Consider the following 49,531-nt stretch of genomic DNA (forward strand, 5'->3'; position numbering starts at 1 on the left):
GGGTATGCCGCCAACTTATGCAGCGATACTCTCAGGGAACTCTTGTTTTCCACATGAAAGTGACTCCCCATGAGCCTCTCTCACCGCGTCAAGATCAGCCTCACCGCAGCCGTCATCACCCCCGCACTCGTCTTCGCCCCCAACGCCGTCGCCGCCGATCTCCCCGGTTCCGGCGACACCACCGGAAGCCTCGGGTCACTCAGCTCGCTGGGTTCCCTGGGCAGCAGCGGATCCGGCACCACCCCGGAGGACCCCGACCAGACCACGTATCCCGACTGGATCGAGGACCTTCTCTCAGAACTCGACGGCTCACCGCTTCCGCCCCTGTACCTCATTGAGATCGTCAAACAGTTCAACGAACAGTTCGCCGCCTTGACCCCCGAAGAACAAGAAGAAGTCCTGGATCTCCTCCGCGAGTTGGGATACCTGGACTAACCCTCCCCACACGCAAAGCAGCGGCGCCGGTGGTCAGTTGACCACCGGCGCCGCCGGTGACGGTCAGGCTTTCAGACTGTCAGCAGGAGCCGACTAGAAGTGGCGTCCCACGTGCGCCTCCTCGCGGGCCGTCTTCACCATGTGCGGGTAGTGCAGCTCGAAGGCCGGACGCTCCGAACGGATCTTCGGCATCGAGGTGAAGTTGTGGCGCGGCGGCGGGCAGGAGGTCGCCCACTCCAGGGAGTTGCCGTAGCCCCACGGATCGTCGACGGTGACGATCTCACCGTAGCGCCAGGACTTGAACACGTTCCACACGAACGGCAGGACCGAGATACCGAGCAGCAGCGCACCGATGGTGGAGATCTGGTTCAGCAGGGTGAAACCGTCCTGGTCCAGGTAGTCGGCGTACCGACGCGGCATGCCCATGCTGCCCAGCCAGTGCTGCACCAGGAACGTCATGTGGAAGCCCACGAAGGTCAACCAGAAGTGGATCTTGCCCAGACGCTCGTCGAGCATGCGGCCGGTGATCTTCGGGAACCAGAAGTAGATGCCGGCGTACGAGGCGAACACCAGGGTGCCGAACAGGGTGTAGTGGAAGTGCGCGACCACGAAGTAGGAGTCGGAGAGCTGGAAGTCCAGCGCCGGCGACGCCAGCATCACACCGGTCAGACCACCGAACAGGAAGGTGGCGAAGAAACCGATGGCGAAGATCATCGGGGTCTCGAAGGAGATCCGGCCCTTCCACATCGTGCCCAGCCAGTTGAAGAACTTCATGCCGGTCGGCACGGCGATCAGGAAGGTCATGAAGCTGAAGAACGGCAACAGCACAGCACCGGTGACGAACATGTGGTGCGCCCACACGGCCAGCGACAGTGCGGCGATCGACAGGGTGGCGAATACCAGTCCGACGTAGCCGAACATCGGCTTACGGGAGAACACCGGGAAGATCTCCGAGACGATGCCGAAGAACGGCAGGGCCAGGACGTAGACCTCGGGGTGGCCGAAGAACCAGAACAGGTGCTGCCACAGGATCGCGCCGCCGTTGGCGGAGTCGTAGATGTGGCCACCCAGGATGCGGTCGTACAGCACGCCCAGCGCGGCGGCGGTCAGCAGCGGGAAGATCAGCAGCACGAGCAGGGACATGACCAGGATGTTCCAGGTGAACACCGGCATACGGAACATCGTCATGCCCGGTGCGCGCAGGCACAGGATGGTGGTGATCATGTTGATCGCCGAGGCGATCGTGCCCACACCACCGACACCGACACCGACGACCCACAGGTGCGAGCCGACGCCGGGCGAGTTCACCGCGTCGGCCAGCGGCATGTACATCGTCCAGCCGAAGTCCGCGGCACCGCCGGGGGTCAGGAAGCCGGACAGCATGATGATGCCGCCGAAGGTGGTCAGCCAGAAGCCGAGTGCGTTGAGTCGCGGGAAGGAGACGTCGGGGGCGCCGATCTGCAGCGGCATGATGTAGTTGCCGAAGCCGAAGACCAGCGGACTGCCGAACAGCAGCAGCATGATGGTGCTGTGCATCGTGAACAGCTGGTTGAACTGCTCGTTCGACAGGAACTGCAGGCCCGGGTGGAACAGCTCCACGCGGATCAGCAGCGCCATGAGGCCGCCGATCCCGAAGAAGATGAACGCCATCACGAGGTACATGATGCCGAGCTGTTTGTGGTCGGTCGTGGTCAGCATGCTCCATGCGTGACCACCCTTCTTCGACCGGCCGCCGTGTGGTTCTCCACGGTCAGGCCGGGCGTGCGGGGCGTGCGTCTCCTCGGACGGGACAACGGCAGTCAATGGTCCAAACCTCCTGAAGCGTCGGTGGCGGACTCATCTCCGGTCGTCAACCGGGGCCGTCACACGGTGTCGGTATTCCGACTATAGGTTTGGCGCATTTCCCCTGGTGAAGCCGTTGCGCTTATGGGGTGATCACTTGCCGTTATGCGACCACGACGACACCGTCGTGAGGTACTTCGCCAACGACTCCAGGGACACCGCGCTGGCGGAACCCGGGTCCCAGACCAGCTCGTAGAACATCTCGACCTGGGTGCCGTCCTCGCGCACGATGCGGCGTGAGGACATGCCCTCGCGCACGTGGCGCTCCGGCAGCACGACGGAGCCCATGCCCTTGTTCGCCCACCCCGGCAGGGCGGTGCAGTGGGTGACCTCCATCTCGGCACGCTTCAGCTCACGGCCGGCCTCGGCGAACATGTCCGAGACCATGCGGGTGATGCCGCAACCGTGACGGCACAGGATCAGCTCGCGCTCGGCGAGTTCGTCCACGGTGATCTCGTCGCCGTCTCCCTCATTGGGCTCCTCGACCAGGACGAGGTAGTCCGAATCGATCAACCGGTGGCTGTAGCCCGGCAGCGAACCCAGCGCGGGCACGATGATCATGTCCAGGCTGCCGGCCTGCAGGAACTCCTCCAGCGGGTCGAGCTCGGCCTCGAGCAGCATCGCGTCGTGACCCACGGCCAGGGCGTGCGGCCCGTGGATGGCGTCCTTGAGCTGTGCGACGATCTCCTTGTCGATCTTCGGGGAGATCCCGACCCGCACGGTGCCCGACCTGCTGGAGGTGAAGGACTCCGCCTCAACCTCCATGCGGGTGATGTCCGCGATGATCTGCTTGATCCGCGGCAGCAGCGCCGCGCCGAAGGCCGTCGGCGACGTGCCCCGCGGGTTACGCAGGAAGATTACGTCCGCCGAGGTGTTCCTCGAGCTTGGCGATGCTGATGGACAAGGCCGGCTGAGTGACTCCGAAACGACGCGCGGCAGAGCTGAACGACCCTGCGTCCGCTACCGCGTCGGCGTAGCGAAGGGATTCGAGTGTAAGTCTGGCATTCATGGTGTTCTCATCCTATTGCCGCTGGCCAGCATCATAAAACATTGTCCATAAGGAATACCCCTCCGAGTATAACGACGAGGGGTGATGTGCGCCTCAGGTGCGTATAATCCGGATGAATACCGCACCGGCGTGGGAGGCCGCCGCGGATGCGGCACCGCGGGCGTCACCGATCTCCAGGGCGTCGACGATCGCGCGGTGCTCCCGCACCGCCATCGAGACGTTCCACGGGTCGCTCCACGCGGTGGTCGGATACAGGAAACTCTGGACGTCCAACCTCTCGAGGACGTCGCACAGGGGACGGTTCCCCGAGGCCTCCCGGAGGCGGGTGTGGAACTCCAGGTTCACCCGTAGATCACGTACCGGGTCCGGCGGCGCCCCGAGGTTGGATTCCTGGACCTCCACGAGTGCCCGCAAAGCCGCGATCTGCGCGCTCGTTGCATTGCGTGTCGCCTGTTCAGAGGCCTGCGCGTCGAGAATCTGGTGCAACTCGAAGACCTGTCCGAGCGTGGCCGCGTCCATCTCCGCCACACGCGCGCCGGCACGTGGCCGGTACTCCGCCACGCCCTCCACCGTGAGTTGCTGGACGGCCTCGCGCACGGGACTGCGCGAGACCCCGTAGCGCGCCGCGATGCCGGGCACGCTCAGGGCGGTTCCCGGCGGCAGTGCGCCGGTGATGATCTCCTCGCGCAGGCGCTGTAGCACGGACTCCCCGAGCAGTGCACCGGCACCGCTCGCGTCCACTTGTTCCGTCATGCACTTCTCCTCTATATAGGGGCCCGCTGGCGATACTGCATGTAGGGCCCGACCCTCCCGGCCGGCCTCCGGTCGACAACTTCCCGCCCGCACTACCAAGGATGCCGGACGGCGCCGCCCCTGCCCACCCCCGAACTACATGCAATCTCCACGCGCGGCGGAAAATCAACCCCACCAGCACCATCAGCACCATGCGTACCGCGGTAACCGGCCCCGGGGGCACCGGCGAGAGCACCCGGAGGAGCCCCGAAGTGAGGGTAGCGGGGGGAGAAGATCGGGGGTAGTGGGAATTTCATCGACAGTGAATAAAACTCCCCGTCAGACTCAGGCCTGGTCGGTCGGACGGATCATGACGGTGTCCACGTCCATGTGCGCCGGACGCCCCGCCACCCACCGCACGGTCTCGGCGACGTCCTGCGCGGTGAGGTTCAGCACGTCCTCGTAGACCTGCTGCGCGCGGTCGGCGTCGCCCTTGAACCGGTTGAGGCTGAAGTCCGTCGCCACGCGTCCCGGGTCGACCTGGCAGACGCGCACCCCCTTCTCGGCGAACTCCATGCGCATCACGTCGCTCAGCGCGGTCTCGCCGAACTTCGCGGCGTTGTAGCCGGCCCCGCCGCGGTAGGCGTTGCGTCCGGCGATGGAGACGATGTTGATCACCTGCGGCGCGGCGGTGCGCTGCAGCTCGGGGAACAACGCCTGGGTGACCTGCAGTGTGCCGATCACGTTCGCCTCGTACATCCACCGCCAGTCATCGACGTCCCCGTCGAGCACCGTGTCGAGACCACGGGCGCCGCCGGCGTTGTTGACCAGCAGGTCCGCCCCGCCAAGGTCGTGCACGGCGGACGCCAGGGCGTCCACGCTCACCCGGTCGGTGACGTCCACGGTCGCCACGTGGGTGGACACCTCCGGGGCGTCCGCGGCGATGCGAGCGGCGACCTGCTCCAGCCTCTCCGGACGCCGCGCGGCGAGGACGACGTCCCACCCGTCCGTGGCCAGGGCCACCGCGGTGGCCTCCCCGATGCCGGCGGACGCTCCGGTTACCACGGCGAGACGGCGTTCTGATGTCTGTTCTTTATCGCTCATACGCCAGAGCGTAGTACCTCCGACCGCATAGACTCATCCGTTATGAAGCTCCCGAGCATGCTCAACGGCCCCGTGACCCGCGCCCAGATCAACCATCCCGTGGTCGCGGCGAAGGTGATCCGCCAGCTGACCGGCTCGAGCGGGAAGAAGGGTTCGGACGCGATGGACGCGACAGAGGAGGCTGTGTCCTCTATATCCTCCGCTGCTGCGTCACCGGTCCGTACCAACGGCATCGAGGCTGCGAAGCTTGCCGCCGGAATCCCCGCCGAGCACTGAGCCAAACACTGAGCCAGGCACTGAGCCAGGCACTGAGCGGGGCACACACCCGAACCTACGGCCGGGGCACCAGGTAGCGCCCGGCCCCGGGGACGACCTCGACCTCCATCGGCAGCGGGGCGAAGCGGTCACCGTCGGCGTAGCCGTTGATGTGCTGTCCGCCACGGTCGGTCATCTCGATGCGCACCCGGCGCGCCCGGTAGGTGTTCACCCCACGTTCCTCCACGAAGCTGCCGTCGAAGATCTTCATGAACTTCGTCGCCGCCTTCGCCCGTCCCATGCGCTCGAGCACAGTGACGTCGAGGATGCCGTCGTGGTGGTCGGCGTCCGGGCAGATGACCATGCCGCCGCCGTAGCTGCGTGTGTTGCCCATCGCCACCAGCGTCATGTTCTCCTCGACGACCCTCTCCTCGTCGGTACCGGGGTCCAGAACCAGCCGGGTCGGGATGGAGTGGAAGTTGAGGAACTCCGCGACGATGGCCACGTTGTAGCGCATCTGCCCGCGCGGCCACCGGATCCGGTTGGTGCGGTCGGAGACCAGGGAGTCGAAGCCGGCGCAGGCGATGGTGCCGAACCAGTGCTCGTCGCCGGCGTCGTCACGCATGCGTCCCAGGTCGGTGGTGGTGCAGAAACCACGGGCGATGACGTCTGCCGCCCGGCGCGGGTGGGTGGGGATGCCGTACTCGCGGGCGTGGTCGTTGCCCGTACCTGCGGGGATGATGCCCAACGGGGTGGACGTTCCGGCCTGTTCCTGCAGGGCAAGGTTGATCAGCCCGTCGCCGCCGCAGACGACGAGTGCGTCGATCCCCTCCTCGGCGACCATGCGTCCGGCGAGTTCGCGGGCGCCCTCGGGAGAAGCCCCCTGGATGCTGACCACGTCGATGCCGTGGTCGGCGAAGCGGTCGCGGGCGATGTCGGCGGCCGCCCCCGCCCCACCCTTGCCGGCGTGGGGGTTGGTCAGCAGGGCGATGCGCCGCAGGTCGACGTGGCCGACCTCGTAGGCGTGCCGGCGCTCACTCATCGTCGCCCCCGATCAGCGTGCCGGGGTTCATCACGCCGTCGGGGTCGAGACGGTCCTTCACCGCGCGCAGCACGGCGACCCCCAGCTCGCCGATCTCGGCGGCCATGAAGGGGCGGTGGTCGGCACCCACGGCATGGTGGTGGGTGACGGTGCCGCCGTTCTCGGTCAGCGCTCGGGTCACCGCGGTCTTGGCGGTGCGCCACTGTGCCACCGGGTCACCCTTCTGCGCGGCGACCACGGTGAAGTACAACGAACAGCCCTCGGCGTAGACGTGGGAGACGTGGCACATGATCAGCGCCATGGTGCCGGAGCCGTTCAAAGTGCCCGCCAGCGCCTCGCCCACGGCCTTCTTCAGCCGGGAGACGTTGGACCAGTCGGTGCAGGTCTCCAGGGTCTCGCAGAGTGCGCCGGCGTCCAGCAGGGAGTCGCGCAGCACCGGGGCGTTGAACCGGCCCTGCTCCCAGTGCCGTGCGGGCTCCTCCCCCACGCTCGTGGCCCCCTTGGAGAGCAGCAGGTCGCGGGTCTCGGCGTGCCGGGAGGCGGTGTGCTCCTCGGTACCCTCGTACATGGTGATGCACATGCACCCGGGCGGGGAGCTGGACTCGCCGGCCTTGTCGCCGGAGGACAGGTTGACCGAGGACTCGATCTCGTCGGACAGCCGGATCACCGTGGGCCCGGTGCCGGTCTGCTTCACGGCCCGCAACGCGGCCACACCGGTGGCGAAGTCGGGGAAGGTGAAGGCCTCGTAGCGTTTGACCTGCGGCACCGGGTGCACGCGCAGCCGCACGCGGGTGACCACGCCGAAGACCCCCTCCGAGCCCATCACCAGTTCGCGCAGGTCGGGCCCGGCGGCCGAGGCCGGGGACGCGTGGCCCACGGTCATCACACCGACCGGGGTGACCAGAGTGAGTTCGCGGACCATGTCGTCGAAGCGTCCGTACCCGGCGGAGTTCTGCCCGGACGAGCGGGTCACCGCGTAGCCGCCGATCGTGGCGTAGGGGAAGGACTGCGGGTAGTGGCCGATCTGCAGTCCGTGCTCGGCGAGCAGCAGTTCGGCGGCCGGGCCGGTCAGCCCCGCCCCCAGGGTGGCCAGGCCGGACTCGGCGTCCACCTCGGACAGGCGATCGAAGCGCACCAGGTCGAGGCTGACCACGGCGCGGAAGCTGCGCGAGCCGTCGGTGTCGCCCGGGGTCAGCCCGCCGACGACGGACGTGCCGCCGCCGAAGGGCACCACGGCGATCCCCTCGCGCGAGCAGAACCGCATGACGGCCAGCACCTCGTCCTCCGTGCCGGGTGCGAGCACCGCGTCCGGCGCGGAGACCACGTGGGACGCCCCGGCGCGCCATTCCAGCAGGTCCAGGGAGGACTTGCCGCGGGCGCGCGGCGCGCGCTGGGCGTCGTCGGTGGAGACGTGGGCGGCGCCCACGACGTCGGCGAAGGCCTGCAGGTCGGCGTCCTGCAGCCGTACCGGGCTGAGCGTGACGGCGTCGAGGTCGACCTCGCGCGCGGCGGTCGCCCCGGCGTCCTCCCGCACGCCCATGAGGGTGCCGAGCATGGAGCGCGTCGAGGAGCCCAGGGGCTTCGCCTCGTCGACGGTGCCCCAGAGGTTGAACTTCATCGGCGGGATCGGCAACGTGTCCATGACCACACAAGATACCCGGTCCGCCGACTCCCCGACGCGGAATCCCGCACACCGATAGACTGCAGGTCATGACAACCTTCCGGCCGGACGCCACCCGACTCGACGCCGCCCGCCGCACCGGTGAGGTCACCGGCCTGCGCGACAGACACACCCATGTGGACCTCGTCGTCATCGGTGCCGGCGTCACCGGCGCCGGGGTGGCGTTGGACGCGGCGACCCGCGGACTGGACGTCCTGCTCGTCGACGCCCACGACATCGCCTTCGGCACCTCGCGCTGGTCCTCGAAACTCGCCCACGGCGGTCTGCGCTACCTCGCCACCGGCAACGTGGGCATCGCCCGGCGCTCCGCCGTGGAACGCGGCATCCTCATGGGCACCACCGCCCCGCACCTCACCCACGCCGTGACCCAGGTCGTGCCCGTGCAGGACCGCTACACCCGCGGGCAGAAGACCACCCCGCGCGTCGGGTTCCTCGCCGGCGACGCACTGCGTGTCGCCGCAGGTACCCCGGCGTCCACCCTGCCGGCCTCACGCACCGTCAGCGCCCGTACCGTCGCCGAACTGTGCCCCGCCGTCGACACGTCCGACCTGCGCTTCGGCTACGTCAACCACGACGGTCAACTCGTCGACGACGCCCGCCTGGTCACCGCCCTGGTCCGCACCGCCGCCGGCTACGGGGCACGTGTGGTGACCCACTGCCGCGCCGTGGAGGCCCACGGCGACCGGGTCGTCCTGCGCGACGAACTCTCGCCGGACGCCCCGACGTTCGGCGTGACCGCCGGGGCCGTCGTCAACGCCACCGGCGTGTGGGCCGGGCACCTGGACCCGCAGGTCACCGTGCGTCCCTCCCGCGGGACGCACCTGGTCATCGACGCCGCCGCCGTCGGCAACCCCACCGGCGCGCTGACCGTGCCCGTGCCCGGCCACAGCAGCCGGTTCTGCTTCATCCTGCCCGAGCAGCTCGGCCGCTGCTACGTGGGCATCACCGACGAGGACCTGGGCACGAAGACCATCCCGGACGTGCCCGAGGTGCCGGACTCCGACGTGCGCTGGATCCTCGACGTGGTCAACCAGGCCCTCGCCGTGGACCTCACCACCGACGACGTGCTCGGTGCGTTCGCCGGGCTGCGGCCGCTGGTGCAGTTCAACAGTGATTCTGGGGACTCTGCCGACTCGTCCACCGCGGACCTCTCGCGCGACCACGTGATTCTCACCGGCGAGGGGGGCGACGCCAACCTGGTCACCGTGACCGGCGGCAAGCTCACCGAGTACCGGCTGATGGCGGAGCAGACCATGGACCTCGTCGCCGGTATGCTGCGCGAGTCCGGGTCCACTCCGGGGCCGTGCGTGACCGCCACCACCCCCCTGGTCGGCGCGCCCGGCTCCCCCGGCGTGCAGTATGTGCGTTCCAGCGACCTCGCCGGGCTGCCCGCCTCGATGGTGGAACGCTTCGGCCACGAGGCCCCGGCCGTGCTGCGCACCTGCCCGGTGGAGCGACCGCTGGAGCCGGTGGCCCCGGGCATCGACACCGTGCGCGCCGAGTTCGCCTGGCACGTGACCCACGAGGGTGCGATGACGGTGGAGGACCTCATCGACCGCCGGTCCCGCATCGGCCTGGTCACCGCCGACCGGGACGTCTGCCTGCCCGCCGCCGAGGAGATCCTCGCCGCGGTGCGCTAGAAACAACCCGCGAAAGTACCCCCGAAGAACTGTCTGAACTGCACCGTTAGTCCGTTTGCGGCCTGCTGGATGCCGAGAAGCTCTTGCAGAGTTCTTTTGGAGTTGTGTGAAGAACCCTCAAAGAACCACCCGGCCACCGCGTGCGGCCCCACCACACCGGTCGACTGGCATACTGGTGGGCATGAGTCCGATCCAGCCCATGTCAGTACCGCCAGTACCGTCAGAACCCTCGCCTGAGCCCCAGTCCGGGACCGGCCCCGCGGGTAACGCGACCACCACCTGGGCGTCCGTCACCGGGGCGGACCCCGCCCACTCGCAGCGCTACATCGCCCGGTGGGAGGGCTTCGAGCACGAGGGCAAGGACATCGACGGTGAGGCCCGGCTGGTCGACGCGATGGCACCGCGCCACGCCCGCGTCCTCGACGCCGGCTCCGGCACCGGACGCGTCGCCGCCGTCCTGGCCGCCCGCGGCCACCTCGTCGCCGCCGTCGACATCGACCCGCAGCTCGTCGAGTACGCGCGCGGGCGCTACGCCGGCTCCGGCGTGGAGTGGGCGGTCGGCGACCTGGCGTCCGACGCGGAGGTGCCGTCCGGCCCGTTCGACATCATCGTCTCCGCCGGCAACGTCCTGGCGTTCATCCCCGACGCCGCGCACCGCCAGGCGCTCGGCGTCCTGGCGTCCCGCCTGGCCCCGGCAGGACGCCTCGTCGTCGGCTTCGGCCTGTCGCGCGGGCGCTCCGTCGAGGAGTTCGCGCAGGACGTCACGGCCGCCGGCCTGCGTCTCGTCCAGCGGTTCTCCTCGTGGGAGCTGCAGCCGTTCACCGACGGCACAGAGGGAACCGACGCGAGCGACTTCATGGTCGCCGTGCTGCAGCTCGCCGAGCCCGCCGGAGGTGACCACGATGAGTGAGCCCACCCCCGTGTCGAACTCCGTGGCGCAGGTCGTGTTCCGCCACGACCCCACCGCCGCGCCGCAGTGGACCTACTACGGCATCAACGCGCCGATGACCGGCAGCGCGCAGAAACTCTCCGAGGCGAAGTACGCCGCCAACCGTGACCTGCAGTTCCTCTCCGGCGAGGAGAAGCCGGCGATGCGCAGCTACGCCGAGTGGGCCGTGGACCAGGAGACCAGCCCCGAGGCCATGCCGCACGGCGGGTCCCACGGCGGGCCTCCCAGCGGGCCGGGCATGTTCGTGCGCTCCCTGCAGGACGAGGACACCAACCAGCGCCTGCACCGGCAGAACCTCGCGCAGGCCTACCTCGAGGGGATCCGTTCCACCCCGGAGATCCGCAGCACCCTGCCCGCGCTCGTCGCCGGCGACACCGGTGAGGACGACTCAGGCGAGGACGCCGCAGGTGCCGACGGGAACGACGGCGCCGAGGGCCCGTCCGACGTCATCCTCGTGACCCTGTTCCCCCACGACCTGCTCGGTGACGCGCTGCTGAACCTCACCGCGATGGACACCGTGATCTTCTGCCTGCCCGACGGAGACTCCCTCGGATTCCTGCCCGTCGCCGGCACCGAGGTGTGGCCGACCGACGGCTCCACCGGCATGCTGGAGCGCTTCGGCCTGGACGAGTTCGCCACCGTGCAGGACCTCATGGACGCCAGCGACGGCGACGGGGTCGTGGAGGGCTGAGCCCGCCGCGCCGCCGCGCCCCGCGCCGTCCTACTTCGGCTCCCGGCTCCCCAGCCGGACCTTCTCGACCTCGCGTCCCTTGTCCACGTCGGAGTCCTTGAACCCGAAGAACCAGGTCAGGGTGAACGCCACGGCGAGCGCCACGGCGGAGGCGACGAGGTAGCCCCAGAAGCTGGCGTCCACCCCGTCGTCGGGGTTGACGAAGGAGGTGAAGCCGATCAGCGACCCGGTGAAGCCCCACATGTTCACGTTGAACAGGCCGGTCAGCAGCCCGCCGACCGCACCACCGACGGACGCCATGATGAACACGCGCCCGTACTTCAGGTTCACCCCGTACATCGCCGGCTCGGTGATGCCGCAGAACGCGGAGATCGCCGCCGGGCCGGACAGGGTCTTGATCTTCTCGATCCGGGTGCGCAGGAACACCGCGAGCACCGCGCCACCCTGTGCGACCATCGTCACGGAGATGATGGCGTTGAGGTAGGAGTTCCCGTTCGCCGCGATGTCCTGCGCCACCAGCGGGATCACCGCCCAGTGCAGCCCGAAGATCACCAGCGACTGGTACAGCGCACCGATGACCGTGCCGGACACCGTGGGCGAGAGGTCGTAGAGCCCCTGGATCAGGTTCGCGATGCCCGTGGACACGAACATGACCACCGGCCCCAGGATCAGCAGGATCGCCAGGGACACGATGACGACCTCGAACAACGGCACGAAGATCATGCGCACCATGTTCGGGATCACCCGCTTCAGCCACGGCTCGAGCACGGAGGCCAGCCAGGCGGCGACGATCATCGGGAAGATCGAGTACGAGTAGCTCGCCACGTGGAAGGGGATGCCGAAGAAGTCGGAGTTCAGCGACATACCCAGCAGCGCGCTGTCGCCCTCGGTCTCGGACATGTCCACCAGGCTCGGGTAGCAGAGCACGCCGCCGATGATCGAGACGATGATCGGGTCCGCCCCCAGCCTGCGTGCGGCGGTGAACCCGACGAAGATCGGCAGGAAGAAGAACACCGCGTCGCTCATCGCGTTGATGATCTGGTAGGTGTTCGAGTCCTCGGCGATCAGGTCGAAGTTCAGCAGCAGCGACAGGACGCCCTTGATGATGCCGGACGCCGCGAGCAGCCCGATCACCGGGATCATCGACCCGGTGATCACGCCGATCAGCTCGGAGAACCCGTACTTCACCCACCCCACCGCGGTGGTGGGGCGTTCGCGCGGCTCCGCGTCGGACGCACCGGCGCCTGTGTCTCCGCCGCCCGCGCCTCCCGCGCCGGACGCCTCGAGCCGCCGCTCGACGGCGTCGTAGACGTCCTCCACGTCGGCACCGATGACGACCTGGTACTGCCCGCCGGCGCGCACCACGTCGATGACCCCGTCGAGGTCCGCGACGGCGGTGTCGTCGGCGAGGTCGGCGTCCTTCAGGTAGAAGCGCACCCGCGTGATGCAGTGCGTGACGCTGCGGACGTTCTCCGCGCCGCCGATGTTGTCCAGGATCTCCCACGCGGTGAGGTCGAAACCGTCCAGACCCGCAGGACGCCCCGAGGCTTCCGGCGCTTCCGGCGCTTCCGCCGCCGGCGCGGCGGCCGGTGCGTCCTGCGTGGCGGCCGCGCCGGCGAGGAACACCTGCGCCACCACGTCGCCGCGCTCCGCCTCGCCGACGGTCACGTCGAGGTGGTCGACCATCTTCTTCGAGTTCGTCACCACCACCACGGTCGTGGTGGACTTGCCGGCCTCGGTGATCGCCGCGACGTCCATGGTGGCGATCTTCTGACCCGCGGTCACCGTGTCACCCTTGGCGACGTCGACGGTGAAGGGGCGGCCCTCCAGCTCCACGGTGTCCAGACCCAGGTGGACCAGGTACTGCAGGCCGGAGTCGGTCGCGATCCCCACCGCGTGGCCGGTCTTGGCCACCATCACCACCTCCCCGGTGACCGGGGAGCAGACCTCGCCGCCCGGGGTGTCGGTGATGCCGAAGCCGACCCCCATCGCCTCGCGGGCGAACACCGGGTCGGGGACCTCCGACATCTCGATGACGGTGCCCGCCAACGGGCACACCATCTCTTCCTGGCTCATCTCACACTCCTCATTGCACGCTCCTGGGGTAGCTACGGGATTGCACCAGGCTACGGCAACCGCGGCGTCCTACCGTCTGTGCCAGTCGTGCACGCTGCGGTCCGTGGGGATCTCCTCGACCCGTAACTTGCGGGTGCGCCGGTTGGCCAGGTTGAACAGCACGGTGTCGAGCACCTCCGCGCCGATCTCGCGGGCGGCGTGATCGACGCTGGCATCCGGGTAGCGCAGCAGCGTCCAGCCCCACCGCACCGCCGCATTGCCCTTCCACCGGTCGGCCACGAAGTCCTCGCGTCGCGCGGAGCCGGCCGCATGGTACTGACGACTGTCGATCTCGATGCACACCCGCGCCTCCGGGATGACGATGTCGAAGTAGTAGCCACGGATCTGCGCGTTGACCTGCACGGTCACGTCCACCCCGTCGAGGGCGCTCACGATGATGCACACGGCCTTGTACTCCAGTTCGCTGGCGGTGCCGGTGATCACGCCGCCGGCGAGCTCCACCGCCCGTGCCCTGCGCGACGGCTCCAGGGCGGCAAGATCCTCCGCCAGTCGCCGGTTGCCACGGAACCCGCCGTAGTTGCGCATCAGCAGGGAGCCGCGCATGCTCTCGGTGATGTCGGCACCCTGCGCGGTGACGGCGGTGGCCAGCCCGTTGAGGGTGGGCAGGCCGCGGCGGTACTCGGTGGCGCCGCGGCGCGCGGTGCTGAGCTGCAGCAACGTCCCGCCGTCCCGGCTTCTCCCGCGCGGCACGCTCGCCTGCGCCGGCCAGGCCATGGGCACCATGGAGTGCAGGAACGCCGCGGTGCGTCCGGTGTAGACCAGGCCCTCGCGCGCCCAGGCCAGGGCGGCGAGCACGACCAGGTCAGTGGGTTCCTCGGTGCTGTACAGGCCGCGGACGATGCGGTGGATCGCGCCGCGCGCGCATTCCCCGCGCAGCGAGTCGGGCGTCCTGCCCGACGCGATCAGCTCGGTGGTCGTCCAGAACTTCTTGTCGTTTCCCGCCATGTGCGGTCCCCTCCCCCGGGTAGGACAGCCCCCTGCCGTCCCGCGTTCCCCTCACGCTACCGGGCGACCCCGCGTGCCGTGCCGGATCCGGTGGTTCCGTGCCGCGGGAAGGACGGATCGGGCACGCGGCGCGGGGTCAGGCGGTCACCACTGGGGCGCGTAGCCGTACCCCGGGTCCACGTAGCCCGGATCCTGGTAGCCGTAGCCGGGATCCACGTAGCCGGGGTCCTGGTACCCGTACCCCGGATCGACGTAGCCGGGGTCGACCCAGCCCTGGTCGGGAGCGGGGTCCGGCACGGGGTCGGACGCGCCGCCGTCGCCGCCGTCGGCGCCGTCGGCACCGTCCTCCTCGCCGGGCTTCGGCAGGCGGAAGACGTCCTTCTGCACCTCACCGTCCGGCGAGTCGGGTCCGGGGGACGCTTCCTGCTCACGCTCGGTCTCCTCCAGCGCCTCCGGGTCGTACATCTGCCGGGAGATCTCCGGGGCGAGCATCGCGGCGAAGAGGTTCGTGAAGTGCTGCGCGTCGCGGTAGACCAGTACGTTGCCGACCACGCCGGGGCAGCGTCCGTCGCGGCACACCGCGTCGGTGACGTCGATGTTGGTCAGGTCGAGCCCACGGTAGGCGGCCAGCGCCGGGTTCACCGGTGCCAGCGACTCCTCCTCGTCGACACCGCAGTCCTCGTCGCCGCGATCCTCGGCCACGCACAGCCGCGCGTTGCCCTGCACCCCGGGGGAGTCCAGCACCCAGGGGGTGTCGCGCACGCCCCAGGTGTGGATGCCGGCGTCGGAGAGCTTGCGCACCATCTCCACGTACTCGTTCGGCACCTGGTCGGGCCCGTCGCCCTCGATGGTGGTCGGACGTGTCACCGTCATGAAGATGCCCTCGGACGGCGGGTTCTCGAAGATGAAGTCCTCGGCCTTCTTCTGCCACTCGCGGCACTCGGGGTAGTCCGAGCCGTCCCACTTGGGGATGTCCATGCCGATCACGCAGCCGAGCTTCAGGATCGGGACGATCTTGAAGTTGCGCTGCTTGGCGATGCGCTCCAGCGCCGGCAGGTAGTGCTCGGAGTGGGAACCGCCGACGAGGTACATCGTGCGGTCGGACTCCAGGTCACCGTAGGCGCAGGGCTCGTCCTCCTCGTTGAACCACTTGGTCATCACCAGGTCGGTGTGGCCGAAGTGGGCGAGGCAGCCGTCCTTCAGGGTGTTGGCGAGCATCGGTGCGTCGTCGGACGGGTCGGGCAGGACGGGCAGTCCGTCCGGCACGTCGGCGTCCTGCAGGAAGGCGTTGGGACCGGGGTACTCGGCGGGGTCGACGTCCTGCACGCCGAGCTCGCGGGCCCGGTTGTCGATGCGTGCCTGGGCGACGGGCCCGAAGGCGAACACCGCGCCGGTGACCAGGACGATGACCAGGGTGGCGACGACCTTGCCGCGCGAGCGCAGCGACGCCCGCCAGTAGCCGCGGTCGAAGAGCACCCACGAGTGGTGCGGCTTCTTCTTCTGACGCAGCGGGGTCTCCACGAAGCGGTGGGTGAGCCACGCCAGCAGCAGGGACAGGGCGATCACGCCGGTGCCGACGAGGGCACCGTTGAGCGGGCCGAGCGTGGCGGTGATGCCGCGCAGCCCGCCGGCCTGCGAGGCCGTCGAGGTGGAGAACCAGAACGTCGCCAGGGTCAGCAGCGGCCAGTGCCACAGGTACAGGCTGTAAGAGGTGCGCCCCAGGAACTGGAAGATCCGTCCGTCGAGCAGACGGCTCACGCCGGTGGACGGCGCGGGCAGCTTCTCCCCCGCTGCGGCGGACGGGTCAGACGCGTCGGACGTATCGGATTCCGGGTTGCCGGCGAAGATGACCAGCATCGCGCCGGCGAGCGGCAGCAGAGTCCAGGGGCCGGGGAACTGGGCTGCACCGTCGAGGAACAGGCCCGTGGCGATGATCAGAGCCAGGCCCGCCAGGCCGGCCGGCCAGCGCAGCCACCGCAGTGAGCGCGGGATGGCGATACCCAGCAGCCAGATACCGAACAGGCCACCCAGCCCGATCTCCCAGAAGCGGGAGAACGGCGAGTAGTAGTTCACGGCCTGGTCGTGCTGGCCCAGCCAGGTGGCGTAGCCGAAGCTGGCGGCGGTGCCGATGACCAGCAGCAGGTGCAGCAGGTTCGTGCCGAGTTTCGCCTTCTTGCGGAACAGGGTCGCCAGCAGGGCGATGACCAGCAACGACCCGAGGTAGATCTGCATCTGCACCGACATCGACCAGATGTGCTGGTAGAGGCTCACGTCCCGGTTGATGGCGGTGTACTCCTGGCCTTCACTGGCCAGGTGGAAGTTCTGGATGTAGAGCAGCGAGGCGGAGGCGTCGTTGCCGGCGTTGACCCACCGGACCTCGGCGTAGACCACCACGGCGAGCACCAGGGTGGCGGCGACGACGGTGATCAGGGCCGGGTACAGGCGGCGCAGGATGCGCAGGAACGACTGGACGACGGTGAGGCCTGCGGGGTTCAGCGCGTTGCGGATCTGCGGGGCGAAGAAGAAGATGCCGCCGACGAGGAGGAACACATCCACGCCCGACGAGACCCGTCCGACGAAGACGTGGAAGACGACGACCAGTGCGATCGCCAGTCCACGGAGCCCGTCGATGTCCCGGCGGTGTGAGGCCCGGGGACGCCCTGTGGACGCGCTGGACGTCCCTGGCTGCGAGGAGGAAGAGTTCATGGCGCGCTACAGCATACCGCCCACCGACCCGGAATACTGAACACGCCAGGGCCCCGGAGCGTTACACGGGGGTGTCGGGCAAGGTAATGCTTCAGTAAGGCGGAGCGTAGCCCGGATCCACGTAGCCCGGGTCGACGTAGCCGGGATCGACCCAACCGGGGTCCACGTATCCCGGATCCACGTAGCCGGGGTCGACCCATTCCTGCGCGGGCTCCGGCACCGGCTCCGGCACGGGCTCCGGCACAGGCTCCGTCTCCGGGCGCGGCAGTACGAAGACGTCCTTCGGCGCCAGCGCCGGCGCGGTGGCACCGCCCGAACTGCCGGAACCGCCGGACGCCGCGTCGCCGCTGGCGCGCACGGCGTCCGCCACCACGCGGCGTTGCTCGTCGGCCGGGGCGGGGTCGTACATCTGCCGTTCGATCTCGGGGGCCATCATCGCCGACCAGGTGGGCGTGAAGTGGTTGCCGTCTCGGTAGACCAGCACGTTGCCGACGACCGCGGGGCACACCCCGTCGTGGCAGTAGGCGGCGGTGAGGTCGAGGTGGGTGACGTCGAGCCCGCGGTAGGCGTCCTGCGCGGGGTTGGTCTCCAGCAGTTCGGCGGCAGAGGGGCCGCAGTCCTCCGGTGAGCCGCCGTCGGCGACGCAGAGCATGGAGTTGCCCAGCGACCCGTCGACCTGACGCCACGGGTTGTCGCGCACCGCCCAGGTGTGGATGCCGGCGTCGCTGAACCGGCGCACGGTGTCCACGTACCCGTCGGGCACCTGGTCGGGCCCGGCGCCGGTCCGCGCGGTGGGGCGGGTGGAGGTCATGAACACCCCGTCGGTGGGCGGGTTGTCGAGGATGTGGTCCTCGACCTTGTCCTGCCAGGCGTAGCACTCATCGTAGTCGTCGCCGTTCATCCGCTCGATCCGCGCGCCGAGCACGCAGCCGACCTTGACCAGCGGCAGGATCCGGATGCCCCGCTCGCGCCCGATGGCGTCGAGGGCGGGCAGGTAGTGCTCGGAGTGCGAGCCGCCGGCGAGGTACATGGTGCGTGTCGAGTCCACGTCGCCGTAGGCGCAGGGCTCGTCGGAGGTGTTGTTCTCCTTGGTCAGCACCAGGTCCTCGCCCTCGATGCCCACGAGGCAGCCGTCGAGGGAGGTCTCCGGCAGCATCACGGACTTGTCCCATACGGGTGCGGGACGCACCGGCACGTCGTCGGGGACGCCGGTGCCGTCGTCGAGAAAGGCGCGCGGCCCCGGGTAGTCGTCGGACGTGCCGTCGGTGGCGCCGGAGCCCACGTCCTCCGCGGCGAGGCTGGGCCCGATGACCCGGTCCTGCACGATGCGCTCCGACGAGAGCACGACCGCACTGGCCAGCACGATGGCGGTCACCGTGACCAGCTTCCCGCGGGAGCGCAGCAGCGACGCCCAGTAGCGCCGGTCGGTCAGCATCCAGGAGCGTTCCGGTTTGCCGTGCTGGCGCAGCGGGGTCTCCACGAACCGGTGGGTGGCCCACGCCAGCAGCAGCGAGACGACCACCACGCCGGTACCGACGGCGACGCCGCGCCCGGTGCCCAACGTGGCGGTGATGCCGGCCAGGCCGTCCGACGCCGACTCACCGGTCCCGCCGGTCTCCCCTGTGCCGGAGGTGCCGGCCGAGCCAGCCTCGGCGAAGAGGTAGGTCGCCAGCACCAGCAGCGGCCAGTGCCACAGGTACAGACCGTAGGAGGTGCGCCCCAGGAACTGGAAGATCCGTCCGTCGAGCAGACGGGTGACCCCCACCGACGCGACGGTGCGTCCCTCCGCCGCCGCACGCGCCCGGTTGCCGTCCGGCTCGGCGACGGGCGTGCCCGCCACGATGACGAGCATCGCCCCGGTCAGCGGCACGAGCGTCCAGGGGCCGGGGAACTGGGCGGCGCCGTCGAGCAGCAGGCCGGTGGCCACGATGAGCACCAGGCCCACCACCCCGGCCGGCCAGCGCAGCCAGCGCCACACCCACGGGATGCTGCGGCCGACCATCCAGATGCCGAACAGGCCGCCCAGCCCGATCTCCCAGAAGCGCGACAACGGCGAGTAGTAGTTCAGCGCCTGGTCGTGCACGCCCAGCCACACCGCGTAGGCGAAGCTGGCCACCGTGGCCACCGACAGCGCGCGGTGCAGCAGCCGGTTGCCGGTGCGCGGGTGACGCCGGAACAGCGCCGCGAGCACCACGATGACCAGCAGGGACCCGAGGTAGATCTGCATCTGCACGGACATCGACCAGATGTGCTGGAACAGGCTCACGTCCCGGTTGATCGCCGAGTACTCCTTGCCTTCGGCGGCCAGGTGCAGGTTCTGAACGTAGAGCAGGGAGGACGCCGCGTCGCCCGCGGCCTGCGTCCACCGCGACACCGGGTAGACCGCCAACGCGAGCAGCATCACCAGGCAGACCACGGTGAGCAGTGCGGGGTAGAGGCGGCGCACGATGCGCACCACCGACTGCACCAGGGTCAACCCGGCGGTGTTCAGCGCGTTGCGGATCTGCGGGGCGAAGAAGAAGATGCCGCCGATGAGCAGGAACACGTCCACCCCGGCGGACACCCGGCCCACGAACACGTGGAAGACGACCACCAGGGCGATGGCCAGGCCACGCAGCCCGTCGATGTCACGGCGGTGGGTACGCCGCGACGACCGCCGCCCGCCGAGCACGGGGGCGGGGCCTTGTGCTGGGGCGGGTGGGGGTCCTGGGGCTGGGGCGGGCGTCATCTCGTCGTCGATATTAAGTCGACTCTCAGCCCATTACCCCCACGACACACCGGTGGAGGTGTTCAGGCCCCGAACATCTGCCGGGTGATCTCCGGGGCGAGCATCCCGGCGAAGCGGTTGCTGAGGTGCTGGGAGTCACGGTAGACCAGCACGTTGCCGACCACCGCCGGGCACTGCCCGTCGCGGCACACCGCGGCGGTGAGGTCGAGGTGCGTCACGTCCAGCCCGGCGAGGGCGGACGTCGCCGGGTTGGACGCGGCGAGCGCCTCGTCCTGCGCGACGGCGCAGTCGGACGTCCCTGTGTCACCCTTGTCGCCGTCCTCGGCGACGCAGAGCCGCCCGTTGAGCTGCGTGCCCTGCTCCGCCATCAGCCACGGGGTGTCGCGCACGCCCCAGGTGTGGATGCCGGCGGCGGTGAAGCGGGAGACCACGTCCACGTAGCCCTGCGGCACCTGGTCGGGCCCGTCGCCGGCGATGGTGGTGGGCCGGGTGGAGGTCATGAACACCCCGTCGGTCGGCGGGTTGTCCAGGATGTACTGCTCGGCGGCGACCTGCCACTGCGCGCACTCCGGGTAGGCCTCACCGGTGTCGCGGGTCAGCGGTTCGCCGAGCACGCAGCCCATCTTCACCAGCGGCACGACCCTGATGCCCCGCTCGGCGGCGATGCGGTCCAGGGCGGGCAGGTAGTGCTCGGAGTGCGAACCGCCGGCCAGGTACATGGTGCGCGTCGAGTCCACGTCGCCGTAGGCGCAGGGCTCGTCGGACTCGTTGAACTCCCTGGTCAGCACCAGGCCGGTCTCGTCGAAGCCGGAGTAGCAGCCGTCGTCCTGGGTCTGCGGCATCATCGGATCGACCTCGGTGGTGCCCGGGACCACGTCGAGGCCGTCGGGCACCGGGGCGTCCTCCAGGTAGGCGGCGGGGCCGGGGTAGTCGCGCGGGTCGACCGGTTCGGTGGCCAGGGTGGTCGCCCGGTCCTCGTTGTGGCGCTCGACGAGCGGGCCGAAGGCCATCACCGCGACGCTGGCGGCGACGATCACCATCGCCGCGGTCGTCTTGCCGCGGCTGCGCAGCGCGGCCCGCAGGTAGGCGTGGTCGCCGAGCACGAACGAGCGCGGCGGGCGCGCCGACTGCTGCAGCGGCACCTCGATGAACCGCAGCGTGAGCCAGGCCAGCACCACGGACGCGGCGATCACGCCGGCGCCGACCGCCGCGCCGGTGCCCATGCCGAGGGTGGCGGTGATGCCCTGCAGACCCGCGTCGGACGCCTCGGCGCCGGTCTCCTCCGCCGCGGCCTGCGTGGTGTCGGTGGCCAGGAACGTCGCCAGGGTCAGCAGCGGCCAGTGCCACAGGTACAGGCCGTAGGCGGTACGGCCGAGGAACTGCAGCGGCGCGGTGCGCAGCAGCGCCGTCACGCCGGACGTCGTGTACCGCGTGGTCGCGGCGTCCTGCGAGGTCGCGGCGTCCCGCTCGGCGACGGGGTTGCCGGCCAGCACCACGAGCATCGCGCCGGCCAGCGGCACGAGGGTCCAGGGTCCGGGGAACTGGGCGGCGCCGTCGAGCAGCAGGCCGGTGGCCACGATCAGCACCAGGCCGAGCACCCCGGCCGGCCAGCGCAGGCGTGCCCACGCGGCGGGCAGCGTACGGCCCAGCACGGCCATGCCGAACAGTCCGCCCAGGCCGATCTCCCAGAAACGCGACAGCGGCGAGTAGTAGTTCGCGCCCTGGTCCACCCCGCCGAGCCACACGCCGTAGCAGAAGCTGGCCACCGTGCCGATGAGCAGCAGCACCCGCAGCAGGGCCGTCCCGACCCTCGGCCACCTGCGGTACATCGACCCGAGCAGGGCGATGACCAGCAGCGAGCCGAGGTAGACCTGCATCTGCACCGACATCGACCAGATGTGCTGGAACAGGCTCACGTCCGCACTGATCGCGGCGTAGTCGTCGCCCTGGCGGGTGAGGTTCAGGTTCTGCACGTAGAGCAACGACGCCGCGGCGTCCTCCCCCGCATCCGACCAGCGCACCGGCGCATACACCACCAGCGCGGCCACGAGCGACACCGTCACCACGGTGACCAGCGCCGGGTAGAGGCGACGCAGGATGCGCAGGAAGGACTGCACCACCGTGAGCCCGGCCGGGTTCAGGACGTTGCGGATCTGCGGGGCGAAGAAGAAGATGCCGCCGAGCAGCAGGAACACGTCCACCCCGGCGGACACCCGGCCCACGAAGACGTGGAAGACCACCACCAGCGCGATCGCCAGGCCACGCAGCCCGTCGATGTCGATGCGTCGGACGGTGCGTTTCTTCTCTGGTTTCAGTGCAGGTTTCGTTTCTGCCACGGCGATCAGGCGGCGTCGTACATCTGCCGGCTGATCTCGGGTGCCAGCAGTGAGGAGAACAGGGACGTGAAGTGCTGGCCGTCGCGGTAGACCAGCACGTTGCCGACCACCGCCGGGCAGCGCCCGTCACGGCACAGCGCCGCGGTGAGGTCGATGTTGGTGATGTCGAGGCCCTCGTAGGCCTCCGGCGCAGGGTTCACCGGCGACAGGCTGGCCTCCTCGGCGATGCCGCAGTCACCGCCGGCATCGTCCTCGGCGCCCTCGGCGACGCACAGGCGCGCATTGCCCTGCACGCCCGGGCCCGCCATGTGCCACGGGGTGTCGCGGACGCCCCAGGTGTGGATGCCGGCGTCGGTGAGACGCTGCACCATCTCCACGTACTCCGGCGGCACCACGTCCGGGCCGTCGCCCTCGATCATGGTGGGCCTGGTGGACGGCATGAACACCCCGTCGGTCGGCGGGTTGTCGAAGATGAACTGCTGCACGTTGTCGTTCCACTCCGCGCACTCCGGGTACGGGTCGCCGCTGAGGTGCGGCAGGTTCATGCCCAGCACGCAGCCCATCTTCAGCAGCGGCACGATCTTGAAGCCCTGCTGTTCGGCGACCTCCTCCAGGCCGGTGAGGTAGTGCTCGGAGTGCGAGCCGCCGGCGAGGTACATGGTGCGGTCGGAGTCCACGTCGCCGTACACGCAGGGCTCGTCGGAGGAGTTGAACTGCTTGGTGAAGATCACGTTGGATTCGGCGAAGCCGGAGAAGCAGCCGTCCTTCTGCGTCTGCGGCAGCATCTCCTCCTCCCCGACGGCGGGGTCGGGTTCGACGGGGACGTCGTCCGGGGCGTTGGCGTCGGCGAGGAAGGCGGCGGGGCCGGGGTACTCGGCGGGGTCGATGTCGTCGGCGTCCACGGCGGCGGCGAGCTGGTTACGGTGCTCGATCACCGGCCCGAAGGACACCACGGCGGCCGTGGCGACGACCATCACCAGCGCGCACACCGCGCCGACGGTGCCGCGGCGTCCCGCCACGGACGAGCGCACGTAGGACGCCGACAGCGCCGTCGCCCGTTCCGGCTTGGCCTGCTGGCGCAGCGGGGTCTCGATGAAGCGGTAGGTCGCCCACGCCAGGAGCACCGACACGACCACCACCACGGAGCCGACGAGGAAACCCTCCCCGTTGCCGAGGGTGGCGGTGATGCCGTTGAGGAAACCGGTGCCGCCGCCCGGGGCGGCGACCTCGGCACCCTGCGACATCAGGTAGGTGACCAGCACCAACGCCGGCCAGTGCCACAGGTACAGGCTGTAGGCGATGCGGCCGAGGAACTGGAACGGCGCGGCACACAGCATCGCCGTCACGCCGGACGCTGCGTCCTGCGAGGTCGCGGCGTCCTGCGTGCTCGCGGCGTCCTCCCCGGCGACGGGGTTGCCGGCGAGCACCACGAGCATGGCGCCGGCCAACGGCACGAGCGTCCAGGGGCCGGGGAACTGCGCGGCTCCGTCGAGGAACAGGCCGGTGCCGATGATCAGCACCAGGCCCACGATGCCGGCGCCCAGGCGCAGGCGTGCCCACACCGCCGGCAGCGCGCGGCCCAGCAGCCAGATGCCGAACAGCCCACCCAGGCCGATCTCCCAGAAGCGGGAGAACGGGGAGTAGTAGTTCGCGCCCTGGTCGTGGCCGCCGAGCCAGGTGGCGTAGCCGAAGCTGGCCACGGTGGCCACCACCAGACCCCAGTGCAGCACCTGCGAGCTGGAACGCACGTGACGCTGGAACATCGCCGCCACCGCCGCGATGACCAGCAGGGAGCCGAGGTAGATCTGCATCTGCACCGACATCGACCAGATGTGCTGGAACACACTGACCTCGCGGTTCACCGCCGTGTACTCCTGGCCGAGGTTCGCCAGGTGCAGGTTCTGCATGTAGAGCAGCGAGGCTCCGGCGTCCTCCCCGACCTCCGGCCAGCGCACCCGGTTGAAGATCAGCACCGAGGCGATGACAGCCACGGTGACGACCGTGATCAGCGCCGGGTAGAGGCGACGGAAGATGCGCAGGAAGGACTGCACCACGGTGAGCCCGGCGGGGTTCAGCGCGTTGCGGATCTGCGGGGAGAAGAAGAAGATGCCGCCGAGCAGCAGGAACACGTCCACGCCGGAGGAGACCCGGCCGACGAAGACGTGGAAGATGACGACGAGCGCGATCGCCAGACCGCGCAGGCCGTCGATGTCCCTGCGGTGGCCCCGGTACCTGCTGCCGGACCGGGGGCCGGCCTGTGAACTGGCACCGGGCTGGCGTCGCGTGTGTGTCGAATCCATAGCGCTCACATGGTATCGCCGCCGGGGCCCTACGGCACGAAGGCCCGCCGGGGCGGGGTGGGACGGTGGGGGTCTGCCATCACCCGCTTAGGAGGTGAGCCACCCGGTGAGTTGCTCATCCGTGGACAGGTCGACCATCCGGACAAGATCCCGGTTGCCTTGGTGATTGTCCGCGAGGCGGAGGTGGTCGACCCAGTCGATCGCTTAGACCCGCAAGGGATCAACCATGTCTGCGACGGCGCCGTCGAACGAGTCACCGTCGGCCACGAGCGGTAGCCCCGGAAGCATGGTGCTCCAGCCGTCATTCTCGGCAACGGCCTGGGCATGTGCCGGACGGGCCTCCCCGAGGGTGCGACGCAACCGGTCACGGTCGATAGTGCCCGGTACCGCTGGTTCTTCAGTCATGTCGTCGGTCCTGTCTTGGGCCTCTCGTTGACCTTCCGGCTACGCCCCGAACGCGGGGTGGTAGCTCACGACCGCACGCGGGTAGGACGTTTCTCCGTCGAGCCGTAGCGCCTGGAAGTAGGGCGCGCTCTCCTGCGGCAGTCCCTCCATCACCAGGCCCTCGCGGGCGGCGAAACCGAAACGGTCGTAGTAGGTGGGGTCGCCGAGCAGGACCGCACCGGTGGCGTCCTTCGTGGTGTCGAGGAACTCCAAGGCGCTGCGCATCAGCGCCGCACCGATCCCCTCCCCCTGGTGCGCCGGGGACACCGACAGCGGGCCGATGCCGAACCAGCGCCCGGCGTCCTCCCCTGCCACGCCACCTGACGTGTCGCCCTCGAGCGTCACCGGCGACACCGCCACATGTCCGATCACCCAGCCGGAACGCACCGCGACCAGCGACAACGTGAGCGCATCGGCGGCGCGCAGAGCATCGACGATGGCAGGCTCGCGCCCGTCGGAGTGCTCGATACCCTCGAAGGCTGCCGCGGTGAGCGAGCGGATCTCGCCGGCGTCGCCGCCGTCGGCGGCCTCCGGGCGGATCACCGGGAGGCCGTGCGTGTCATCCGTTCCGTTGCCTGCGCCGTGGTTCATGCCACGGATTCTACTCAGAAACTACTCGACGCGGCGTCCAGCGTGGCGACCTCGTCCTCGGTGAGTTCCAGGGTCGTCGCCGCGATCAGCGGGGCGACCTGCTCCGGGGTGCGCGCCGAGGCGATCGGGGCGGTGACGCCCTTGGCCAGCAGCCACGCCAGTGCCACCGACGCCGGCTCCACGGAATGCGCCTCAGCGACCGTGAGCACGGCCTCGACCACGCTGAACGGGTCGGCGTCCTTCTCGAAGTAACCGCCGGTCTGTCCCTCGCGGGCAGCACCCTCCAGATCCTCACGGCTGCGGTACTTACCGGTCAGCAGGCCGGACGCCAGGGAGAAGTAGCTGAACACACCCACCCCGTACTCCTCGGCGACCTGCATGTAGCCGTCTTCGTAGCCGGCGCGCGAGAGGAGACTGTACTGCGGCTGGATCGCCAGCGGGATGGCGTGGTCGAGCTCCAGCTCGCGGGCGGTCTCGAAGAACTCGCGCATGCGCTCGGTGGAGTAGTTGGACAGGCCGATGTAACGGACCTTGCCGGAGTCCACCAGGGCCGCGGCGGTGCGGACCTGGTCGGCGATCGCCACGGACTCGTCGTCGTAGTGGAAGTAGTAGAGGTCGATGACCTCGGTCTGGAGCCGCTTCAGCGAGTCGTCGAGGTTGGACACGACCGTGTCGTGCGCCAGGCCTTCGGCACCCTGGAGTGCGCCGACCTTCGTGGCCAGGACGACCTGGTCGCGGTTGCCGCGCTCGGCGAACCACTGGCCGAGCACGGTCTCCGACTCGCCGCCGGAGTGGCCCTCGCCCCACTGCGAGTACATGTCGGCGGTGTCGATGAAGTTGCCGCCGGCGGCGAGAAACGCGTCGAGCACCGCGAAGGACTCCTCGGTGTCCGAGGTCCATCCGAAGGTGTTGCCGCCGAGGTTGAGCGGGGTGATCTCAAGATCGGTGCCGGGGACGGTAATACGCTTTGTCTCTGTCATGGCGACCACGGTACGCCCTACCGGAAGCGCGCCGGAAGTTCCGGTTCCCCGAGCGACAGCATCAACCGGTTGGCCCAGTTGAAGAACGCCGCACCGTTGATCACGTCGACAATGGAGGCGTCGTCCAGCCCGGCGGCGCGCAGCCGTTCCACGTGATCCCGACAGAAGTCCACGGGAGTGCTGGTCAGCGCCACGGAGGCCTCGGCGATGGCGTTCCACGCCTCGGATCCCAGGTCCGGCAGGGAGTCGGGGCCGACGGCCTCGTCGCAGAGCCGCTGGACGTCGTCCTCCCGGCCGGTGGACTCCTGCAGGGCGCGCCCGGTGTGCACCGAGGCGCAGTAGACGCAGCCGTTGTAGCGGCTGGTCACCGCCGCGGAGATCTCGCGCTCGGCACGTCCGGCACCGTCGGTGACGTTGTAGAAGATGTCCTTGTCGGTCAGGGTGCGCGCCTCCAGCGCGTCCGGGTCGCGGGCGAGCAGGCGGAAGTAGGACGACTTCGCACGCATCGGGTCGACCAGGGCGGTGCGCTGCCGCTCGGTGAGCTCGTCCTCCTCCACCGGCGGCACCCACGGCTGCCAGCCCAGGCTGTGGCTGACGAACCGGGTGGGACGGTGCAGGTCCGGGTAGGTCAGGACGTCGAATGCGCCGCCGGTGAGCGGTGCGGGGCCGCCCGGTTCCTGTGCTCGCTCCTGTGCCTTCCCGCGGCGGCGGACGGGACCGGCGGCGAGCGGCATGTACATCGCGTCCGCCGCCTTCAGGGCGAACAGCCCCGCCGCGGCGCGTATCTGGAAGCAGAGGAAGGAGATCAGCTGCGCCAGGCTCACCACCTGCGTGGGCGTCCACCCCGACCAGGCCAGGGGAGCAAGGCGCTCCGGTCGACTGTCGCGAGGGTGGAAGACCAGCAGGTGGGCGAACTCGAGGGCGGCGGTGAGTTTCTCGCCGAGCACCCCGCGCACGTGCGGGTCCACGCTGAACTCCGGGCCGGGCACGGATTCCCCGGCCAGGTCCGGCTCGCGGTAGGTGCCGTACGGCCCGACCGTGAGCCCTGCCTGCACGGACTCCGCCACCGCGGTGGCGACCGCGTCCTCCACCACGTCGCCGAGCAGGTCGGCGTAGAAGTCAGCGGCCTGGCCCTGGTGCAGCCCGGCGACGAAGGCGGCCACCACGTACCGCTCGGTGTCGGTGAAGCCAGAGCCGTCATCCTCGCCGTCGCCGGCCTCGAGCAGCACCCGGAAACTGTGCTGAGCGTTCGTCCGGGCCTGCGACCGGTTGCGCCGCAGTTCGGCGACAGGCTCTCCGGGGTTGATGCCGGCGAGGAGTTCGATGATGTCTGCGCTGTCTGTGCTGTCGCTCATAGTCCCAGGTTAAGTCCTCCGGAGCGGTAGCGCCGCCCCGGAATCGCGTCGAGTAGTCGGATGGTGAAGTCGCTGGTCGGACGCTCGAAGATGTCCTCGGTGCGCCCGGACTCCACCTGGCGGCCACCGGACATCACCGACACCGTGTCGGAGATCTCGCGCACCACCGCCAGGTCGTGGGAGATGAAGACGTACGTCAGCCCGAGCTCGCGCTGCAGCTCGTCGAGCAGGTGCAGGATCTGCGCCTGCACGGTGACGTCCAGGGCGGACACCGCCTCGTCGAGCACCACCAGCTCCGGGTCGAGGATCAGGGCGCGGGAGATCGCCACACGCTGGCGTTGCCCGCCGGAGAGTTCCGCGGGACGCCGCTCGGCCATGCCGGAGCCCGGCGCGCCGAGGGCGACGCGGTCGAGCATCCCGTCCACCCGCCCACGGACCTGCGCCCGCGACAGGTCGGTGAGGTTCTGCAGCGGCTCACCGATGATGCGTCCGATGCTCTGGCGCGGGTCCAGCGAGCTGTAGGGGTTCTGGTAGACCATCTGCACGCGTCGTCGCAGTTCACGGCGACCCTTCGCATCCAGGGTGTCCACGCGCGTGTCGCCGAGGCGCACCTCGCCGGACGTCGGACGCCGGAAGGCGGTCACCGCCCGGCCCACGGTGGACTTGCCCGAACCGGACTCCCCGACGATGGCGTGGGTGGTGCCCGGCAGGACGGAGAAGGAGACGTCGTCCACCGCGACGGCGTCCCCGAACTCCTGGCGCAGGCCGGTGACCTGCAGCAGCGCCGGGGTGCCGTCCTGCGGCGTCGCGGGACGGTAACTCGCCGCCTCCACGGCGCTGACCAGCGACGGGGCGTCCGCAAGCAGTCGGCGCGTGTAGTCGTCGCGCGGGTCGGTGAGCACGCGGTCGGTCGGGCCGTCCTCCCGCACCTCCCCGGAACGCATCACGACCAGCTCGTCGGCGCGGTCGCCGGCGACGGCGAGGTCGTGGGTGATGAACAGCACGCCCAGGCCCAGCTCGTCACGCATGCGGTCGAGCAGGTCCAGGATGGTGCGCTGCACCGTGACGTCCAATGCGCTGGTCGGCTCGTCGGCGATGAGCAGGTCCGGTTCCAGCGCCAGGGCCGCGGCGATGAGTGCGCGTTGCTTCATGCCGCCGGAGAGTTCGTGCGGGTACTGGGAGTAGCGGCGCTCCGGGTCGTCGATGCCGACGGTGTCCAGCAGCTCGACGACCTTGGCACGACGCTCTGACCGGGAGCTGCGGCCGTGGATGCGCAACCCCTCGCCCACCGACTCGCCGACGGTCTTCACCGGGTTCAGCGAGTTGTTAGGGTCTTGTGGGATCAGCCCGATGCGCTTTCCGCGTACCGTGCGCCACTCGCGGCGACCCAGGTCGCGCAGGCTGCGTCCTTCCAGCAGGATCTCGCCGGACACCGTGGCGTTGTCCGGCAGCAGGCCGAGGGTGGCCATCGCCGAGGTCGACTTGCCGGAGCCGGACTCCCCGACGATGGCGGTGACCCGCCCGCGGCGGACGGTGAGGTTGACGTCCTTCACGGCGTGCACCTCGCCGCGGCGCGTCCGGTAGGACACCGCCAGGTCGCGGATCTCCAGCAGCGGCGTCTCGGCAGGACGCGGCGCGCGTGCGCGCTCGTCGTGCCAGGAGCCGTCGTCCCAGTCCATTGCTTCCGTCATGTTCAGGACTCCTTCCGCAACGACTGGCTCAGATGGTTGGTGGCCAGCACGACCAGCACGATCGCCAGGCCCGGCAGCACCGTGAGCCACCAGGAGGTGGCGATGAAGTCGCGGCCCTCGGAGATGATCAGGCCCCACTCCGGCGTGGGCGGCGGCGCACCGTAGCCCAGGAAGCCCAGGGTGGACAGCTGCAGGATCGCGCTGCCGAACTGCAGTGCCGCCAGGGCGACCACCGGGGTCAGCGAGTTCGGCAGGATGTGACGCCACAGCACCTGCATGGCCGTGCCGCCGGAACCGTACGCCGCCTCGACGAAGTCGCTGCCGGCCACGCTGAGCACCTGGGAGCGCGCCAGTCTGGCGAACACCGCGACGTTGGTGACACCCACCGCGACCGCGGCGTTGAAGGTGCCGTAACCCAGCAGGATGATCACCGCCAGGCTGAGCAGCAGCGACGGGATGGACAGCAGGACGTCGACCACGCGCATGACCAGGGCGTCCAGCCAGCCGCGGCGCGCGCCGGCGAGCAGGCCCAGCAGGGAGCCGGCGACCATGCCGACGAGCACGGCGAGCAGCGCGCCGGCCAGCGACTGGCGCGCACCCCACACCACCCGCGTGTAGAGGTCGCGTCCGACCGCGTCCGTGCCGAACCAGTGCTCGGCGGACGGGGCGAGCAGCGGCGCGGTCTCCCCGGAGGACGTCGGGTCGCCGGAGGCGAACACACCCGGCACGAGTGCCCAGGCGACGGCGACGAGCACCACCGCGCCGGAGAGCCACACGCCGGGGCGGAGGGTTCTGAGGGTCTTCAGGGTCTTCAGGTTCTTCAGGTTCATGCTCGTCATGCCGTCACCGTCCTGCGCAGTCGGGCGTCGAGGACCGGGTAGAGCAGGTCCACGATCAGGTTGACCAGGATGAACGCCGCGGCGGCGAGCACGACCACCGCCATGAGCACCGGGGTGTCCCGGGTGGAGACCGCGTCCACGGTGGCCGCGCCCAGACCCGCCCGGTCGAAGACGGCCTCGGTGACCACCGCGCCGCCGACGAGTTCACCGAAGGTCACCCCGGCGATGGTCAGGGCGGGCAGGGCGGCGTTGCGCATCACGTTGCGCCACAGGATCCACTGCTCCCCGGCGCCGCGCGCCCGCACCACGGTCACGTAGGGCTGACGCGAGGCGTCGTCGATGCCGCGGATGAGCACCTGCGCGATCGGCGCGGACAACGGCAACGCCAACGCGATCGACGGCAGGATGAGTTCCTGCACCGCACTGGCGTGGATCACCGGCACCCAGGTCAGCTGGAAGCTGAACGTCTGGATCAGGATGATGCCCAGCCAGAACGCCGGCAGGGAGATGAACAGCGGCGGCAGCGCGCGCAACGCGCCGCGCACCCAGCCGAACCGGGAGGACGTCGCGGCCACCGCGATCACCACGGCCACGACCACGGCCAGGACGAAGCCGGTGAGCGCCAGGGTCAGGGTGCTCGGCAGCGCCTCCCCCAGCATCGTGGACACCGGGGTGCCGGTCTCCATGGAGTAGCCGAAGTCGCCGCGCAGCATGCCGGTCAGCGAGTTCCAGTAACGGGTGAGCACGGGTTCGTCCGCGCCGTAGGACTCGCGCATCTGCGCGATCTCCTGCGGCGACAGGCCGAGCTCCGGGTTGGCGTAGCGGGTCTGTACCGCGTCCCCCGGCAGGGCGGTGAGCAGGATGAACGCCAGGGTGAAGGTGGCCCAGAGGACCAGCAGGGACTGGCCGATGCGCCGCAGTACGGCGCCGGTGGTCAGGGAGTCCATGGTGTCTGTCAGCCCTCCTGCTCTTCTGTGGCACCGGTGTCGAGCGTGACCGGGTAGAACCACGGCCGCCCGATCGGGTCGGTGGTGAAGCCGTGCACGTAGTCCTGCACGCCGTAGACCTGCGGTTCCTCGAAGAAGGGCAGCACGTACGCCTGCTCGGTGAGGTAGTCCTGCACGTCACCGCTGGCCGCGGCGCGGTCCTCCTCGTTGACCGATCCGGACACCTTGAGCAGCAGTTCCTCGAGTTCCGGATCGCCGACGGACTCGTCGTCGGCGTCGAAGTTGAGCAGCTGGTTGCGGTTCTGCGAGTAGTACTGGCTCTTGATCACGTCGTAGTCGGCGCGCCCGACCATGGTCACGTTGAGCTGGATGAGGTCCTGGTCGACCTGCGCTGCCTTCTGCGCGGCGACGTCACCGGGGTACAGGTTGACCTCCACGCCGATGTCACGCAGCTGCTCCTGGACCATGGTCACCACCTCCCGGGTCCGCGGCTGCTGCGCGGAGTCGTTGGCGGTGAGGCTGAGCCGCTGGCCGTCCTTGACGCGCACGCCGTCGGCACCCGGCACCCAGCCGGCCTCGTCGAGCAGGTCGCGGGCCCGCTCGGGGTCGAAGACGTAGGCGTCCTCCTGCTCGCGGTAGCCCGCCGTGGTGCTGGCCAGCGAGGAGGTCGCCTTGGTGTAGGAGTCGCTGAACAGGGAGTCCAGGATCCGGTCGCGGTTCACCCCGGCGATGATCGCCTGACGCACCCGGATGTCGCTGAGCAGCGGGTGACGGAAACGCAGGGCGAGCTGGTTGTTCACCCCGTTCGTCGGCGCGGACAGCACCTCGATGCCCTCGTCGGCGAGGTGCTGCTCCTCCGGGGCCTCGATCTGGCGGGCCACGTCGCCCTGGGCGGTCTTGAGCCCGCCGACGCGCACGCTGTCCTCCTGGGTGACGACCACGCTGACCCGGTCGATCTGTGCCGCACCCTGCTGGTCGTCGGCGGCGTCGCGGCCCTGCGGCGCCCAGTCGTAGTCGTCCCGGGCGTCCAGCGTGACCTCGGTGTTGAGCTGTTCGTCGGCGACCACGAACGGTCCGGAGCCGACGACGGACGTCGCGCTGCCCGGCGCGAAGCCCTCGTCGGACTGCGCCAGACTGGAGTCGGCGAGCAGCCCGGCGTTGAAGGAGCTCGTGGCCTGCGCGAAGCCGGGCTCCGGGTCGGCGAAGTGGAAGCGCACGGTGGTGTCGTCGAGGACCTCGCCGCGCTCGTAGCTGCTGATCTGCTCCGACGACGCCAGGCCGCGGTCCGGGTCGCCGAGCGCGAAGAGGTCGAAGTTGTCGACCACGTTCTGCGCGGTCAGCGGCGTGCCGTCGGAGTAGGTGACGTCGTCACGCAGGGAGAAGGTGTACTCGGTGGCGTCGTCGTTGACCTCGGGCAGGTCCGTGGCGATCCACGGGTGCAGCTCCAGGGTCTCCGGGTCCTGCCACAGCAGCCGGTCGGTGATGTTGTTGAGGATGCCGCCGTTGGGGTAGAAACCGGCGGCCGGCGGGTACAGGGAGGTGAACGGCAGGGACTCCAGGTACACCAGTTCCCGTGCGCCGGCGTCCCGGTCGCCGGACGACCCGCAGGCGACGAGGGACGCCGCGAGGGCGACGGCGGTCACGGCGGCGGCAACCGGGGCGAAAATCGTGCGGTTCCTGCGGTTCGTGCGGGTGGTGCGGCGTGACGGGTGCAGCGGCGGCATGGGCGTTTTAGTGCTTTCAACAGAACTGAACAGATCTGTCTGTTCTTCCAGGGTGCGCCCACCGTAACACAACAGTTTGCGACCGATACCATGGTGGTCATGAACGCCTTAGCAGTCATCGGCGGGGGCCCGCGCGGCATCTCCGTCCTCGAACGGCTCAGCGCCCTGGTGCGCGACCGGCACGCAGCGTCCGGCGCGTCCGGCACGTCCGAGCCTGTCACGGTGCACCTCGTCGACGACGTCGCCGTCGGCACCGGCCGCGTCTGGCGCACCGACCAGACCCGCACGCTGTGCATGAACACCCTGGCCGACGCCGTCACCCTGTTCACCGAACCCGGCTCCACCGTGACCGCCCCCGTACTCGAGGGCCCCACCATGTACGAGTGGATCCGCCTGCTGCGCGGCGAGGAACTCACCGGGCCGGCCGGCACCGCGAAGTCCGAGCTCTTCCACGCCCACCCCGGCCTCGTGCCGGAGGAGGTCGGCGTCGACTTCGCCGCGGAGCTGGCGTCCAGCCGCCCGGAGTCCCACCCCTCGCGCGCGCTCTACGGCCACTACCTGCGGTGGGTGTACGACGTCGTCGTCGCCCGCCTGCCCGAGGGCCTCGTCCTGCGCACGCACACCACCCGCGCCACCGACGTGCGCGCCACGTCCGACGGCCGCGACCGCATCACCCTCGCCGACGGCACCACCCTCGACGTCGACGCCACCGTGCTCGCCCTCGGCTGGACCGACACCGAGCCCGACGCCCTGGAGACCTTCACCGCCCAGTCCGTGGAGCACTACCCCGAGCTGACGTGGGTTCGCCCCGGAAACCCCGCCGACCAGGACGTCTCCGCGCTGCCCGCGGGGCAGGACGTGCTCGTCCGCGGCCTCGGCATGGGCCTGTTCGACCTCATGGCCATGGTCACCATCGACCGCGCAGGACGCTTCGTGCCGGACGCTTCGGCGCGTTCCGGCCTGCGCTACGAGGCCTCCGGCGACGAACCGCGCCTGGTTGTCTCCTCCCACCACGGATACCCCTACCAGCCCAAACCCGTCTACGACGCGCTGCCGCCGGCAGCGCGCATGCCGCGCTTCCGCGCCGAGCTCGCCGCCGTACCGTCCGACGCGACCGCCGGCTCCGTCGACTTCGGCGAGCGCCTGTGGCCCGCGCTGCTGCGCGACGCCCACGAGGCCTACTACCGCATCCTGCTGCAGGACGCTCCGTCGGCACTCCAGCAGGTGAGCAGCGTCATCGATGCCTCGGACGACCCCTGGAACCTGCACGAGGACCCCGCGCTCGCCGCCCTCGTCCCCGACGCCGCCGACCGCTTCGACATTCCCGGCTACGCCGACCCCGTCGCCACCTACGTCCGCTCGCGCGACAGTGCCCCCACCATCGACGAACTCACCGCCCACATCGGCGACCGTCTCGCCACCGACCTTCACGAGGCGTCGCTCGGCACCGCCTCCGCGGTCAAGGCCGGACTGCAGGTCATCGGCTCCGCCCGCAAACCCGCCCAGGTCGCCGACCAGCCCGGACGCTTCACCCTGGAGTCCCGGCGCGGTGCCTACGCCGAACTACGACGCGTGGGCCAGATGGTCGGCTCCGGGCCGCCGGCGTTCCGCACCGCCGAACTGCTCTGCCTCGTCGACGCCGGCTACGTCCGCTTCCTCGGCGGCCACCCCACCGTGGTCGTCGACCCCGAGGCACCGGCGTTCCTCATGGCCTCCGAGACCACCGGGGACGTCAACGTCTCCTCCACCACGCTGGTCGACGCCTGGCTGCACAAACCCGCCGTGCGTGACACCGCCTCGCCCGTCACCGCCGCACTGGTGCGCGACGCCCGGCTGCGCCCCTTCGTCTTCACCGGCGGCGCCGACGAGACCGGGCAACCCGCCGAGGTGGCGTCCAAGGCCCCGGAGGTCGACCTGGCGACCTCCCGGCTGGTGCACGTCGACGGCAGCCCGGACCCGCGGGTGCACATGCTCGGCATCCCGCTGCAGGAGGTCCGCGCCGACATGACCATCTCCCCCATGCCCCGCACCGACCCGCTGATGCTGCAGGAGACCGACGCCGCGGCCGTGTCTGCGCTGGGTGTGCTGGGCGCCGCCGGGAAATAGCCCATGGACATCGACTTCTCCCGGGCGCCGGAGACCGTGGCCCCGCAGCTGCTCGGCGCCACCCTGCGACGCACCACTGCCGAGGGCACCGTCGCCGTGGAGTTGACCGAGGTCGAGGCCTACCCCGGGGTGGGCGACCCCGCATCGCACACCTACAATGGTCCGACTCCGCGGTGCGTGACCATGTTCGGCCCGCCCGGGCGGCTCTACGTGTACGCCAGCTACGGCATCCACCGCGCCGGCAACCTCGTGTGCCGCGACGAGGGCACCGGTGCGGGGATCCTGATGCGCGCAGGACGCGTCGTCGAGGGTCTTGACCTGGCCCGTTCCCGCCGCGGCCCGAAACCCACCGACGACGGCCTGGCCCGCGGCCCCGGCAACCTCGGCGCCGTCCTCGGCCTCGACCTGGACCTCAACGGCTCGGAGATCAGGCAGGACGATGCGGAAGACGCTCCCGGCTTCACCCTCACCGCGGCGTCCTCCCCGGTCGAGCAGGTCGCCGGGCCGCGGATCGGGATCTCGAAGAACGTCGACGCACCACTGCGCTTCTGGATCCCCGGCGACCGCACGGTCACCACCCCGCGCAGCCGCCCACGCACCCCCTAGCGTCCGGCCACCTCCCCACCACCTCCCCACCGTGGAAATAGTCGCCCTCCCAGGAAGCACTTCGGCCCGAATCCCTACCTGGAAGGGTGAGGATCCTGCAGGGGTCTTTCTCCGACCATGACGCCGACCCCCCCGGCACGTACGTAGGCTGGATTCCACCATGACACCCACACCACGCTCCGCCTCAGCGAACACCGAGTCCCGCGACGGTTGGACGAGCGTCGACGGCCTCGCCGACGCCCACCCCGGCACGGTGAAGTCCGACTACGAGATCCCCCGCACCGACTACACGCAGGCGAAACCCGCGGTGGAACGGCTCGCCAGAGAGGACGGGGTCACCGTGGTCCGGTTGGCCTTCCGCGACGGCGACGTGATGGCCGACCACAGCGCCGCCGCCCCGATCCTCATCCTCGGGCAGGTCGGCACCGTCGAGGTCGAGATCCGGAACGAGGAGACGGAGAGCGACGTGGTCGTCGTGTCGCCCGGGTCGGCGGTCCACATCGAGGCCGGCCGCGTGCACGAACTCCGCGCCGCGGCCCCCGCCACCGTCACGCTCCTGGTGCTCCACGGCGAAGCCTGACACCGTCCGCGGCCACGTCGGCGGAGATACTGACGTCGACATAACAACATCGACACAGCTTTTCCTGTCCAGTGGGATCTTCCGGAACTCTTCCCCGGTTGACGTCCCGCCTCCACCCCCGCCTGCACCGCCGCCCACCCACACCGCAACCCCCACCACAGGGCCCCGGCAGCATCCCTCCTACCTGGACCGGGAGCGCCGGCCCCGCCTCCAGGCCCCTGGCGTGGCGCTCCCGCACCCCCGGGAGCATCCCCCCCCCGCTAAGCACGCCGTCGTACGGACCCCTGCCGCAACCACCTCTGTCGTTGTTAGCGTCCCCCACACCGCATCCCCGGAACGCCACCCGGGACGCCGATCTGTTTCTCGGCCTGGGACGCGGACCACCACACCCCACCGGAAGGGACCTACACCATGACCGACCAACTGCACGCCGCCGTCGTCGAGAAGTTCCACGACCCGCTCACCCTCAAGGACATCGACCGTCCGACCCCGGACCGCAACCAGGCGCTGGTGAAGCTCATCGCCTCGGGGGTCTGCCACACCGACCTCCACGCCGCCCACGGCGACTGGCCGGTCAAGCCGGAGCCCCCGTTCGTCCCCGGTCACGAAGGCGTCGGCGAAGTCGTCGAGCTCGGTCCCGGCGAGCATTCCGTCCAGGTCGGTGACACGGTCGGCAACGTGTGGCTGTGGTCGGCATGCGGGGAGTGCGAGTTCTGCCGTACCGGGTGGGAGACCCGTTGTCTGTCGGCGGAGTACGGCGGCTACACCGTCGACGGTTCGTTCGGCACCTACATGCTCGTCGACACCCGCTACTGCGCCCGTATCCCGGAGGGCTCGGACCCGGTCGAGGTCGCACCGGTCCTCTGCGCCGGGGTCACCGTCTACAAGGGGCTGAAGGTCTCGGAGACGAAGCCGGGCCAGTTCATGGTCGTCTCAGGTGTCGGCGGGTTGGGGCACGTGGCCGTGCAGTACGCGGTGGCCATGGGCATGCGTGTGATCGCCGTGGACATCGCCGAGGACAAGCTCGAGCTCGCGAGGAAGTACGGCGCGGAGTTCACCGTCAATGCCAGGGACGGTGACCCCGCTGAGGCGATCCAGGATTTCACCGACGGCGGGGCGCACGGCGTACTCGTCACCGCGGTGCACCCGCAGGCGTTCGGCCAGGCGATCGGCATGGCCCGCCGCGGTGGGACGATCGTATTCAACGGGTTGCCTCCGGGGGAGTTCCCGGCGCCGATCTTCGACATCGTCCTCAAGGGGCTCACGATCCGCGGTTCACTGGTGGGCACGCGCCAGGACCTGGTGGAGGCGTTGGACTTCTACGCCCGGGGCCTGATCCACCCCACGGTCCACGAGTGCTCGCAGGAGGACATCAACACCGTCCTCGGGAACCTGGAGGAAGGCACGGTCGACGGTCGCATGGTCATCCGCTACTGACCGCGCACCCGCTCACCGGTGCTTGCAGCCGGGCCAGCAGCAGGGACGCCGCTTGCCCTCCTCGAGTTCCTCGCAGGTGCGGCGGATCCGGCGGGCACGGGTCGGAGCCTGGCGGGCGTCCTCGACCCAGCAGATGAACTCGTTGCGCGCCAGCGGGGTGATGTCCTCCCACAGAGGCAGGACGCTGCGGGCGATCGCCGGGGCACCGTCGTCGCCCGGGCCGCGGTCGCCGCCGAGGATGGCATCGCGCAGGTCATCGGGCAGATCATGGACCACGCCGCCGGAGACAGTTCCGGGGACGGCCGCGGTGTCGGTGGGGGTCGTGCCTGTGGTGTCGGTCATGGTCACCGACGCTACCCCCACCGGCATTCGACCGGTGAGCCGATCACGACCGATCACACGCGGAAGTCCTGCACCGCGGTCCAGGCCGGGTCGGGTTCGTCCGTCACGGCGGCGTCGCCGAGGTCCCAGGCGGAGGCGACGGTGCGCAGCGTGTTCAGCAACGAGCGGTCCGCCACGGTCGGCGCGGTGGAGTCCAGGTAGAAGTGCAGCGTGACCTGCGACTCCGTGGTCTCTGCGACGGCGAGCACGCCCGCGCCGTTCTCCTCGACGGTGGCGACCAGGGCGTCCTGCACGCCGGCGGCGAGGTCCTCGATCTGCGCCATCGTCAGGTCGGACGCCGCGAGCGGGTCCGTACCCAACGTGATCGGGACGTGCAGGTCACAGCCGGGCGCGACCACGGGCGACAGCGGCAGGACGACCCGGGCGACGCCCTGGGTCCCGTCACGTTCCACGCGCAGGACGCCCCGGGCGGGGCGCCCGTCCGGGTCCAGCGCGGCCGCGGCCATGCCGTCCACGCGCCGGCGCAGCTCGTCGACCGACACGGCCCCCTCGGGACTGTGGTCGGTGACGCTGACGCGTCCCAGCCAGGCGGCGGCGCGGTCGGCGCCGAGGACGTCGTCGAGCATGCGCGCGGCGGTCGCCACGTCCGGAGCGTCCTGCGCGGGGGCGTCGGCGCCGAACAGGGAGCGGCGCATCGCCGCGGTGGCCACAGACCCCCAGTTCGGGTGCCACACCTGCACGTTGAGCACGGTGTGACCTGCGGTGACGCCGGTGCGGCAGAGGGCGGGGTCGGGCGTCACAGGGCGTCCAGCGCCTGTTCGAGGTCGGCGAGGAGGTCGTCGATGTTCTCGATGCCGATGGAGATGCGCACCAGGTCGTCCGGCACCTCCAGGGCGGAGCCGGCGGCGGACTGGTGGGTCATCTTCGCCGGGTGCTCCAGCAGCGACTCCACCCCGCCGAGCGACTCCGCCAGGCAGATCAGGCGGGTGTTCTCGCAGAACTGCAGCGCCGGGGCCTCGCCGCCGGTGAAACGCACGGAGACCATCGCGCCGAAACCGTCCATCTGACGTGCGGCGACGTCGTGGCCGACGTGCCCGGGCAGACCCGGGTAGAGCGCCTGGGAGATCTCCGGGCGTCCCTCCAGGAACTCCGCGACGGCCTGGGCGTTGGCGCAGTGGCGGTCCATGCGCACGCCGAGGGTCTTGATGCCGCGGTAGGTGAGGTAGGCGTCGAAGGGGCTGGGCACGGCGCCCACGCCACCCTGCAGGAAGAGCAGCTCGCCGTCGAGGTCCTCGTCGTCGGTGACGATCACGCCGCCGACCACGTCCGAGTGCCCGCCGAGGTACTTCGTGGTGGAGTGCATGACCACGTCCGCACCCAGCGCCAGCGGGCGCTGCAGGTACGGGCTAGCGAAGGTGTTGTCCACGATCAGCTTCGCCGGGTGGTCCTTCATCCCCTCCGCGGTGGCGGCGATGTCGGTGATACCCAGCAGCGGGTTGGTGGGGGTCTCCAGCCAGACCAGCGCGGTCTCCGGACGCAGCGCGGCGGTGACCTGCGCGGTGTCGGCGGTGTCGACCACGGACACCTCCACGCCCCAGTCGCGGTAGGTGGTGTCGAGCAGGCGGAAGGTGCCGCCGTAGGCGTCGTTGCCGAGGATCACGTGGGCGCCCGGACGCAGCAGTGCGCGCAGGACGGTGTCCGTGGCGGCCATGCCCGAGGAGAAGGCACGGCCGAACTTCGCGCCCTCCAGCGCGGCGACGGTCTCCTCCAGGGCGGTGACCGTGGGGTTTCCGCACCGCGAGTACTCGAAGCCGCCACGCAGCTGCGCCACGCCGTCCTGCGCGTACGTCGTCGAGGCGTAGATCGGGGCGTTGATCGCACCGGTCTGACCGTCCGGCTCGTAGCCGGCGTGGATGGCGTTGGTGTCGAAGCCGAAGGGACGTCCCGTGGCGTCCGTCAGGCGGTCGCCGGCCTGCAGGGCAGCGGCGCGGCGTGCGGCGGTGCCGGCGTCCGCACGCGACTCGTGCTCGTGGGAGTGGTCGTCGCTGCTCATGGGTGCTCTCCTGTGCTGGTCGGCTGCTGAAAATATTTCGCGTGGCCATCCTATCGAACCGAGCGGTCTACCTCAGGACGCACCCCGGGGTGTGGCAGGCTGGGCAGATGAGTGACAGCACAGACGCCACAGCCACCACGGCCACCACGGCCACTTCCCTGCGTGCCGCCGTCGACGCCGACCCGCGCAGCATGTGGGAACGCATGGTCGCCGGCGAGTACTACCTCGCCGACGAGCCGGACGTCGCCGCACGCTCGGCGTGCTTCCGGCTGTCGCAGACCGACCCGGCGAACGCGGACTCCTGGGACGCGCAGGTCCGCGACCTGCTCGGCCACGTCGGCGAGCGGAGCCAGGTGTGGCCCGGGTTGCGCGTGGACTACGGCACGAACGTGCACCTCGGCGACGACGTCTTCATCAACGTGGACGCCACGATCCTCGACGTCTGCCCGGTGCGCATCGGCGACCACTGCCAGATCGGCCCCGGCGCGCAGTTCCTCACCCCGCTGCACCCCCTGGAGGACCACGAACTGCGGGCGACCGGCTGGGAGTACGGCGCGCCGATCACCCTGGGGCGCAACGTGTGGTTCGGCGGCCGGGTGACGGTGTGCGCGGGCGTGACGATCGGCGACAATGTGGTGGTCGGGGCGGGTTCGGTGGTGACCCGCGACCTGCCGTCGGACGTGCTGGCCGTGGGGACGCCCGCCACGGTGGTGCGGGAGCTCTGAGCATGGCCTGAGACCGCGCGAAGTCGGATACCCACGGGGGTACCGGTGTTACCAGTGTTACTTATGTGACTCATGTGACGTATGTTGCGTAGGAGAAACCTCCTCTCCTGCCGCACCCTCCGTCCCCGCAGCCCCGAAGGCCCCACCGTGACCTGTCCCCGCCGCCCCCGCCCGTTGCGCCGCATCGCCGCAACCACCACCGCCGTCGCCACCGCGCTCGCGCTCGGCGCCGCCCTGCTCCCCACCGCCACCGCGCAGGACGCACCGGACGACCAGCAGGACGTCCAGGTCGACACGTCCAACGTGGACGTCGACCTCGGCGGTTTCCAGGACCTCCTCGAGAACGAGATGATCCTCGACTACGTCGAGCTCTGCCAGTCCGGCGACGAGGCGTCCGACGCGACCGAGGTGACCGCCGTCGCCGACTGCAGCCAGTCCACCGGCGACGGCATCGCCGTCGTCCTGCCCGAGAACATCGAGGTCGGCTCCGCCGCCGAGGAGATGACCATCGACCTCGGCGACGACATCTCCATCCTGGGAATGACCCTGGAGCTCGGTGAACGCAACCTCATCGAGATCCTGAGCGCCGTGGTCCTGGACCAGGACAGCCTCAGCCCCCTCGTCAGGCGGACCATCACGGCCCTCGGGTACCCCAACATCGAACCGCGACGGCTCGGCGCCTACAGCACCTACGCGCAGGTCCAGCAGGACGCCGCGCTGCCGGTCAACATGGTCACCGAACGGTACTGCAGCGGAGTCGTGATCGCCGGCCGCTGCCTGGGGTCCTGGCGCGAACGCACCACCGACACCAACCTCGCCACGCGCACCGACGCGCTGAAGATCGCCGGGTACCTCACCGGCGAGACGTACGACTACACGCAGCCCGTCGAGCTGCCGGAGCGTCCCGCACCGCGTGGCACGTCCACCGTGGCCGGGGACGGCACCCAGGTCGCCGCGTCCATGCGCGGCGGTGACGCCACCGCCGAGGCCAACGAACTCTTCGGCCTGCCCGGCATCGCCCTCGCCGCCGCCGACGAGGAGCGCAGCTCCATCGCCTACACCCGCCTCGGCTTCGCCTCCGCCATGAACATGGACACCGACGAGATCGGCCTGACCTGGTTCGGACGTGCCCTCGACTTCGACCGCCTGCGCGAGGACGGCATCGCCGACTTCGCCGGGGAGGACGTCGAGGACATGCTCGACACCGTCGACGACCTCGAGGTCCCCGCGCTCAAGGAGGTCAGCTGCTTCGGCCTGAACTCCCGCGCCACCGCCGAGGGACTCGGCAAGTGCACCAACATCCTCGGCACCGTCGACACCTACCAGGACCTGCGCGACCCCGAGGTCGGCGAGCACCGCCAGAGCCAGGTCGGCCTGACCGACGTGAGCTCCCTCGTGCTCGGCAACGACGCCCTGCTCAAGCAGCTCACCGGCGAGACCGAGGACACCCCGTTCCTCGACGACCTGATGCACAACGTCACCTCCGAGGACGACCGTCTGAAGTTCGCCAAGGACTTCGTGCGTCTGACCTCCGACACCTACACCGACGAGGTCGAGACCCCCGTGCTCGACGACGACGGCAACCCCGTCCTCGACGACAACGGCGAGCCCGTCACCGAGATGACCACGCGCACCACCAGCGCCGCCTGGCTGACCAGCGACTACGGCTTCCGCGACCCGATCACCGTGGAATGGCTCGGACAGCGCGTGGTCTTCTTCCCCGCCGTCGAGGTCAACGGCGACGAGCGGCCCAACTACCTCAGCCTGCCGGAGATCGAGGCCGTCGCCGACGACGCCGACGCCGGACTGCTCCCCAAGGTCAGCCTGGTCACCTGGGACAACGCCTTCGGTCTGGGCACCGTCGCGCTGGACGACCTGACCCGCCCCGACCTCATCCTCGCCAACTGGCTCGACAGCGTCACCCTCGTCGACGACATCGTGTGGCTCAGCGAGCTGCTCGGCAGCGGGGACGGCGGTGCCGGCACAGACGTTGCGGAGGCGCTCGCGCCGTAACCGCCGACCCGGCTCGCGGCGTCCTACGCGGGACGTCCTGTGCGAGGACGGGGACCAAGTTGGACCTGGGAGCGTTGAGTCGACCAACTCAGAGCTCCCAGGTCCAACTTGGTACCCCTGCACCGACAGCACAGGGGCCGAAATCGGGCCTACGAACTACGCACCTACACGCCGTCCTTGACCGACTTGCCGGTCTTGTCGGCGATCATCTCGCACCGGTCGTGGGACCCGGGCGAGCACATCACGATCCAGTCGTCGTCGGAGACGGAGACCATGTCGTCGCGGGAGACCTCCTGGAAGACGCCCTGGTCCTCGAGCTCGTCGATGTCCATGTCGAAGGTGACCAGCACGGAGTCCAGTGCGCACCAGGCAGCCTGGCCGCCCGAGCCGCTGGCCTCCGAGCAGGCGAGGTCCCACGCGCTCAGCTGCTCCCTGGCCTGGGAGAGGTCGTCCCAGCCGGAGTAGGTCTGCAGCTCGCGCTCCTTCTCCTCCTCTTCCTTCTTCCGCTTCTCCTCGGCCTCCTTGGCGTCGCGCTCCATCTCCTCGGCGAGGTTGGCCTTGAACTCCTCCTCGGTGATCGCGCCGTCCGGCAGCGTCGACTCCAGTCCGAGGGCTTCCGCGATGTCATCGCAATCGTCGTTGGACAGGTCGTTGCAGGATCCGACGACGTCGTCGCCGTCGAGCGCGCGGTATTTACCGCCCATGTCCTCGCGCGTCGCCGCGTACTCCTGGTCCGCGGAGAACTCCTCGAGCTCGTCGAGCTCCGCCTCGACAACCTCGCTGCCGGACTCCCGGTCCGCCTTGTCGAACAGCGAGATCTGCGGAAGGCCCGCCTGGACGCAGGCGAGCCGGATCGTGCTGAGGTCGCTACTGCTCGCCGGGGTCATCATGCAGCTGTCGTAGCCGTTCTCCTCGGCCTTGACCTGCATCGCCTGCAGCGCCTCGCTGCCATCGAGACCGGCGCCGGACGCTGCTGCCGCTGCGTCCGTTGCGCCCGCAGCGCCGGTGGCGTCCGATGCCTCGGCGTCGTCCCCGCCGCAGGCGGTGAGCGACCCGGCGCCGAGCACCAGGGCCGCGGCGAAGGCCGCGCCGCTGAGCTTCTTCTTCCTCATATTCATGAACGTCATCCCATTATCAAATCATATGGTTCTGAGTTCTTCAGCACCTGTCACCACCTGTTCACCTCAAGGGCCCTCGGATCTCACCGTGGATTCACCTCGGCTCCGTAGCGTCACGGTCTGTTCCTGACGTTTTCGTTTAGAGAGAGTTGACCGTGAACCACAACCGCACCGCCGTCGCCGTCCTGAAGACCGGACTGGGTCTCGTCGGCACCGTATCCCTCCTGGCCACCGCCGTCGCCTGCAGCGACAGCAACGCCGACGACAACGCCGACGGTGGCACCCCCGCCATCCAGCACCGCGAGGCCGACGGCGACCTGACCGCCAACGGCGGCGCCCGACGCCTCGACGGCGACCAGGGCGACTACGTCCGCGACGCCGTCGCCGCCACCGGCGCCAAGAACGTCATCCTGCTCATCGGCGACGGCATGGGCGACTCCGAGATCACCGCCGCCCGCAACTTCGCCGAGGGCGCGTCCGGCAGCTTCAAGGGCATCGACGCCCTCCCCGTCACCGGCCAGTACACCCACTACTCGCTGAACGAGGACGGCACGCCGAACTACGTCACCGACAGCGCCGCGTCCGGCACCGCCTGGGCCACCGGCACGAAGTCCTACAACGGCGCCATCGGCGTGGACGTCGAGGGCGAGAGCCAGCAGAACCTCATCGAGAAGGCCAAGTCCGCCGGCCTGGCCACCGGCAACGTGTCCACCGCCGAGATCCAGGACGCCACGCCCGCCGTGCAGGCCGCCCACGTCGCCAAGCGCAAGTGCTACGGCCCGGAGGACACCGACGCCTGCGGCGACGACCTCCTCGACAAGGGTGGCGACGGCTCCATCTCCGAGCAGTACCTCGAGTCGCGCGCGGACGTCACCCTCGGCGGCGGCGCCGAGAGCTTCGCCCAGAAGGCCAAGGCCGGCGACTGGAAGGGCAAGACCCTGCTGGAGCAGGCCGAGGATCGCGGCTACCAGCTGCCCACCAACGCCGCCGAGCTCGACGCCGTCTCCGAGGCCAACCAGGACTCCCCGGTCCTCGGCCTCTTCTCCGACGGCAACATGCCGGTGCGCTGGGACGGCGACACCGCCGAGAAGGAGGGCTACCTCAAGCCCGCGCAGGAGTGCACCGACAACCCCGAGCGCACCGAGGACATCCCCAAGCTCGCCTCGATGACCAACAAGGCCATCGACGTGCTGAGCAACAACGACGACGGGAAGGAGAACGGCTTCTTCCTGCAGGTCGAGGGCGCGTCCATCGACAAGGAGGACCACGCCGCGAACCCCTGCGGGCAGATCGGCGAGACCGTGGACCTCGACGAGGCCGTCCAGGAGGCGCTCTCCTTCGCCGAGGAGGACGGAGAGACCCTCGTGCTCGTCACCGCCGACCACGCGCACACCAGCCAGATCGTGGGCGGCGTCGACGAGGACGACATCAAGGAGATCGCCGAGGACAAGGGCATCAGCGTGGAGGAGGCCCGTGCCACCGTGTACCCGGGCCTGTCGCGCAACCTGATCACCCGTGAGGGCGCGGAGATGACCATCGCCTACGCCACCTCCGACAACGTCGACACCGAGGCGCAGGGCCACACCGGCACCCAGCTGCGCATCGCCGCCTACGGGCCGTCCGCCGCGAACGTCTCCGGACTGACCGACCAGACGGACCTGCACTTCACCATCGCCGACGCACTCGGCCTCTAGGTGCACCTGCCGGGGAGGTAGTTTCACCCCCCGCTATGCCGGGGGGCGTGTGGTGGCATATCGTCACCACCATGACTTTCAAGAAGCTGGCGGGCTCCCTGTTGTTCCGGATCGTGGTGGCGATCGTCCTCGGCATCGTGTTCAGTCTCTTCTTCCCGGAGTGGCTGGCCAGGGTCTTCGTGACCTTCAACGGGCTGTTCGGCAACTTCCTGGACCTGTTCATCCCGGTGCTGATCTTCGCGCTGATCACCCCGGCGATCGCCGGGGTGGGCCGCGGGGCCGGGAAGTGGCTCGGGCTGACGGCCGGCATCGCCTACGGCTCGACCGTCATCTCCGGGCTCATCGCCTTCGCCGTCGCCACCGCCACCTACGGCTGGCTCCTGGGCGACCAGAAGATCAGCACGCTGATGGACATCGACGAGGGCGCGCTCTCGCCCTACTTCGAGATCGAGATGCCCGCGCCGTTCGAGGTGATGACCGCTCTGATCCTGGCCTTCTGCGTGGGCCTGGCGATGACCGCGGTGAAGTCGGACATCCTGCACGGCGCCGCCCGCGAGCTCGAGGGCGTGGTCATGAAGGTCATCAGCTCCTTCGTGATCCCCCTGCTGCCGGTGTTCGTCTTCGGCGTGTTCCTGTCGATGGGCATGAACGGCCACCTGCTGGACGTGATCTCCTCCTTCGCCAAGGTGCTGGTCCTCGCCGTGGTGATGACGGTCCTGCTGGTCATCGCCCAGTTCCTCGTCGCCGGTGCGCTCACCGGACGTAACCCGTTCAAGGCCCTGGTCACCATGCTGCCGGCCTACGCCACCGCGCTGGGCACCTCGTCCTCGGCGGCGACGATCCCGGTGACGCTGGCCAGCGCGAAGAAGAACGGTGTGCCGGACAACGTCGCCGGTTTCGTGGTCCCGCTGTGCGCGACGATCCACCTGGCCGGGTCGATGATGAAGATCGCCCTCTTCGCCCTCGCCGTGGTCCACATGTTCGACCTGGACGTGAACGCCGGGCAGGTCATCGGCTTCATCCTGCTGCTCGGCATCATGATGATCGCCGCCCCGGGTGTGCCCGGCGGCGCGATCATGGCGGCCGTCGGTGTGCTGCAGTCGAACCTCGGTTTCGACGCGGACCAGATCGCCCTGATGATCGCCGCCTACATCGCCATCGACTCCTTCGGTACCGCGGCGAACGTCACCGGCGACGGCGCGATCGCCATGGTCGTCAACAAGCTCTCCAAGGGCCGTATCGGCACCACCGACGACGAGATCGAGACCGAGGGTGTGCTGAACACCAGCGAGTCCTGATGCGCCGGCTCATCGTCGTCACCCACCCCGAGGCCACGCACCACGTGGACGGTCTGGTCGGCGGCTGGTTCGACTCGCGTCTCACCGCCCGCGGACGACAGGACGCCGCGCGCATCGCCGACGCCGTGGCGTCCTGCGTTGAAGGACGTGGCGGGGACGGCGGGGACGGCACAGCGCTCGTCGCGTCCGACCTGACGCGCTGCCGCGAGACCGCCGCGCCCGTCGCCGCGGCCCTGGGCGTGGAGGCCACGTTCCTGCCCGCGCTGCGGGAGAAGTCCTACGGCGAGGGGGAGGGACGCCCAGACGCATGGTTCCGCGAACGGTTCACCCCGCCGCCCGCCGTGGGCGAGCGGTTGGGGCACGACGAGGGGCTGGGCGCGGAGACCATGGGGGACTTCGCCCGGCGCGTCCACACGTGCATGGACGAGGTCCTCGCGGCGGGACGTCCCGACACTGTGGTGGTCACCCACGGCGGGACGGCGACGATGGTCGTCGCGCACTGGCTGCGCCTGCCCGTCGATACCCTGGGGTACGCGCGTTTCGGCGTGACGCCCGGCAGCATCAGCGTGCTGCGGGAGGACGACTACTTCCACAACCGCACCCTGGTCAGCCTCAACCAGACAGAGCACCTGGGCGGCACCTGGCCCGCTAGCTAGTTCACCGAGCCGATCCGGCTCAGGGGCCATACCTTGAACTGCACCTTGCCCACCACGTTGTCCAGCGGGACCATGCCCTCCTCCGGGTCACCGGCGAGGTTGTAGTAGCGCGAGTCCTTGGAGTTGGTGCGGTTGTCGCCCATGAGCCAGACCTTGTCGTCCGGCACGGTGACCGGGCCGAAGTACTCGCCCTGGCAGGCGTCCGAGCCGGTGGTCTGGTTCACGGGGTAGGCCATGGGCTCCTCGGTGAAGGAGTCGTCGACCTTCTCGCCGTCGACCATGATCCCGGGGTCACCTTCCTGGCACTGCACGGTCTGCCCGCCGGTGGCGACGACGCGCTTGACGAGGGTGAACTCGTCCGGGGCCAGGATGCCGATCTTCTCCAGGCCGATCTGCAGACCCTTGACCAGCGGCTGGGACGAGCGGGTGGACACGTAGTCCTCCGACCACGCCTCGGTGCCGGTGAACACGACCACGTCGCCCTGGGAGACGTCGGTGAAGTGGTAGGACACCTTGTCCACGAAGATGCGGTCGTCCGTGCAGCCGTCGCAGCCGACGAGCGTGGGCTCCATCGACTCCGACGGGATCTGGTAGAGCCGTCCGACGAAGGTGTTGAACAGCCCGAGCAGCAGGATCGCGATGAGGAAGGTCACGAGGTACTCGAGCCACGCCGGACGCTTCTTCGTCGCGTCCGGTGCGTCCGTCGTTCCCGGCGTTTCCGCGGTTTCACTGGAGTCAGTCACCCTTGAGAGCCTATCCCACGGTCGGCGCCGCAGCCGGTCCTGCCACGGCGAACCAGCGTCCTTCGACGCGTTGCAGCTGCACGGGCATGTCGTAGAGGACGCCCAGGTTCTGCGCGGTCATCGTCCGCTCCACCGGCCCGGCGTCCAGCACGCGGCCGTCCTTGACCATGAGCACGTCGGTGGTGGAGGCGGCGACCTCCTCGACGTGGTGGGTGATCAGCACCGTGGTGAGCCTGGGGTGGGAGGCGCGCAGGTCGTCGACGACACGCAGCAGCGTCTCGCGTCCGGGCAGGTCCAGGCCGGTGGACGGTTCGTCGAGCAGCAGCATCTCCGGGTCGGTGACCAACGCACGGGCGATGAGCGTGCGCGCCTTCTCCCCCTGGCTCATCTGGCTCCAGCGCCGGTCGGCCTTGTCCGCCATGCCCACCAGGTCGAGCAGTTCGGCGGCACGCGCGCGGTGCGGGGCGTAGTCGAAACGCTGGACGTAGCCGTTGGACGCCGACGCCCCGGACAGGACGGCCTCCTCGGCGGTGACGTCGTCGAGGCGCTGCTTCGGGTCGACGTAGCCGATGCGTTTCTGCAGCTCGCGGACGTCGGTGCGTCCGACCTGCTCGCCGAGGATGCGCACCTCACCGGTGGTGGGGTACAGCCGCGCGCCGGCGAGCTTGAGGATCGTGGACTTGCCGGCCCCGTTGGGGCCGAGCACGGCCCAGTGCGTGCCGGACGCCACGGTGAGGCGCACGTCCTCGACGAGGTGGCTGCCGCCGCGGCGGACGGTGACGTCGGTGATCTCGAGCGCGTTCATGGGTAGGCACCCTACGCCCGGTGCGTCCTCCCGGGCACAGCCGGCTACGGGGCCGACCGCCGCCTCTGCTAGGCGAACCCCCCTCCCCCCTTACCCCAATTCGGGAAGATACGCGCAGGTCACAGCCATCTGTAGCGCGCCATCCAGTTTTTTCTCGATAAACATTGTGTTCCTCGAATACATATCGTACTGTGAACCACACTTTACATAGTGTGTGTTCCACAACACACTTCGCGCCATTCAGATGGAGGTC

41 protein-coding genes are annotated in these 49,531 nt (G+C 69.8%); 14 read left to right on the forward strand and 27 right to left on the reverse strand.

Annotated elements, in window-relative coordinates; translation table 11 throughout:
* Positions 1 to 69: 69 nt before the first annotated feature.
* Complete coding sequence (locus ACT3TD_RS11305; RefSeq protein WP_444615008.1) at positions 70 to 435, forward strand: hypothetical protein; 366 nt, start codon at positions 70 to 72, stop codon at positions 433 to 435.
* Positions 436 to 528: 93 nt separating this feature from the next.
* Here the strand turns inward: ACT3TD_RS11305 and ctaD are convergent, their stop codons facing one another.
* The 5 genes from ctaD to ACT3TD_RS11330 form a co-directional block, all read right to left on the reverse strand.
* Positions 529 to 2,238: an aa3-type cytochrome oxidase subunit I gene (gene ctaD / locus ACT3TD_RS11310; protein ID WP_444615009.1), complete on the reverse strand. Its 1,710-nt coding sequence runs from the start codon at positions 2,236 to 2,238 to the stop codon at positions 529 to 531.
* A 132-nt stretch (positions 2,239 to 2,370) separates the two neighbouring features.
* Positions 2,371 to 3,042, reverse strand: coding sequence for a LysR family transcriptional regulator substrate-binding protein (locus ACT3TD_RS11315; protein WP_441579824.1), 672 nt, complete (start codon positions 3,040 to 3,042; stop codon positions 2,371 to 2,373).
* A gap of 79 nt (positions 3,043 to 3,121) precedes the next feature.
* Positions 3,122 to 3,286 carry a LysR family transcriptional regulator gene (locus ACT3TD_RS11320; protein WP_444615010.1) on the reverse strand — a complete coding sequence of 55 codons (165 nt, stop codon included), beginning with the start codon at positions 3,284 to 3,286 and terminating at the stop codon, positions 3,122 to 3,124.
* A 93-nt stretch (positions 3,287 to 3,379) separates the two neighbouring features.
* On the reverse strand, positions 3,380 to 4,039 hold the full coding sequence (locus ACT3TD_RS11325) for a GntR family transcriptional regulator (RefSeq protein WP_301444110.1): 660 nt from the start codon (positions 4,037 to 4,039) through the stop codon (positions 3,380 to 3,382).
* A gap of 324 nt (positions 4,040 to 4,363) precedes the next feature.
* The gene (locus tag ACT3TD_RS11330) at positions 4,364 to 5,122 is read right to left on the reverse strand and encodes an SDR family oxidoreductase (protein WP_441579826.1); all 759 of its coding nucleotides are present in this window, start codon (positions 5,120 to 5,122) and stop codon (positions 4,364 to 4,366) included.
* A gap of 42 nt (positions 5,123 to 5,164) precedes the next feature.
* Between ACT3TD_RS11330 and ACT3TD_RS11335 the strand changes: the two genes are divergently transcribed.
* Positions 5,165 to 5,398: a hypothetical protein gene (locus tag ACT3TD_RS11335; RefSeq protein WP_301442604.1), complete on the forward strand. Its 234-nt coding sequence runs from the start codon at positions 5,165 to 5,167 to the stop codon at positions 5,396 to 5,398.
* 55 nt (positions 5,399 to 5,453) lie between these two features.
* Here the strand turns inward: ACT3TD_RS11335 and ACT3TD_RS11340 are convergent, their stop codons facing one another.
* On the reverse strand, positions 5,454 to 6,419 hold the full coding sequence (locus ACT3TD_RS11340; protein ID WP_301442605.1) for a diacylglycerol kinase: 966 nt from the start codon (positions 6,417 to 6,419) through the stop codon (positions 5,454 to 5,456).
* Positions 6,412 to 8,037: an FAD-binding oxidoreductase gene (locus ACT3TD_RS11345; protein WP_301442613.1), complete on the reverse strand. Its 1,626-nt coding sequence runs from the start codon at positions 8,035 to 8,037 to the stop codon at positions 6,412 to 6,414. The genes ACT3TD_RS11340 and ACT3TD_RS11345 overlap by 8 nt, the downstream gene beginning before the upstream one ends.
* Before the next feature lie 92 nt (positions 8,038 to 8,129).
* Here ACT3TD_RS11345 and ACT3TD_RS11350 point away from each other — a divergent pair, with 92 nt between their 5' ends.
* The 3 genes from ACT3TD_RS11350 to ACT3TD_RS11360 all read left to right on the forward strand — a co-directional run bounded on the left by ACT3TD_RS11350 (position 8,130) and on the right by ACT3TD_RS11360 (position 11,380).
* A complete protein-coding gene (locus ACT3TD_RS11350) occupies positions 8,130 to 9,740 on the forward strand; it encodes a glycerol-3-phosphate dehydrogenase/oxidase (protein ID WP_301442606.1) in 1,611 nt (536 codons plus the stop codon).
* 181 nt (positions 9,741 to 9,921) lie between these two features.
* A complete protein-coding gene (locus ACT3TD_RS11355) occupies positions 9,922 to 10,650 on the forward strand; it encodes a class I SAM-dependent methyltransferase (RefSeq protein ID WP_441578981.1) in 729 nt (242 codons plus the stop codon).
* Complete coding sequence (locus tag ACT3TD_RS11360) at positions 10,643 to 11,380, forward strand: hypothetical protein (protein WP_301442608.1); 738 nt, start codon at positions 10,643 to 10,645, stop codon at positions 11,378 to 11,380. The genes ACT3TD_RS11355 and ACT3TD_RS11360 overlap by 8 nt, the downstream gene beginning before the upstream one ends.
* Before the next feature lie 30 nt (positions 11,381 to 11,410).
* On the opposite strand, the gene ACT3TD_RS11365 is transcribed toward ACT3TD_RS11360, so the two are convergent.
* The 14 genes from ACT3TD_RS11365 to ACT3TD_RS11430 form a co-directional block, all read right to left on the reverse strand.
* Positions 11,411 to 13,456 carry a glucose PTS transporter subunit IIA gene (locus ACT3TD_RS11365; RefSeq protein WP_301442609.1) on the reverse strand — a complete coding sequence of 682 codons (2,046 nt, stop codon included), beginning with the start codon at positions 13,454 to 13,456 and terminating at the stop codon, positions 11,411 to 11,413.
* A 69-nt stretch (positions 13,457 to 13,525) separates the two neighbouring features.
* Positions 13,526 to 14,461, reverse strand: a complete 936-nt coding sequence (locus ACT3TD_RS11370) for a hypothetical protein (RefSeq protein WP_301442610.1) — start codon at positions 14,459 to 14,461, stop codon at positions 13,526 to 13,528.
* 144 nt (positions 14,462 to 14,605) lie between these two features.
* Entirely contained in the window at positions 14,606 to 17,167 is a 2,562-nt protein-coding gene (locus ACT3TD_RS11375) for an acyltransferase family protein (RefSeq protein ID WP_301442611.1), read from the reverse strand.
* Positions 17,168 to 17,258: 91 nt separating this feature from the next.
* On the reverse strand, positions 17,259 to 19,838 hold the full coding sequence (locus ACT3TD_RS11380) for an acyltransferase family protein (protein WP_441578978.1): 2,580 nt from the start codon (positions 19,836 to 19,838) through the stop codon (positions 17,259 to 17,261).
* A gap of 119 nt (positions 19,839 to 19,957) precedes the next feature.
* Positions 19,958 to 22,231 carry an acyltransferase family protein gene (locus tag ACT3TD_RS11385; protein WP_444615012.1) on the reverse strand — a complete coding sequence of 758 codons (2,274 nt, stop codon included), beginning with the start codon at positions 22,229 to 22,231 and terminating at the stop codon, positions 19,958 to 19,960.
* Between the two features lie 5 nt (positions 22,232 to 22,236).
* Positions 22,237 to 24,531, reverse strand: a complete 2,295-nt coding sequence (locus ACT3TD_RS11390; protein ID WP_301442659.1) for an acyltransferase family protein — start codon at positions 24,529 to 24,531, stop codon at positions 22,237 to 22,239.
* 204 nt (positions 24,532 to 24,735) lie between these two features.
* Positions 24,736 to 24,936 carry a hypothetical protein gene (locus ACT3TD_RS11395; RefSeq protein ID WP_301442658.1) on the reverse strand — a complete coding sequence of 67 codons (201 nt, stop codon included), beginning with the start codon at positions 24,934 to 24,936 and terminating at the stop codon, positions 24,736 to 24,738.
* Between the two features lie 39 nt (positions 24,937 to 24,975).
* Positions 24,976 to 25,566: a GNAT family N-acetyltransferase gene (locus ACT3TD_RS11400; protein WP_301442657.1), complete on the reverse strand. Its 591-nt coding sequence runs from the start codon at positions 25,564 to 25,566 to the stop codon at positions 24,976 to 24,978.
* A 14-nt stretch (positions 25,567 to 25,580) separates the two neighbouring features.
* Positions 25,581 to 26,546 carry an aldo/keto reductase gene (locus ACT3TD_RS11405; RefSeq protein WP_301442656.1) on the reverse strand — a complete coding sequence of 322 codons (966 nt, stop codon included), beginning with the start codon at positions 26,544 to 26,546 and terminating at the stop codon, positions 25,581 to 25,583.
* A gap of 17 nt (positions 26,547 to 26,563) precedes the next feature.
* Positions 26,564 to 27,901: an alkylhydroperoxidase domain protein gene (locus ACT3TD_RS11410; RefSeq protein WP_301442655.1), complete on the reverse strand. Its 1,338-nt coding sequence runs from the start codon at positions 27,899 to 27,901 to the stop codon at positions 26,564 to 26,566.
* Positions 27,898 to 29,580, reverse strand: coding sequence for a dipeptide ABC transporter ATP-binding protein (locus ACT3TD_RS11415; RefSeq protein ID WP_301442663.1), 1,683 nt, complete (start codon positions 29,578 to 29,580; stop codon positions 27,898 to 27,900). Before ACT3TD_RS11415 ends, ACT3TD_RS11410 begins: the two co-directional genes overlap by 4 nt.
* Before the next feature lie 14 nt (positions 29,581 to 29,594).
* Entirely contained in the window at positions 29,595 to 30,431 is an 837-nt protein-coding gene (locus tag ACT3TD_RS11420; RefSeq protein WP_441578976.1) for an ABC transporter permease, read from the reverse strand.
* Complete coding sequence (locus ACT3TD_RS11425; protein ID WP_301442661.1) at positions 30,428 to 31,369, reverse strand: ABC transporter permease; 942 nt, start codon at positions 31,367 to 31,369, stop codon at positions 30,428 to 30,430. The genes ACT3TD_RS11420 and ACT3TD_RS11425 overlap by 4 nt, the downstream gene beginning before the upstream one ends.
* Positions 31,370 to 31,386: 17 nt before the next feature.
* On the reverse strand, positions 31,387 to 33,102 hold the full coding sequence (locus tag ACT3TD_RS11430; RefSeq protein ID WP_301442654.1) for a TIGR04028 family ABC transporter substrate-binding protein: 1,716 nt from the start codon (positions 33,100 to 33,102) through the stop codon (positions 31,387 to 31,389).
* A 99-nt stretch (positions 33,103 to 33,201) separates the two neighbouring features.
* Between ACT3TD_RS11430 and ACT3TD_RS11435 the strand changes: the two genes are divergently transcribed.
* The 4 genes from ACT3TD_RS11435 (at position 33,202) to ACT3TD_RS11450 (ending at position 37,831) form a co-directional block, all read left to right on the forward strand.
* A complete protein-coding gene (locus ACT3TD_RS11435) occupies positions 33,202 to 35,208 on the forward strand; it encodes an FAD/NAD(P)-binding protein (RefSeq protein WP_301442653.1) in 2,007 nt (668 codons plus the stop codon).
* A gap of 3 nt (positions 35,209 to 35,211) precedes the next feature.
* Entirely contained in the window at positions 35,212 to 35,814 is a 603-nt protein-coding gene (locus ACT3TD_RS11440; RefSeq protein ID WP_301442652.1) for a DNA-3-methyladenine glycosylase, read from the forward strand.
* 160 nt (positions 35,815 to 35,974) lie between these two features.
* Positions 35,975 to 36,394: a hypothetical protein gene (locus ACT3TD_RS11445; protein WP_301442651.1), complete on the forward strand. Its 420-nt coding sequence runs from the start codon at positions 35,975 to 35,977 to the stop codon at positions 36,392 to 36,394.
* A 411-nt stretch (positions 36,395 to 36,805) separates the two neighbouring features.
* The gene (locus tag ACT3TD_RS11450; protein ID WP_301443893.1) at positions 36,806 to 37,831 is read left to right on the forward strand and encodes a zinc-dependent alcohol dehydrogenase; all 1,026 of its coding nucleotides are present in this window, start codon (positions 36,806 to 36,808) and stop codon (positions 37,829 to 37,831) included.
* A gap of 12 nt (positions 37,832 to 37,843) precedes the next feature.
* Here the strand turns inward: ACT3TD_RS11450 and ACT3TD_RS11455 are convergent, their stop codons facing one another.
* Genes ACT3TD_RS11455 through ACT3TD_RS11465 form a run of 3 tightly spaced genes read right to left on the reverse strand, consistent with a single transcriptional unit; the run spans position 37,844 to position 40,226 of the window.
* Positions 37,844 to 38,173 carry a YdeI/OmpD-associated family protein gene (locus ACT3TD_RS11455; protein WP_301443894.1) on the reverse strand — a complete coding sequence of 110 codons (330 nt, stop codon included), beginning with the start codon at positions 38,171 to 38,173 and terminating at the stop codon, positions 37,844 to 37,846.
* 53 nt (positions 38,174 to 38,226) lie between these two features.
* Complete coding sequence (locus ACT3TD_RS11460) at positions 38,227 to 38,973, reverse strand: hypothetical protein (protein ID WP_301443895.1); 747 nt, start codon at positions 38,971 to 38,973, stop codon at positions 38,227 to 38,229.
* A complete protein-coding gene (locus ACT3TD_RS11465; protein ID WP_444637993.1) occupies positions 38,970 to 40,226 on the reverse strand; it encodes a cystathionine gamma-synthase in 1,257 nt (418 codons plus the stop codon). Before ACT3TD_RS11465 ends, ACT3TD_RS11460 begins: the two co-directional genes overlap by 4 nt.
* Before the next feature lie 107 nt (positions 40,227 to 40,333).
* Here ACT3TD_RS11465 and ACT3TD_RS11470 point away from each other — a divergent pair, with 107 nt between their 5' ends.
* A complete protein-coding gene (locus ACT3TD_RS11470; RefSeq protein ID WP_301443897.1) occupies positions 40,334 to 40,951 on the forward strand; it encodes a sugar O-acetyltransferase in 618 nt (205 codons plus the stop codon).
* A gap of 147 nt (positions 40,952 to 41,098) precedes the next feature.
* Complete coding sequence (locus ACT3TD_RS11475; RefSeq protein WP_441578975.1) at positions 41,099 to 42,964, forward strand: hypothetical protein; 1,866 nt, start codon at positions 41,099 to 41,101, stop codon at positions 42,962 to 42,964.
* A gap of 164 nt (positions 42,965 to 43,128) precedes the next feature.
* On the opposite strand, the gene ACT3TD_RS11480 is transcribed toward ACT3TD_RS11475, so the two are convergent.
* Positions 43,129 to 44,076, reverse strand: coding sequence for a hypothetical protein (locus tag ACT3TD_RS11480; RefSeq protein ID WP_441578974.1), 948 nt, complete (start codon positions 44,074 to 44,076; stop codon positions 43,129 to 43,131).
* Positions 44,077 to 44,237: 161 nt separating this feature from the next.
* Here ACT3TD_RS11480 and phoA point away from each other — a divergent pair, with 161 nt between their 5' ends.
* The 3 genes from phoA to ACT3TD_RS11495 all read left to right on the forward strand — a co-directional run bounded on the left by phoA (position 44,238) and on the right by ACT3TD_RS11495 (position 47,730).
* Positions 44,238 to 45,776 (forward strand): alkaline phosphatase, encoded by a 1,539-nt coding sequence (gene phoA, locus ACT3TD_RS11485; protein ID WP_441578973.1) that lies wholly within the window; start codon positions 44,238 to 44,240, stop codon positions 45,774 to 45,776.
* A 71-nt stretch (positions 45,777 to 45,847) separates the two neighbouring features.
* Positions 45,848 to 47,074, forward strand: a complete 1,227-nt coding sequence (locus ACT3TD_RS11490) for a dicarboxylate/amino acid:cation symporter (protein ID WP_301443025.1) — start codon at positions 45,848 to 45,850, stop codon at positions 47,072 to 47,074.
* Positions 47,074 to 47,730, forward strand: a complete 657-nt coding sequence (locus tag ACT3TD_RS11495; protein ID WP_301443024.1) for a histidine phosphatase family protein — start codon at positions 47,074 to 47,076, stop codon at positions 47,728 to 47,730. Before ACT3TD_RS11490 ends, ACT3TD_RS11495 begins: the two co-directional genes overlap by 1 nt.
* Here ACT3TD_RS11495 and lepB read toward each other — a convergent pair.
* Positions 47,727 to 48,473, reverse strand: coding sequence for a signal peptidase I (gene lepB / locus ACT3TD_RS11500; protein WP_441578972.1), 747 nt, complete (start codon positions 48,471 to 48,473; stop codon positions 47,727 to 47,729). The two genes, ACT3TD_RS11495 and lepB, sit on opposite strands and share 4 nt — an antisense overlap.
* Before the next feature lie 10 nt (positions 48,474 to 48,483).
* Positions 48,484 to 49,278 (reverse strand): ABC transporter ATP-binding protein, encoded by a 795-nt coding sequence (locus tag ACT3TD_RS11505; protein ID WP_301443022.1) that lies wholly within the window; start codon positions 49,276 to 49,278, stop codon positions 48,484 to 48,486.
* Positions 49,279 to 49,531 lie beyond the last annotated feature (253 nt).

The organism is Corynebacterium sp. AOP36-E1-14 (assembly GCF_052377495.1).
In the GTDB taxonomy this organism is placed as follows: domain Bacteria; phylum Actinomycetota; class Actinomycetes; order Mycobacteriales; family Mycobacteriaceae; genus Corynebacterium.

Excerpts from the sequence above, each read along its gene's own strand:
- ACT3TD_RS11420 (WP_441578976.1), bottom strand. The coding sequence starts at position 30,431 with ATGACGAGCATGAACCTGAAGAACCTGAAGACCCTGAAGACCCTCAGA.
- ACT3TD_RS11455 (WP_301443894.1), bottom strand. The coding sequence starts at position 38,173 with ATGACCGACACCACAGGCACGACCCCCACCGACACCGCGGCCGTCCCC.
- ACT3TD_RS11355 (WP_441578981.1), top strand. The coding sequence starts at position 9,922 with ATGAGTCCGATCCAGCCCATGTCAGTACCGCCAGTACCGTCAGAACCC.
- ACT3TD_RS11325 (WP_301444110.1), bottom strand. The coding sequence starts at position 4,039 with ATGACGGAACAAGTGGACGCGAGCGGTGCCGGTGCACTGCTCGGGGAG.
- ACT3TD_RS11445 (WP_301442651.1), top strand. The coding sequence starts at position 35,975 with ATGACACCCACACCACGCTCCGCCTCAGCGAACACCGAGTCCCGCGAC.
- ACT3TD_RS11375 (WP_301442611.1), bottom strand. The coding sequence starts at position 17,167 with ATGAACTCTTCCTCCTCGCAGCCAGGGACGTCCAGCGCGTCCACAGGG.
- ACT3TD_RS11315 (WP_441579824.1), bottom strand. The coding sequence starts at position 3,042 with ATGGAGGTTGAGGCGGAGTCCTTCACCTCCAGCAGGTCGGGCACCGTG.
- ACT3TD_RS11335 (WP_301442604.1), top strand. The coding sequence starts at position 5,165 with ATGAAGCTCCCGAGCATGCTCAACGGCCCCGTGACCCGCGCCCAGATC.
- ACT3TD_RS11495 (WP_301443024.1), top strand. The coding sequence starts at position 47,074 with ATGCGCCGGCTCATCGTCGTCACCCACCCCGAGGCCACGCACCACGTG.
- ACT3TD_RS11435 (WP_301442653.1), top strand. The coding sequence starts at position 33,202 with ATGAACGCCTTAGCAGTCATCGGCGGGGGCCCGCGCGGCATCTCCGTC.
- ACT3TD_RS11390 (WP_301442659.1), bottom strand. The coding sequence starts at position 24,531 with ATGGATTCGACACACACGCGACGCCAGCCCGGTGCCAGTTCACAGGCC.
- ACT3TD_RS11320 (WP_444615010.1), bottom strand. The coding sequence starts at position 3,286 with ATGAATGCCAGACTTACACTCGAATCCCTTCGCTACGCCGACGCGGTA.
- ACT3TD_RS11480 (WP_441578974.1), bottom strand. The coding sequence starts at position 44,076 with ATGAGGAAGAAGAAGCTCAGCGGCGCGGCCTTCGCCGCGGCCCTGGTG.
- ACT3TD_RS11505 (WP_301443022.1), bottom strand. The coding sequence starts at position 49,278 with ATGAACGCGCTCGAGATCACCGACGTCACCGTCCGCCGCGGCGGCAGC.
- ACT3TD_RS11410 (WP_301442655.1), bottom strand. The coding sequence starts at position 27,901 with ATGAGCGACAGCACAGACAGCGCAGACATCATCGAACTCCTCGCCGGC.
- ACT3TD_RS11340 (WP_301442605.1), bottom strand. The coding sequence starts at position 6,419 with ATGAGTGAGCGCCGGCACGCCTACGAGGTCGGCCACGTCGACCTGCGG.
- ACT3TD_RS11345 (WP_301442613.1), bottom strand. The coding sequence starts at position 8,037 with ATGAAGTTCAACCTCTGGGGCACCGTCGACGAGGCGAAGCCCCTGGGC.
- ACT3TD_RS11350 (WP_301442606.1), top strand. The coding sequence starts at position 8,130 with ATGACAACCTTCCGGCCGGACGCCACCCGACTCGACGCCGCCCGCCGC.
- ACT3TD_RS11470 (WP_301443897.1), top strand. The coding sequence starts at position 40,334 with ATGAGTGACAGCACAGACGCCACAGCCACCACGGCCACCACGGCCACT.
- ACT3TD_RS11465 (WP_444637993.1), bottom strand. The coding sequence starts at position 40,226 with ATGAGCAGCGACGACCACTCCCACGAGCACGAGTCGCGTGCGGACGCC.
- ACT3TD_RS11415 (WP_301442663.1), bottom strand. The coding sequence starts at position 29,580 with ATGGACTGGGACGACGGCTCCTGGCACGACGAGCGCGCACGCGCGCCG.
- ACT3TD_RS11370 (WP_301442610.1), bottom strand. The coding sequence starts at position 14,461 with ATGGCGGGAAACGACAAGAAGTTCTGGACGACCACCGAGCTGATCGCG.
- ACT3TD_RS11360 (WP_301442608.1), top strand. The coding sequence starts at position 10,643 with ATGAGTGAGCCCACCCCCGTGTCGAACTCCGTGGCGCAGGTCGTGTTC.
- ACT3TD_RS11430 (WP_301442654.1), bottom strand. The coding sequence starts at position 33,102 with ATGCCGCCGCTGCACCCGTCACGCCGCACCACCCGCACGAACCGCAGG.
- ACT3TD_RS11365 (WP_301442609.1), bottom strand. The coding sequence starts at position 13,456 with ATGAGCCAGGAAGAGATGGTGTGCCCGTTGGCGGGCACCGTCATCGAG.
- ACT3TD_RS11490 (WP_301443025.1), top strand. The coding sequence starts at position 45,848 with ATGACTTTCAAGAAGCTGGCGGGCTCCCTGTTGTTCCGGATCGTGGTG.
- ACT3TD_RS11395 (WP_301442658.1), bottom strand. The coding sequence starts at position 24,936 with ATGACTGAAGAACCAGCGGTACCGGGCACTATCGACCGTGACCGGTTG.
- ACT3TD_RS11330 (WP_441579826.1), bottom strand. The coding sequence starts at position 5,122 with ATGAGCGATAAAGAACAGACATCAGAACGCCGTCTCGCCGTGGTAACC.
- ACT3TD_RS11450 (WP_301443893.1), top strand. The coding sequence starts at position 36,806 with ATGACCGACCAACTGCACGCCGCCGTCGTCGAGAAGTTCCACGACCCG.
- ACT3TD_RS11305 (WP_444615008.1), top strand. The coding sequence starts at position 70 with ATGAGCCTCTCTCACCGCGTCAAGATCAGCCTCACCGCAGCCGTCATC.
- ACT3TD_RS11440 (WP_301442652.1), top strand. The coding sequence starts at position 35,212 with ATGGACATCGACTTCTCCCGGGCGCCGGAGACCGTGGCCCCGCAGCTG.
- ACT3TD_RS11400 (WP_301442657.1), bottom strand. The coding sequence starts at position 25,566 with ATGAACCACGGCGCAGGCAACGGAACGGATGACACGCACGGCCTCCCG.
- ACT3TD_RS11405 (WP_301442656.1), bottom strand. The coding sequence starts at position 26,546 with ATGACAGAGACAAAGCGTATTACCGTCCCCGGCACCGATCTTGAGATC.